This window comes from Pseudomonas koreensis, assembly GCF_025447595.1.
GTDB classification, from domain to species: Bacteria; Pseudomonadota; Gammaproteobacteria; order Pseudomonadales; family Pseudomonadaceae; genus Aquipseudomonas; species Aquipseudomonas koreensis_H.
This window is the reverse complement of sequence record NZ_JAOEJU010000007.1, coordinates 171105-221777: the sequence shown is the minus strand read 5'-3', so window position 1 is coordinate 221777 and position 50673 is coordinate 171105. Positions and strand designations below refer to the sequence as shown.

The 50673-nt window shown below is 61.1% G+C and carries 50 protein-coding genes, 4 tRNA genes and 1 riboswitch (1 of these 55 cut by a window edge); of the genes, 17 read left to right on the top strand and 37 right to left on the bottom strand.

Annotated features, from left to right (window positions below; all coding sequences use genetic code 11):
• The 6 genes from N8H71_RS12285 to N8H71_RS12260 form a co-directional block, all read right to left on the bottom strand.
• Positions 1 to 1878 (bottom strand): DUF6531 domain-containing protein (locus N8H71_RS12285; RefSeq protein WP_262194163.1); only part of this gene is annotated, 1878 nt, incomplete at its 3' end.
• 225 nt (positions 1879 to 2103) lie between these two features.
• The gene (locus tag N8H71_RS12280; RefSeq protein ID WP_085732322.1) at positions 2104 to 2511 is read right to left on the bottom strand and encodes an SEL1-like repeat protein; all 408 of its coding nucleotides are present in this window, start codon (positions 2509 to 2511) and stop codon (positions 2104 to 2106) included.
• Complete coding sequence (locus tag N8H71_RS12275) at positions 2512 to 2883, bottom strand: hypothetical protein (protein WP_003223109.1); 372 nt, start codon at positions 2881 to 2883, stop codon at positions 2512 to 2514. It lies immediately after the preceding gene.
• Positions 2880 to 3221 (bottom strand): helix-turn-helix domain-containing protein, encoded by a 342-nt coding sequence (locus N8H71_RS12270; protein WP_007950435.1) that lies wholly within the window; start codon positions 3219 to 3221, stop codon positions 2880 to 2882. Before N8H71_RS12270 ends, N8H71_RS12275 begins: the two co-directional genes overlap by 4 nt.
• Positions 3222 to 3335: 114 nt before the next feature.
• Entirely contained in the window at positions 3336 to 3791 is a 456-nt protein-coding gene (locus N8H71_RS12265) for a YkvA family protein (RefSeq protein WP_007950434.1), read from the bottom strand.
• A 294-nt stretch (positions 3792 to 4085) separates the two neighbouring features.
• Complete coding sequence (locus N8H71_RS12260; protein WP_007950433.1) at positions 4086 to 4802, bottom strand: FKBP-type peptidyl-prolyl cis-trans isomerase; 717 nt, start codon at positions 4800 to 4802, stop codon at positions 4086 to 4088.
• A gap of 270 nt (positions 4803 to 5072) precedes the next feature.
• Here N8H71_RS12260 and N8H71_RS12255 point away from each other — a divergent pair, with 270 nt between their 5' ends.
• A complete protein-coding gene (locus tag N8H71_RS12255; RefSeq protein ID WP_262194162.1) occupies positions 5073 to 6881 on the top strand; it encodes a cytochrome c in 1809 nt (602 codons plus the stop codon).
• Positions 6882 to 6907: 26 nt separating this feature from the next.
• Positions 6908 to 8044, top strand: a complete 1137-nt coding sequence (locus N8H71_RS12250) for a catalase family protein (protein WP_262194166.1) — start codon at positions 6908 to 6910, stop codon at positions 8042 to 8044.
• A 146-nt stretch (positions 8045 to 8190) separates the two neighbouring features.
• On the opposite strand, the gene N8H71_RS12245 is transcribed toward N8H71_RS12250, so the two are convergent.
• The 4 genes from N8H71_RS12245 to N8H71_RS12230 form a co-directional block, all read right to left on the bottom strand.
• Positions 8191 to 8267: transfer RNA gene (locus N8H71_RS12245), tRNA-Asp, on the bottom strand.
• Positions 8268 to 8286: 19 nt separating this feature from the next.
• Positions 8287 to 8362 (bottom strand) — tRNA-Val (locus tag N8H71_RS12240).
• A 190-nt stretch (positions 8363 to 8552) separates the two neighbouring features.
• Positions 8553 to 8629 (bottom strand) — tRNA-Asp (locus tag N8H71_RS12235).
• A gap of 19 nt (positions 8630 to 8648) precedes the next feature.
• A tRNA-Val gene (locus N8H71_RS12230) sits at positions 8649 to 8724 on the bottom strand.
• Positions 8725 to 8883: 159 nt separating this feature from the next.
• Between N8H71_RS12230 and rdgC the strand changes: the two genes are divergently transcribed.
• The 3 genes from rdgC to sugE all read left to right on the top strand — a co-directional run bounded on the left by rdgC (position 8884) and on the right by sugE (position 11350).
• Positions 8884 to 9804, top strand: coding sequence for a recombination-associated protein RdgC (gene rdgC / locus N8H71_RS12225; protein WP_007950430.1), 921 nt, complete (start codon positions 8884 to 8886; stop codon positions 9802 to 9804).
• A gap of 147 nt (positions 9805 to 9951) precedes the next feature.
• Positions 9952 to 10917, top strand: a complete 966-nt coding sequence (locus N8H71_RS12220; RefSeq protein WP_262194161.1) for a bile acid:sodium symporter family protein — start codon at positions 9952 to 9954, stop codon at positions 10915 to 10917.
• 118 nt (positions 10918 to 11035) lie between these two features.
• Positions 11036 to 11350, top strand: coding sequence for a quaternary ammonium compound efflux SMR transporter SugE (sugE, locus tag N8H71_RS12215; protein WP_039769847.1), 315 nt, complete (start codon positions 11036 to 11038; stop codon positions 11348 to 11350).
• 121 nt (positions 11351 to 11471) lie between these two features.
• Here sugE and N8H71_RS12210 read toward each other — a convergent pair whose 3' ends face one another.
• From N8H71_RS12210 to N8H71_RS12195, 4 genes are all read right to left on the bottom strand, one after another.
• Positions 11472 to 13346 (bottom strand): MFS transporter, encoded by a 1875-nt coding sequence (locus N8H71_RS12210; protein ID WP_262194160.1) that lies wholly within the window; start codon positions 13344 to 13346, stop codon positions 11472 to 11474.
• A gap of 110 nt (positions 13347 to 13456) precedes the next feature.
• A complete protein-coding gene (locus tag N8H71_RS12205; protein WP_262194158.1) occupies positions 13457 to 14608 on the bottom strand; it encodes a TDT family transporter in 1152 nt (383 codons plus the stop codon).
• Between the two features lie 105 nt (positions 14609 to 14713).
• Positions 14714 to 15025 carry a cupin gene (locus tag N8H71_RS12200; RefSeq protein WP_262194157.1) on the bottom strand — a complete coding sequence of 104 codons (312 nt, stop codon included), beginning with the start codon at positions 15023 to 15025 and terminating at the stop codon, positions 14714 to 14716.
• A 53-nt stretch (positions 15026 to 15078) separates the two neighbouring features.
• The gene (locus tag N8H71_RS12195; RefSeq protein ID WP_262194156.1) at positions 15079 to 16266 is read right to left on the bottom strand and encodes an MFS transporter; all 1188 of its coding nucleotides are present in this window, start codon (positions 16264 to 16266) and stop codon (positions 15079 to 15081) included.
• 91 nt (positions 16267 to 16357) lie between these two features.
• On the opposite strand from N8H71_RS12195, the gene N8H71_RS12190 reads away from it, so the two are divergent.
• Positions 16358 to 16900 carry a TetR/AcrR family transcriptional regulator gene (locus tag N8H71_RS12190; protein ID WP_262194155.1) on the top strand — a complete coding sequence of 181 codons (543 nt, stop codon included), beginning with the start codon at positions 16358 to 16360 and terminating at the stop codon, positions 16898 to 16900.
• 133 nt (positions 16901 to 17033) lie between these two features.
• Entirely contained in the window at positions 17034 to 20504 is a 3471-nt protein-coding gene (locus N8H71_RS12185; protein WP_262194154.1) for a hybrid sensor histidine kinase/response regulator, read from the top strand.
• A 9-nt stretch (positions 20505 to 20513) separates the two neighbouring features.
• On the opposite strand, the gene rmuC is transcribed toward N8H71_RS12185, so the two are convergent.
• The gene (gene rmuC / locus N8H71_RS12180; RefSeq protein WP_262194165.1) at positions 20514 to 21878 is read right to left on the bottom strand and encodes a DNA recombination protein RmuC; all 1365 of its coding nucleotides are present in this window, start codon (positions 21876 to 21878) and stop codon (positions 20514 to 20516) included.
• Between the two features lie 175 nt (positions 21879 to 22053).
• Positions 22054 to 22377 carry a hypothetical protein gene (locus N8H71_RS12175; protein ID WP_081493545.1) on the bottom strand — a complete coding sequence of 108 codons (324 nt, stop codon included), beginning with the start codon at positions 22375 to 22377 and terminating at the stop codon, positions 22054 to 22056.
• Between the two features lie 955 nt (positions 22378 to 23332).
• On the opposite strand from N8H71_RS12175, the gene N8H71_RS12170 reads away from it, so the two are divergent.
• The 3 genes from N8H71_RS12170 to N8H71_RS12160 all read left to right on the top strand — a co-directional run bounded on the left by N8H71_RS12170 (position 23333) and on the right by N8H71_RS12160 (position 25734).
• On the top strand, positions 23333 to 23557 hold the full coding sequence (locus N8H71_RS12170) for a hypothetical protein (RefSeq protein WP_007950419.1): 225 nt from the start codon (positions 23333 to 23335) through the stop codon (positions 23555 to 23557).
• 276 nt (positions 23558 to 23833) lie between these two features.
• Positions 23834 to 24316, top strand: a complete 483-nt coding sequence (locus N8H71_RS12165; RefSeq protein ID WP_007950418.1) for a hypothetical protein — start codon at positions 23834 to 23836, stop codon at positions 24314 to 24316.
• A 146-nt stretch (positions 24317 to 24462) separates the two neighbouring features.
• Entirely contained in the window at positions 24463 to 25734 is a 1272-nt protein-coding gene (locus N8H71_RS12160; protein ID WP_007950417.1) for an OmpP1/FadL family transporter, read from the top strand.
• Positions 25735 to 25831: 97 nt separating this feature from the next.
• On the opposite strand, the gene N8H71_RS12155 is transcribed toward N8H71_RS12160, so the two are convergent.
• From N8H71_RS12155 to cobO, 14 genes are all read right to left on the bottom strand, one after another.
• Positions 25832 to 26392 carry a glutathione peroxidase gene (locus N8H71_RS12155; RefSeq protein WP_127797348.1) on the bottom strand — a complete coding sequence of 187 codons (561 nt, stop codon included), beginning with the start codon at positions 26390 to 26392 and terminating at the stop codon, positions 25832 to 25834.
• Between the two features lie 55 nt (positions 26393 to 26447).
• Positions 26448 to 26570, bottom strand: coding sequence for a hypothetical protein (locus tag N8H71_RS12150; protein WP_262194153.1), 123 nt, complete (start codon positions 26568 to 26570; stop codon positions 26448 to 26450).
• Positions 26567 to 27775: an MFS transporter gene (locus tag N8H71_RS12145; RefSeq protein WP_262194151.1), complete on the bottom strand. Its 1209-nt coding sequence runs from the start codon at positions 27773 to 27775 to the stop codon at positions 26567 to 26569. The genes N8H71_RS12150 and N8H71_RS12145 overlap by 4 nt, the downstream gene beginning before the upstream one ends.
• Positions 27776 to 27828: 53 nt before the next feature.
• Positions 27829 to 28233, bottom strand: a complete 405-nt coding sequence (locus tag N8H71_RS12140; RefSeq protein WP_007950413.1) for a MarR family winged helix-turn-helix transcriptional regulator — start codon at positions 28231 to 28233, stop codon at positions 27829 to 27831.
• A gap of 56 nt (positions 28234 to 28289) precedes the next feature.
• Complete coding sequence (locus N8H71_RS12135) at positions 28290 to 29021, bottom strand: adenosylcobinamide-GDP ribazoletransferase (RefSeq protein WP_262194150.1); 732 nt, start codon at positions 29019 to 29021, stop codon at positions 28290 to 28292.
• Position 29022: 1 nt separating this feature from the next.
• On the bottom strand, positions 29023 to 29598 hold the full coding sequence (gene cobC, locus N8H71_RS12130; protein WP_262194149.1) for an alpha-ribazole phosphatase family protein: 576 nt from the start codon (positions 29596 to 29598) through the stop codon (positions 29023 to 29025).
• Positions 29595 to 30650, bottom strand: coding sequence for a nicotinate-nucleotide--dimethylbenzimidazole phosphoribosyltransferase (cobT, locus tag N8H71_RS12125; RefSeq protein WP_262194148.1), 1056 nt, complete (start codon positions 30648 to 30650; stop codon positions 29595 to 29597). Before cobT ends, cobC begins: the two co-directional genes overlap by 4 nt.
• Positions 30647 to 31168: a bifunctional adenosylcobinamide kinase/adenosylcobinamide-phosphate guanylyltransferase gene (cobU, locus tag N8H71_RS12120; protein WP_085655475.1), complete on the bottom strand. Its 522-nt coding sequence runs from the start codon at positions 31166 to 31168 to the stop codon at positions 30647 to 30649. Before cobU ends, cobT begins: the two co-directional genes overlap by 4 nt.
• Before the next feature lie 98 nt (positions 31169 to 31266).
• Positions 31267 to 32769: a cobyric acid synthase gene (locus tag N8H71_RS12115; RefSeq protein WP_262194147.1), complete on the bottom strand. Its 1503-nt coding sequence runs from the start codon at positions 32767 to 32769 to the stop codon at positions 31267 to 31269.
• Positions 32766 to 33758: a threonine-phosphate decarboxylase CobD gene (gene cobD / locus N8H71_RS12110; RefSeq protein ID WP_262194146.1), complete on the bottom strand. Its 993-nt coding sequence runs from the start codon at positions 33756 to 33758 to the stop codon at positions 32766 to 32768. Before cobD ends, N8H71_RS12115 begins: the two co-directional genes overlap by 4 nt.
• Positions 33751 to 34659, bottom strand: coding sequence for an adenosylcobinamide-phosphate synthase CbiB (gene cbiB / locus N8H71_RS12105; RefSeq protein WP_085747065.1), 909 nt, complete (start codon positions 34657 to 34659; stop codon positions 33751 to 33753). Before cbiB ends, cobD begins: the two co-directional genes overlap by 8 nt.
• Positions 34656 to 35306 (bottom strand): 5,6-dimethylbenzimidazole synthase, encoded by a 651-nt coding sequence (gene bluB, locus N8H71_RS12100; protein WP_262194145.1) that lies wholly within the window; start codon positions 35304 to 35306, stop codon positions 34656 to 34658. The genes cbiB and bluB overlap by 4 nt, the downstream gene beginning before the upstream one ends.
• The gene (locus N8H71_RS12095; RefSeq protein WP_262194144.1) at positions 35303 to 36598 is read right to left on the bottom strand and encodes a cobyrinate a,c-diamide synthase; all 1296 of its coding nucleotides are present in this window, start codon (positions 36596 to 36598) and stop codon (positions 35303 to 35305) included. Before N8H71_RS12095 ends, bluB begins: the two co-directional genes overlap by 4 nt.
• Positions 36595 to 37206, bottom strand: coding sequence for a cob(I)yrinic acid a,c-diamide adenosyltransferase (cobO, locus tag N8H71_RS12090; protein WP_007950401.1), 612 nt, complete (start codon positions 37204 to 37206; stop codon positions 36595 to 36597). Before cobO ends, N8H71_RS12095 begins: the two co-directional genes overlap by 4 nt.
• Before the next feature lie 81 nt (positions 37207 to 37287).
• A riboswitch (cobalamin riboswitch) is annotated at positions 37288 to 37513 on the bottom strand.
• Positions 37514 to 37679: 166 nt separating this feature from the next.
• On the opposite strand from cobO, the gene N8H71_RS12085 reads away from it, so the two are divergent.
• Positions 37680 to 38264, top strand: a complete 585-nt coding sequence (locus tag N8H71_RS12085) for a hypothetical protein (RefSeq protein ID WP_064378668.1) — start codon at positions 37680 to 37682, stop codon at positions 38262 to 38264.
• Positions 38265 to 38329: 65 nt separating this feature from the next.
• Positions 38330 to 39643, top strand: coding sequence for a PQQ-dependent sugar dehydrogenase (locus tag N8H71_RS12080; protein WP_262194143.1), 1314 nt, complete (start codon positions 38330 to 38332; stop codon positions 39641 to 39643).
• A gap of 65 nt (positions 39644 to 39708) precedes the next feature.
• On the opposite strand, the gene N8H71_RS12075 is transcribed toward N8H71_RS12080, so the two are convergent.
• The 5 genes from N8H71_RS12075 to N8H71_RS12055 all read right to left on the bottom strand — a co-directional run bounded on the left by N8H71_RS12075 (position 39709) and on the right by N8H71_RS12055 (position 44382).
• Entirely contained in the window at positions 39709 to 40245 is a 537-nt protein-coding gene (locus N8H71_RS12075; RefSeq protein WP_262194142.1) for a C40 family peptidase, read from the bottom strand.
• A 219-nt stretch (positions 40246 to 40464) separates the two neighbouring features.
• Positions 40465 to 41085 (bottom strand): C40 family peptidase, encoded by a 621-nt coding sequence (locus N8H71_RS12070; protein WP_007950397.1) that lies wholly within the window; start codon positions 41083 to 41085, stop codon positions 40465 to 40467.
• A 214-nt stretch (positions 41086 to 41299) separates the two neighbouring features.
• Positions 41300 to 42004, bottom strand: coding sequence for a DnaA regulatory inactivator Hda (gene hda, locus N8H71_RS12065; protein ID WP_007950396.1), 705 nt, complete (start codon positions 42002 to 42004; stop codon positions 41300 to 41302).
• Between the two features lie 210 nt (positions 42005 to 42214).
• Complete coding sequence (locus N8H71_RS12060) at positions 42215 to 43288, bottom strand: AI-2E family transporter (RefSeq protein WP_115077048.1); 1074 nt, start codon at positions 43286 to 43288, stop codon at positions 42215 to 42217.
• A 35-nt stretch (positions 43289 to 43323) separates the two neighbouring features.
• Positions 43324 to 44382, bottom strand: coding sequence for a DUF2066 domain-containing protein (locus N8H71_RS12055; protein WP_262194141.1), 1059 nt, complete (start codon positions 44380 to 44382; stop codon positions 43324 to 43326).
• Between the two features lie 375 nt (positions 44383 to 44757).
• Between N8H71_RS12055 and purM the strand changes: the two genes are divergently transcribed.
• The 3 genes from purM to N8H71_RS12040 are packed head-to-tail and all read left to right on the top strand — an operon-like array spanning position 44758 to position 47188.
• Positions 44758 to 45816, top strand: a complete 1059-nt coding sequence (gene purM, locus N8H71_RS12050; RefSeq protein WP_007950393.1) for a phosphoribosylformylglycinamidine cyclo-ligase — start codon at positions 44758 to 44760, stop codon at positions 45814 to 45816.
• The gene (gene purN / locus N8H71_RS12045; RefSeq protein WP_262194140.1) at positions 45816 to 46466 is read left to right on the top strand and encodes a phosphoribosylglycinamide formyltransferase; all 651 of its coding nucleotides are present in this window, start codon (positions 45816 to 45818) and stop codon (positions 46464 to 46466) included. Before purM ends, purN begins: the two co-directional genes overlap by 1 nt.
• 8 nt (positions 46467 to 46474) lie before the next feature.
• Entirely contained in the window at positions 46475 to 47188 is a 714-nt protein-coding gene (locus N8H71_RS12040) for a DUF3108 domain-containing protein (protein WP_007950391.1), read from the top strand.
• A 53-nt stretch (positions 47189 to 47241) separates the two neighbouring features.
• On the opposite strand, the gene N8H71_RS12035 is transcribed toward N8H71_RS12040, so the two are convergent.
• The gene (locus N8H71_RS12035; RefSeq protein ID WP_262194139.1) at positions 47242 to 48867 is read right to left on the bottom strand and encodes a methyl-accepting chemotaxis protein; all 1626 of its coding nucleotides are present in this window, start codon (positions 48865 to 48867) and stop codon (positions 47242 to 47244) included.
• Positions 48868 to 48997: 130 nt separating this feature from the next.
• The gene (locus tag N8H71_RS12030) at positions 48998 to 50053 is read right to left on the bottom strand and encodes an amidohydrolase family protein (RefSeq protein WP_279309584.1); all 1056 of its coding nucleotides are present in this window, start codon (positions 50051 to 50053) and stop codon (positions 48998 to 49000) included.
• 128 nt (positions 50054 to 50181) lie between these two features.
• Between N8H71_RS12030 and N8H71_RS12025 the strand changes: the two genes are divergently transcribed.
• Both N8H71_RS12025 and N8H71_RS12020 read left to right on the top strand, forming a co-directional pair.
• Positions 50182 to 50598, top strand: coding sequence for an OsmC family protein (locus N8H71_RS12025; RefSeq protein ID WP_039769799.1), 417 nt, complete (start codon positions 50182 to 50184; stop codon positions 50596 to 50598).
• Positions 50599 to 50659: 61 nt separating this feature from the next.
• Positions 50660 to 50673 carry the 5' end (the start) of a pirin family protein gene (locus tag N8H71_RS12020; protein WP_262194137.1) on the top strand. It continues 877 nt past the right edge of the window, so only the first 14 of its 891 coding nucleotides appear in the window; its start codon is at positions 50660 to 50662; its stop codon lies off the right edge, out of view.

Below are 50673 nucleotides of genomic sequence, written 5' to 3'. Positions count from 1 at the left end.
CTCCCAGAAGAAGCTCGCGCCACCGCTCAGTTGCCGTTGCAGGATGACGTGCCGGTCGTCGTAGTCGTAACGCTCGCACTCTCCGACGGCGTTCGACGCCTCGCTCAATCGATGGCGGGCATCGAAGCGGTAACTGGCCAACGTCTGTTCGGTACGCCAGGCAGACTCCCGAAAAACCTGATAATCGACCGCGACCAGATGCGCCCGCTCATAACGCAGCAACAGGGAACGGCCAGCGCCGTTGTCGAGGCGCTCAACGCGATCCAGACGATCCCGCGTAATACGCAACCGGTTACCGTACGCATCGCTGACAGCCGTCAGACGCCCAGCCCGAAAGTGATAAAACCGCGCCGCCTCACCCGCCAGCGCAACGATCAACTCCTCCGGCTCATCCCCGAGAAAGATCGCCGCCCGCGACAAACTGTTGTGAATCGCCGGCCGCTCGACACTCGGCAACGGAAACCGCGTGCGCCGGTTCTCATGGTCAACCCAGACCACCGAAGCGCCATCAACCTCCAGACGATGCGCCAGCGAATGGCTCCAGCCAAACCCCAACCCGACATCAATCTCGGCCGCACTGGTGCGATACAAGCGGCTGAACTCGAACGGCAACAGCCCATCGAGCACACCATCGGTCAGCGTCAGCAGCTCTTCGCCGGTGACCATCGACACCGGACACCCGTTGGTACAGGTCAGCGGCGCACAATCGGCACTGTCACCGTTGGGGTTTTTCGCCTGATCCGGCGTGTCGTCGTGTCGCTCATCCTTTTTCAGGGAAGCATTACGCCGGGCATCCCAGCGCAATTGCATGCGGCCCTTTTTCACCCCGGCGGCGATGCCCCGTGCGGCGACGGATTTGTACTGGTTCACATAGCCGATGAAGGTGCTGACGATGCCGAACATCGCCTTCACCAGGCGCGTCACCGCCGACAGCAACTGAGCGCCACGCTCCGCCAGACGCAAGGTCAGATACGCGATCCCCGCACCGGCGCCAACGAAGGTCAACACAACCCCGATCAACACATCGATCAGCAGTTGCACCACCACCATCGATAGTGCCTCGACGGTTTTCCCAGCGACTTCACTGGGTGGCAACATATCCAGCCAGAGGCTGGCGGTACGCAGCAACAGACACAGCGCCGCCTCGTCACTGACCAGTAACTGAAGCTTCTCCATCATTTCCGGCGCTGTTTTTGCCAGCGCGATCAACTGTGCGGCGCCACTGCCCAACCGCTCGGCAAACTTTCCGGGATCCTGGAGAATTTCCGAGAGCAGCCCGATGCTGTCCCATACCCCCTCGATTGCCGCCCAACTCCCGGCCAGCATGCCGTTCCCGGCTGCTGTGGCCACCGACTGCGACCACTGCGGCTTGAAGCCCTGCCATTCGCTGCGCAGCCAACTATCCAGTTGCTGAGTCAGGCCATCGTAGGATTCGAAAAGCGCATCAACCTGCTGCTCGCTGGCCTCGCTGTGCACCACCACCCGGTAGAACTTGCCCGCCTGACCGGTGAACACGCCCTTGCCCTGAGCATCGAGCGTGACGGACTTGACCTCGCCGCTATCCACCGCCACCACATCGACAGCGATGCCGCCCAATGGAATGTCGTACACCGACTCGAACTTGCTCTCGATCTCCATCGGCCCGGTTTTCGTGCATTGCACGACGGCCGAAGAGAAGCGCTTGTCGTCAATGGCGACCGCCGTGCTGTGTTCGCCGAAACGGATGATCCGCTCCATCCCCATCAGTGACGGCAAATCAGCCGCATGGCTGACGCTGTCTGCCGAGCGACTGAGCCAGTGCTTCAGCTGTTTGCGATAGAGATCAAGGGTACGGGGAAAGCTGTCGAGTTCTTGCTCGATGCGGGCGACGGCATCCATCAGCGCATTTCCATGCGCATGGCGAAACGAAAAACCGGGTCAAACATGTGCGTTCCCTCGCGCAAAAATCAGGCGAGGGACTTTGCGGGGGATCAATCAGAAAAGAAGTCAGGCGAGTAGGCAGAAGATGTAGGAGAAGTCTGTAACTGATTTTTATCGAATTGCAGACGCAAAAACGGGGCGGGAGGTTTCCCTCACGCCCCGTTCACGGAACAGATGATTTGTTTACCGAGAAGAATCCCGGCCGGCCAGCTCTTTCAACTTGAGCTCGGCCAACGGATGTCCAGCCTTGGCCGCCATGGTCCACCAGCGAGCCGCTTCGGAAGGATCGGGCGCTTTACTGGGCGTACCAGCCAGACTGATGACACCGACCTGATAAGCCGCTTTGCCATCACCGGCCAAAGCCGCCAGTCTCAGCAGTCGCACACCTTCTTCACGCGCGCCCAGGCCAACCCCGCGAAACGTCAGGATGTGCCCGTAAAAACTTTGCGCGCCGACATCGCCCAGGTTGGCCATGCGCGCAAACTGCCCTTCGAGCCAGCGCCAGCCACGGGGCTGACGGACAAACCACGACCAGTGAAACAGCCTACGGGCCAGCCAGTAACTTGCCCGCGCCTTGAGTCGTAAAAACACTCAGGCCTCCGCCGATTCCGGGTACTCGTACTCAAACACCCGGACCACTTCAGAGGCATGCCAAGAGGCGGCGGCAACACCGTCGGACGGCCCGGAAAAACGCCCCAGACGCTCGACACATTCAAAGAAACCGGTGCGAGGCAGGCGACTGGCACCCTGGCTGATCACCAGCGAGCTGCGCAACGGTTGTTCGGCTTTCGCGTCAAGTGCCGCGAGATGCTCCAGTGCAGCGGTCAATGTCTGCATGGCCGGCGTCGGCAGTTGCAGGCGTTCGAGCAAGGCTCGATAGGTCAAAAGATGGCGCTGCCTGCGCGCCTGATCCAGCTCCCCCAGCAATCCGTCCCAATGTTGACGACTGATGCGTACGCTCACGATTGTTCCCTCCACCCTGGCACCGTCAACTCCCAGGCCAGGCTGCGGCGAATCGCGGCGTCGGGCAGACGCTCGCCACTTTCAATCATGGCCAGGTAAGACGGGCTGATGCCTACCGTGCGGGCGAGCGCCTCGATGGCGATGCCCTTCCCTTCGCGCAAACTGCGTAACTGATCCAGACCTGGAAGAATCGGGTCCGGGGTTGCCGCAAGCGGCGCTGGAGCCGGTTGCGACGGTGCTTCGTTAATGCCTGCTGCTTTCAGTAGAGCCTGATACTGAGCCCATGGCAGAACCGCATATTCGGGTTCGCCATCGCGTGCAATTATCTGAATATCCATGACTACCCCGTAGGACAACAACACTTAGCGAGTCGGCACTTTTCCCTAGAAGTGTAATCCTAACAGCGGCCAAGGTCGTGGGGGGTATCTATCTGTGTACGAGGCTGTCGCGATTCAGGACTTTTTCGGCCCCTGAAGCTGAAGTTGTTCGGGCGTATCGGGCAAGCGCTCGACCACTCTGAGCTTTTCCGGCGCCTGGCGCTGGCGCCACAGGCGGAAGGCATTCAGTTCATCGTCGAGGGTTTTCATCAGCCAGGCGAGGACGGCGATGTCATCGAGCATGCCGAACATGGGAATGAAATCCGGGATCGCGTCCACGGGGCTTAGGAAATACATCAGACCGGCCACCACCGAAACGATCGCCTTGGCGCTGATCGCGCGGTACTCGCCGCGCCAGTACGCCAGACACAACGCCTGCAACAGACGCAGATCGTCCTTCAGTTTGCCGAGACGATTGCCCTGGGCGGCGCCTTTGCTGGCCACGGCAAACAACAAGGTCGGCAAGCGGCCTCGAGCCAGCAGGCGTCCGGCCAAAGGCAGGAATCGGGCGAAATTCCACGGCGCTTTCATTTATTTCTCCCGTTGAAATGTTATCCACACAAATTGTGGATAACCTTGTGAACAGAGCTGCATTTCAGCGCTGAGAGCCCCGTTTCATAAGGGCTGCGCTCAGATCGGGCGTTTTTTACTCACATAAAAAATCCCAATATTTCATTGACTTGGCGGCTCCGGGCGTCTAGCACGGGCAACCTTAAAGTCTAGGACTGCCATGACCGGCATCGGTTCGGTCTGTTTACGCTGACCATCGTCCAGATGCAACAACGCCCCGCATAAGCGAGGCGTTGTTGTTGAAACCGGCGCAGATTACTTGGCGGCGGCGTCTTCTTTGGCTGGATCCTTGATGGCCAGCAGTTCAAGGTCGAAAACCAGAACCGAGTTGGCCGGGATTGCCGGGCTTGGCGATTGTGCGCCGTAAGCCAGATCGCTAGGGATGTACAGCTTGTACTTCTCGCCAACGTGCATCAGTTGCAGGCCTTCGACCCAACCCGGGATCACACCGCTGACCGGCAGATCGATCGGGCTGCCGCGCTCGACGGAGCTGTCGAATACGGTGCCGTTGGTCAGCTTGCCGGTGTAGTGAACGGTCACGACGTCGGTAGGCTTAGGCTGTGGGCCGTCGGCTTTCTTGACCACTTCGTACTGCAGACCGGAAGCGGTGGTGGTCACGCCAGCCTTCTTGCCGTTTTCTTCGAGGAATTTCTTGCCGGCAGCTGCCGACTCTTCGCTCATTTTGGCCATACGCTCTTCGGCACGCTTTTGCAGTGCGGCGAAGGCTTCAACCAGTTCTTCGTCTTTCAGCTTCTGTTCTTTCTTGCCGACGGCATCTTCGATGCCCTGGGCTACCGCTTTGGAGTCCAGATCATCCATGCCTTCCTGAGCAAGGCTCTTGCCCATGTTCAGGCCGATACCGTAGGAAGCTTTTTGCGCCGGGGTTTTCAGCTCTACGCTGGTCTGCGAATCACAACCCGCGAGGACCAGGCTAACCAGGGCAACCGCCGCCGCCAACCGATGCTGTTTCATGCTATTTCCTTGTTCATGCGCCGAAAGGGCAATCGAGTAAAGCCGCGAGCTTATCAGGCCGCCACGACCAATGGCTACCGGCATGAGAGCAGGAATCTTCCGATAAGTTCAGGGATTAAAAAGCATTTGGCGAAAGCCACGATGAAGCTTCTGTCATCTTTCGCCGACAGCGATTAATGCCGCTTCCCACAACACTTGGCGTAATGGCCACTTGCCGCACACGGCTTGGCTCAGGCATAACAGCGCAACAACTCGACAAGGATGTTTATCTTGCGCCTCTTATACCGTGGTTTGACGCTGATCGTGGTGCTGCTGGGACTGGTCCTGGCAGTGGTTCTTTACTATGTCGCCAATCCGAAATTGCCCTTCCCCACACCCGCAAAACAGGTGCACTACCTGAACCAGTGGACTGAGCAAGAGCGCCAGACCTACTACTTCACCCCGCAGGGGACGCAGGTCAAAGGCCTTCGTTACGAATGGTTTCAGGTGCTGGAACTGCCGTTCTCGCAGCAACGCTTTGCCTCCCCGGAATACCTCGCACGCTTCGGCTTTCTGATCGATCCGCAGCAGAAAGCCACGCCGGACAACCCGGGGAATCTGCCGGTGGGTTTCGCCCGGCACCAGAATCCCGGCAGCGCCGAGCAATATCTCGACATCACTTGCGCGGCCTGCCACACCGGCGAACTGCACTTCAATGGCCAGGCGGTACGCATCGACGGTGGCTCGGCTCAGCATGTGTTGCCTTCCAGCGTTCCTACATTGCGCGGCGGCAGTTTCGGACAGGCATTGGTTGCCAGTCTCACCTCGACTTACTACAACCCGTGGAAATTCGAGCGTTTCGCCCGCCACGTGCTGGGCAACGACTACGACGCACGCAACGAACAGCTACGCAAAGACTTCAAAAGCTCACTGAACACCTTCATCAAAGTGGCCTGGAACGATACTCACCGTGGCCTCTACCCCACCGAGGAAGGCCCGGGCCGCACCGATGCGTTCGGGCGTATCGCCAACGCGACCTTCGGCGATGCGATCTCCGCGAGCAACTACCGCGTGGCCAACGCCCCGGTGGATTACCCGCAGCTGTGGGATATGTGGACCTTCGACTGGGTACAGTGGAACGGTTCGGCGCAGCAACCGATGGCACGCAATATCGGCGAGGCGCTGGGTGTCGGCGCCACCCTGAACTTCTTCGACGCCAACGGCCAGCCGTTGCAGGGTGATGACCGCTATGCCTCCAGCGTACGCGTACGTGATCTGCACAAGATCGAAGAAACCCTGCAAAAACTGCGACCGCCGGCATGGCCTGAAGAAGTCCTGGGCGTGGTCGACAAACCCTTGGCAGCCAAGGGGCGAGCCCTGTTCGCCGAGAATTGCGCCGGATGCCACGTCCCGCGCCAGACCCAGGAAGGCGAGCGCTGGGTGCAGCACCTGCACATGCTCCCGGCGGACGTCATCGGCACCGACCCGAATGCCGCCAACAACATTGCCAATCACCGCTTCGACCTGACTGCCCTGCAATGGAACCCGGCAGAGCTTGAACAAATGGACGTTAAGTTGCACCCAACACCCAAGGAGCCGCTGGATCTCAGCCAGCTGTCAGTGGCCAAGGGACTGGCTTACGTCACCGCCTTCGTGGAAAACCGTGCGTACCGTGAAGCGGGCGTCACCGCCGCCGAAAAACCACAGCTCGATGGCTTCGGTCTGCCGATCGGCGTTCGCGAAAAAGTCGCCTACAAGGCGCGTCCGCTTGCCGGCGTATGGGCCACGGCCCCGTTCCTGCACAACGGCTCGGTGCCGAGCCTTTATCAGTTGCTGTCGCCTCAGGACGAGCGCGCCACCACCTTCTATAAAGGCACCTTCGAATACGACCCGCGCCATCTGGGCTACCGCACCGAAGCCTTCACCAACGGTTTCCTGTTCGACACCCGCATCACCGGCAACCACAACAGCGGCCACGAATTCCGCGCCGGCGAGCGCGGCAATGGCGTCATCGGCCGACTGCTGCAGCCTGAAGAACGTTGGGCGCTGCTCGAATACCTGAAAGTGCTGGGCGGCCCGCTGGAGGCGCAACTGCCATGATCTTCAATTCCTTCAAAAGACCTTCGATGCTGGCGCGTTTCTGGCTCTGGCTGGGACGGTTACTGGGCAAAACCCTGCTGATTCTGCTGGTGATCGGCCTGCTCGGCTGGGCCCTGACCACCGCGTGGTTCGCCTGGCAGCACCGTGGCCCGGTGTCGGCACTGGAACAGATTCCAGATGGCGAAGCCGCCATGACCCAGGACGTGATTCAGACCGCGGTGCGCATCGTCGATCAGCACCGCGAAAGCACCCGCTACCTGCGCGATGCCCATGCCAAGGCCCATGGCTGCGTGAAGGCCGACGTGCAGGTGTTGCCGGATCTGGCTCAGGAATTGCGCCAAGGCGTTTTCAGCGAACCGGGCAGGCTGTGGAAAGCGACGATGCGCCTGTCCAACGGCAACGCCTATCCGCAATTCGACAGCATCCGCGATGCCCGAGGCATGGCGCTCAAATTGCTCGATGTACCGGGCAAACAGTTGCTGGGTGACCGTCAGGGTCTGAACGAACAGGATTTCGTGATGTTCAGTCACCCGAACTTCTTTGTCAGCGATGTCGCAGAGTACCGTCAGAATGTGGCAGCGCAGGCTGACGGCAAGAAGGTCATGGCGTTTTTTCCGGGGTGGGATCCGCGTGGCTGGCAGATCAGGCATCTGTTCATTGCACTGGCAACCCTGTCGCCACCGCCGGACAGCCCGACCAGAACGACATATTTCTCGGTATCGCCCTACAAGTTCGGCGAAGCCAATGCCAAGTTCCGGGTGATGCCGGATCCGGAGCGCTGCCCCGCTTACACCTTGCCGAAACAGAACCAGGATCTGCCGAACTTCCTGCGCAATGCATTGAATCAACAGCTGTCGACCGACCGGATTCCTGCGTGTTTTGTGTTGCAGATCCAGCGCCAGGACGCAAACAAATACATGCCGATCGAAGACACCAGCATCGAATGGCGCGAACAGGACAGTCCATTTCAGACTGTGGCTCGGATCACCCTGCCCCCGCAGGACTTCGACACCCCGGCCCTGAACCTGCAATGCGACAACCTGTCGTTCAATCCATGGTTCGGCATCGACGCTCATCGCCCGATTGGCGGGATCAATCGGCTGCGCAAAGCGGTGTATGAAGCGGTGAGTGATTACCGCCACAGCCGCAACTCGGCGCAATAGCTGCGCCAGAAACGAAAAAAGCGACCGTCAATGGTCGCTTTCTCATGTTCTGGCCCGGCAAAAAGCCAAATCCCGGACAGCAAAAAGCCCGCACAAGGCGGGCTTTCTGTGGTGATCTGGCGTTCAGTGTTCCAGATTACCGAATATGGCGCAGCGGACGGGACTCGAACCCGCGACCCCCGGCGTGACAGGCCGGTATTCTAACCGACTGAACTACCGCTGCGCGAAACGCTTGAAACGAATGGTGGGTGATGACGGGATCGAACCGCCGACATTCTGCTTGTAAGGCAGACGCTCTCCCAGCTGAGCTAATCACCCTTCGCTTCGTTACGGGGCGCATTATGCCACAGATTTTCGTAATATGTTGATTTAATTGAAGTTTTTTTCAAATAAATCCGAAAACCGGTGAAACGACACATCCCGCATGTACAACTCGAGGCAGAAAAAAACCCGCCTTGGCGGGTTTTTCCGTGGTGACCTGGCGTTCAGTGTTCCAGGTTACCGAATATGGCGCAGCGGACGGGACTCGAACCCGCGACCCCCGGCGTGACAGGCCGGTATTCTAACCGACTGAACTACCGCTGCGCGAAACGCTTGAAACGAATGGTGGGTGATGACGGGATCGAACCGCCGACATTCTGCTTGTAAGGCAGACGCTCTCCCAGCTGAGCTAATCACCCTTCGCTTCGGTGTGGCGCGCATTCTACGGAGCGCCCCAACCTCTGGCAAGCACTTTTTTAATTAATTTTCTTAGCCCTTCCAAAGGCTTAGAGAAGGGTTGGCCTATGACCCGGCGAAGACAATAATGCCCCCCTTTGTATAAAGGAGAGACTCACCCCATGTGGTTCAAAAACCTGCTTATCTATCGCCTGACCCAAGACCTGCCTGTCGATGCCGAGGCGCTGGAAACTGCACTGGCCACCAAACTGGCGCGTCCATGTGCAAGCCAGGAGTTGACCACCTACGGTTTCGTCGCGCCGTTCGGCAAGGGCGAAGATGCACCACTGGTGCACGTCAGCGGCGATTTCCTGCTGATCTCCGCCCGTAAAGAAGAACGCATCCTGCCAGGCAGCGTCGTGCGCGATGCGGTCAAGGAAAAGGTCGAAGAGATCGAAGCCGAGCAGATGCGCAAGGTCTATAAGAAGGAACGCGATCAGATCAAGGATGAAATCATCCAGGCCTTCCTGCCGCGCGCCTTTATCCGCCGCTCGTCGACCTTCGCCGCCATCGCGCCGAAACAGGGCCTGATCCTGGTCAACTCGGCCAGCCCGAAACGCGCCGAAGACCTGCTCTCCACCCTGCGTGAAGTGATCGGCACCCTGCCGGTTCGCCCGCTGACCGTGAAAACCGCGCCGACCGCCGTGATGACCGAATGGGTCACCACCCAGCAAGCCGCCCCGGACTTCTTCGTGCTGGACGAGTGCGAACTGCGCGACACCCACGAAGACGGCGGCATCGTGCGTTGCAAGCGTCAGGACCTGACCAGCGAAGAAATCCAGCTGCACCTGAGCACCGGCAAGGTGGTGACTCAACTGTCGCTGGCCTGGCAGGACAAACTGTCGTTCATGCTCGACGACAAGATGACCGTCAAGCGCCTGAAATTCGAAGATCTGCTGCAGGATCAGGCGGAACAGGACGGCGGCGACGAAGCCCTCGGCCAACTGGACGCCAGTTTCACCCTGATGATGCTGACGTTCGGTGACTTCCTGCCGGCGCTGGTTGAAGCACTGGGCGGTGAAGAGACGCCGCAGGGCATCTAAAGCCAAGCGTGTTTCATCTGTGGGAGCGAGCTTGCTCGCGAAGGCGCCGTGTCAGGCAATATATAAGTTGAATGACACAACGCTTTCGCGAGCAAGCTCGCTCCCACAGTTCGTTTTGTAGCGTTTATCAATAATAAGGAACAGGCCATGCGCGCACTGGCTGCACTGAGTCGTTTTGTCGGCAACACCTTCGCTTACTGGGTACTGATTTTCGCGGTGATCGCGTTCCTGCAACCGACCTGGTTCCTCGGTCTCAAAGGCGCGATCGTGCCGCTGCTCGGGCTGGTGATGTTCGGCATGGGCCTGACCCTCAAACTCGACGACTTCGCCGCCGTCGCCCGTCATCCGTGGCGTGTGGCCCTGGGCGTGGTTGCACATTTCGTGATCATGCCGGGAATGGCATGGTTGCTCTGCCAGATCTTTCATCTGCCGCCGGAAATCGCCGTCGGCGTGATTCTGGTCGGTTGCTGCCCGAGCGGCACCTCATCGAACGTCATGACCTGGCTGGCCCGTGGCGACCTGGCGCTGTCGGTGGCCATCGCCGCCGTCACCACCCTCCTCGCCCCGTTGCTGACGCCGGCACTGATCTGGCTGTTGGCCTCGGCCTGGTTGCCGGTTTCGTTCATGGAACTGTTCTGGTCGATCCTGCAAGTGGTGCTGCTGCCGATCGTCCTCGGCGTGGTGGCGCAACGCGTGCTTGGTGACAAGGTACGCCACGCGGTGGAAGTGTTGCCGCTGGTGTCAGTGGTCAGTATCGTGATCATCGTCGCCGCCGTGGTCGCCGCCAGTCAGGCGAAAATCGCCGAATCCGGCCTGCTGATCATGGCCGTGGTAATGCTGCACAACAGCTTCGGCTATTTGCTGGGTTATTTCACCGGGCGCCTGTTCGGCCTGCCACTGCCTCAGCGCAAGTCCCTGGCGCTGGAAGTCGGCATGCAGAACTCGGGGTTGGGAGCTGCGCTGGCCAGTGCGCATTTTTCGCCGTTGGCGGCGGTGCCGAGCGCGCTGTTCAGTGTGTGGCACAACATTTCCGGGGCGCTGCTTTCGACGTACTTCCGACGGATGAGCGAAAAAGAAGACCGTGAGACGTTGGCGCAACAGGCGGCCGACTGACCCCGGATCAAGGCGCGGCGCACAATTTTCGGTAGTATGTGCGCCACGCGGGGACGACCCTGCGGCTCAATCGAGTTTTCAATCTGGGGACGGCCCCGTCAATCGATGGAGGTCTCTCATGTCCTGGATCATTCTGTTTTTCGCCGGCCTGTTCGAAGTCGGCTGGGCCGTCGGCCTGAAATACACCGATGGTTTCACCCGTCCGCTTCCGACCGTTCTCACCGTTGCCGCCATGGCGGTCAGCCTTGGTCTGCTCGGGCTGGCGATGAAGGAGTTACCGCTGGGCACGGCTTACGCGATCTGGACTGGCGTCGGTGCCGTGGGCACGGTGATTGCCGGGATCATCCTGTTTGGCGAATCGATGGCATTGATTCGCCTGGCCAGTGTGGCGTTGATCGTCACCGGACTGATCGGGCTCAAGGTCAGCGCTTAAGCCACTGCCTCATCGCGGGCAAGCCCGCTCCCACAGGTTTCCGGGTGTACACAAAATCCATGTTCACTGGAGATCCTGTGGGAGCCGGGCTTGCCCGCGATGAGGCCGGCACAGCCAATGATTATCTGACTGTCCCGCGCAATTCCCCGACCAACGCCTGCAGTTCCGCCGGTTGCGCTGCTTCAACGGCGACCGGCGAACCCGCCACCAGCGTCACCCGCGACCACAAGCGCCGAAACACCCCTTTGTTCGGATCGCGACTGAAGAAACTCCCCCACAACCCCTGCAATGCCAGCGGAATCACCGGCACCGGCGTCTCTTCGAGAATCCGTGTCAGCCCGCCTTTGAATTCATTGATCTCACCATCGGCGGTCAACTTGCCTTCCGGGAAGATGCACACCAGCTCACCGTCCTTCAGATATCGGGCAATCCGGGTGAAGGCCTTTTCGTAGATCTGGATGTCTTCCTGGCGTCCGGCGATAGGAATGGTCCCCGCCGTGCGGAAGATAAAGTTCAATACCGGCAGGTTGTAGATCTTGTAGTACATGACAAAGCGAATCGGCCGACGCACCGCGCCGCCGATCAGCAACGCATCGACGAACGACACGTGGTTGCACACCAGCAGCGCCGCGCCCTCATCGGGAATCGCCTCTAGGTTGCGGTGCTCGACGCGGTACATGGAATGGCTCAGCAGCCAGATCATGAAACGCATGCTGAACTCGGGGACGATCTTGAAGATGTAGGCGTTGACGCCGATATTCAGCAGCGACACCACCAGGAACAGCTGCGGAATCGACAGCTTGACCACGCTCAACAACACGATGGTGACAATCGCCGAAATCACCATGAACAGCGCGTTGAGAATGTTGTTGGCGGCAATTACCCGCGCCCGCTCGTTCTCGGCGGTGCGCGACTGGATCAGCGCGTACAGCGGCACGATGTAGAAACCGCCGAAGATCCCGAGACCCAGCACATCGATCAACACCGCCCAGGCATGGCCGAAACTCAGCACTTCGGTCCAGCTATGGCCAACAGCGCTTTCTGGAATTCCACCGGAATGCCACCACAGCAACAGCCCGAAAACCGTCAGGCCGAACGAGCCAAACGGCACCAGGCCGATCTCGACTTTGCGTCCGGACAGCTTTTCGCACAGCATCGAACCCAGCGCGATACCGACCGAAAACACGGTAAGGATCAGGGTGACTACGGTTTCATCCCCGTGCATCCACTCCTTGGCATAAGCCGGGATCTGCGTCAGATAAATCGCCCCGACGAACCAGAACCACGAGTTGCCGACGATCGAGCGCGACACCGCAGGCGTCTGCCCCAGGCCGAGTTTCAAGGTCGCCCACGACTGACTGAAGATGTTCCAGTTCAGGCGCATTTCAGGGGTCGCCGCTGCGGCGCGAGGAATGCTGCGACTGGCCAGATAACCCAGCACGGCGATGCCGACAATCGCGGCGGACACCACCGGCGCGTAATTGGCCGACGACATCATCACCCCGGCGCCGATGGTCCCGGCCAGAATGGCCAGGAACGTGCCCATCTCCACCAGCCCGTTGCCGCCGACCAACTCATCCTCGCGCAGCGCCTGCGGCAGGATCGAATACTTCACCGGCCCGAACAGCGCCGAGTGCGTGCCCATGGCGAACAGCGCCACCAGCATCAGCGACAGGTGATCGAACAGGAAGCCGACGGATCCCACGGCCATGATGGCGATCTCCGCCAGTTTGATCAGACGAATCAACGCGTCCTTGGCGAATTTTTCCCCGAACTGCCCGGCCAGCGCCGAAAACAGGAAGAACGGCAGGATAAACAGCAGCGCGCAAAGGTTGACCCAGATCGAACGGTCACCTTCGATGGTCAGCCGATAGAGAATGGCGAGGATCAGCGACTGCTTGAACACGTTGTCGTTGAACGCGCCCAGCGACTGGGTGATGAAGAACGGCAGGAAGCGCCGGGTACGCAGCAGGTTGAACTGTGAGGGGTGACTCATCTTCCGTGTGACCCTGTTGTTTTTGGAAAGAGAAGGTAGCGAGTGGCCTGGCTACGCTTATAAGAATCTCGAACCGCGATCCAGGCCACACATTACCTAATCTTTGCAGGTTATTTCTTCAAACCTGCAATGCACGGTGAAACAAACAGCTCGCCGCGCCACGCACCTTGCAGCGTGCGTTTACCGACAATCAGCCACATCACCGCCAGCAATCCCACCAGCGAGCAACCGGCCACGTTGAAAAAAGTCAGGTGCAAGGTGCTGCCGAGTTTCAGAGTGGCCAGCGAGTAAACACCCAGCGGAAAAGTAAATCCCCACCAGCCAAGGTTGAACGGAATGCCGTCACGCAAGTAGCGCACGGTGATCAGCAGCGCCATCAACATCCACCACAAGCCGAAGCCCCACAGCGTAATCCCGGCGACCAGCCCCAGGCCCGACGCCATTTCGCCGATGCCTGGCAGACCGTTCGCTGCGAAGATCGCTGGAGCGTCGCCGCCCAGCAGCAACATGCCCAGAGCGCCGGTGCCGATCGGCCCCAGAGCGAGCCAGCTCGAGGCCGCCATGTTTTCGTGAGGCAGTTTGTGCAAGGCCATGCGCAGCAACAGGATGGTCAGGATGCTGAACGCCACCGGCAGGGAAAAGGCCCAGAGCACGTAACTGGTCACCAGCACCACCAGTTGCGCGTGGGCATCCGCCAGATGCGGCGCGAGCAATCCGCCGCTGGCGGCTGCCACTTCCGCCGCCACCACCGGAAGCAGCCACACCGCCGTCATCTGATCGATGCTGTGCTCCTGACGGGTGAACATCATGTAGGGGATCAGCACACCGCAGGCCAGCGACATCGCCACGTCCAGCCACCACAGTGCTTCGGCGAGGTGAATCACACCATCGCCCCAACGCGGCAGACCGAACAGCAGAAAACCGTTGATGATGGTCGCCAGGCCCATGGGAATGGTGCCGAAGAACATCGAAACCGTGGAATGCCCGAAAATCCGCCGCGCCTCGTCGAAGAAAAGAATCCAGCGTGCGGCGTAGGCAGCGGTAAACAGCACGAACAACAGAATGTTGAACAGCCACAGCCCTTCGGCCACGGCGTGCAGGCCGGGAATGGACACCGGCAATTGCGCCAGCGCCAACGCCAGCACGCCGGTGCCCATGGTCGCGGCGAACCAGTTCGGGGTGAATTGGCGGATTACTTCACGCGGGTGCTGAAGCTGGCTGAATGGCTTGATGCCGGGTTTGGCGCTGTTGGGGCAAATCATCATGAACTCCTGTCCTCAGGTGAGGTTGAGTTCATGGTAGAACCGAATCGAATATCTATATAACGGGTAATATCTCTAACTGTTATCTGTTTTGTAGATATGAAGTCAGACACTGCCCTCGGTTTCGATCACCAGAATCCGCGCTGCACCCTGGGGATGAGCGACGTGTTCAGTACCAATGGACGCGTAGAAGATGTCGCCAACGTCGAGCAAGGCCTGTTTCTCCTCACCTTCTTCGCGATAGCGCATGAGCACCTGACCGTCGAGCACCACGAACACTTCTTCACCGTCATTGACGTGCCATTTGTAGGGCTGATCGGTCCAGTGCAAACGCGTGGTGATGCCGTTCATGTTGGCGATGTCGAGCGCGCCCCAGGCGCGCTCGGCGGTAAAGGTCTTGCTGCGGATAATCTTCATGCGTCGGTCCGTGAGAAGAAGGGGCTGGCCAAGGCTAACCGAATCCAGAGGTGTTATGGAGTGCTGCAGGCCTTGGCTGCTTGCGCCCGAAAACTCATCAGCAGCGCACCAACCGCCAGCACAATCAGCACCGCGCCATACACATCGGTGGTAGCCAGTAAGCCCACGCTGTGGGTGAAGTGCCCGGCCAGCAGCGCCGGCAGGCAGAACGCCAGGTAACTCAGCACATAAAACGCCGACATCAACCCGGCACGCTCATGAGGCAATGCCAGTGGCACCAGGCTGCGCACCGCTCCGAGAAAACCGGAGCCAAAGCCACAACCGGCCACCAGCGTGCCGAAGAAGAACAGCGACAGACTGGCGCTGTGCACACCCAACAGAATCAGCACGATGCCGGCCGGCAGCAGGCTCGACCCGAGTTGCAGCGCCCGGGAGGCAGGACGGTTGCGCAACGTGAAGATCATCAGCGCACCGGTCACGGTCAGCGCCGCCACGGTGGCGCCACCGATCAGGTTGGAGGTGGAGCCAGTGGCCGTGCGCACCAGCGACGGCGCCAGCGAGGCATAAAAACCGCCGAGCGCCCAGGTCGCGGTGTTCAATGGCAACACTCGCCACAGCGTCGAACGCGCCTGAACCGGCACATTCAGGGTCGGCCGCAACGAGGCCCATGCCCCGGCCTGTGGCGAGACGCTTTCCGGCAGGCGCCAGACATAAATCCCCTGCAACACAAACAGCGCGAGCAGCAACCAGTAGGTCAATTGCAAAGGCGCCGGGGCGAACTCGGCCAGCAAGCCGCAACCCATGCCGCCCAACGCCATGCCCAGCAGCGGAGCAACGCTGTTGATCAAGGGCCCCTGCTGCCGGTCGGTGTCCAGCAGCGTCGCGCTCAACACAGCGGTGGCCATGCCGGTAGCGAAACCTTGCAGCACTCGCGCGCCGATCAGCCAGCCCACGCTATCGGCATAGATAAACAGCAGCATCGCCAGCGCATTGAGCATCACGGCGGTGAAGATCACAGGTTTTCGTCCCAGATGATCCGACAGCGAACCGACCGTCAGCAGCGCGGCCAGCAGACTGATGGCGTAGACGCCGAAAATCAGGGTCAGCACCGCTGCCGAAAAATGCAGCTGATCCTGGTACAGGTGATACAACGGTGTCGGCGCAGTGGAGGCGGCGAGAAAACTCAGTAAGGTGATCGCCAGAAACCACAGGCTGGAACGGTTGGATGCAAGGCTGGTCATGGGCACACTCCGCAAAAGCTAATTTTTTGCTTTTGCGGAGTGTGCTCTCGGCTTGCGCTTAAAGCAAATTCTTTGTGTTAAGGTCTGCCGCATGGCTATTAAAGAAAGTTTACGCCCCGGCGGCCGCAGTGCCCGGGTGCAAGAGTCGATTCACTCGGCAGTCCGCGCACTCCTGCAAGAACAGGAGCGCTCGGCGGTGACCGTCCCGCAAATCGCGGCGCGCGCCGGCGTGACGCCATCGACGATTTATCGACGCTGGGGAGATCTGGCGGCCTTACTGGCCGACGTCGCCCTCGCCCGCATGCGCCCCGACAGCGAGCCGGCTGAAACCGGCAGCCTGCGCAGCGATATCCGTGCGTGGGCCGAACAATACCTCGACGAAATGAGTTCGGAGCCCGGGCGCAACATGATGCGCGACGTGCAGGCGAGCGCGACGCCGGGCTATTGCGTGACGATCATCGGCGCGCAATTGCAGACCATCATCGAGCGCCACCCCGAGGAACCGGCGCCGAGCGTGGATCGGCTGATCAATCTGGTGGTGTCCCCGGTGGTGTTCCGCATTCTGTTTTCGGCAGCACCGCTGGAAGTCGAAGAACTGCACCGCTTGATCGACATCGCGCTTAAACCGGATTGATCACAGACTGCCCGGTTCTATTCCTGCGACACCCCGCCACGCCACGACCTTGGTCGACACTGACTAACCGCCGCGCCCGTGCGAGACTGTCTGACCGGGCGCGAGTCCGGTCGTTTTCTGTCGGGAGTGTTCCATGTCGTTGTCCACCGGGCTGATCGCCGCCGTCGCCCTGGCCTATATGGCCATCATGTTCGCCATCGCCTTCTACGGCGACCGTCGCAGCACACCGCTGCCGCCACGGGTGCGTGCCTGGGTGTACAGCCTGTCGCTGGCGGTCTATTGCACCAGCTGGACGTTTTTCGGCGCAGTCGGCCAGGCCGCCGAACAACTGTGGTCATTTCTGCCGATTTATCTGGGGCCGATCCTGCTGCTGCTCGGTGCGCCGTGGGTGCTGCAGAAAATGGTGATGATCAGCAAACAGGAGAACATCACCTCCATCGCCGACTTCATTGCCGCCCGTTACGGAAAATCCCAGTCCTTGGCGGTGGTCGTCGCGCTGATCTGTCTGGTCGGCGTCCTCCCCTATATAGCCTTGCAACTCAAAGGCATTGTCCTCGGCGTGAACCTGCTGATCGGTGCCGGCGCCGACGCCATGGGCACCCGCGCCCAGGACACGGCGCTGATCGTGTCACTGGTGCTGGCGCTGTTCACCATCGTCTTCGGTACGCGCAACCTCGATGCCACCGAGCACCACCGGGGCATGGTGCTGGCGATTGCCTTTGAATCGCTGGTCAAACTGTTCGCCTTCCTCGCCGTCGGTGCCTTCGTCACCTATGGGCTGTATGACGGTTTCGACGACCTGTTCAATCAGGCAATGCTCGCCCCGCGTCTTGAGGAATACTGGAAAGAAACCATCAACTGGCCGTCGATGGTGGTGCAGACCGGCGTGGCGATGATGGCGATCATCTGCCTGCCCCGGCAGTTCCACGTGACGGTGGTCGAGAACATCGACCCGCAGGATCTGCGTCTGGCCAAATGGGTATTCCCCGCCTACCTCGCTCTGGCCGCGCTGTTTGTAGTCCCTATCGCTCTGGCCGGTCAGATGATGCTGCCCAGCTCGGTCATCCCCGACTCTTTCGTCATCAGCCTTCCCTTGGCCCAGGCCCACCCGGCGCTGGCGATGCTGGCGTTTATCGGCGGTGCGTCTGCGGCCACCGGCATGGTGATCGTGGCGAGTGTGGCGCTGTCGACCATGGTCTCCAACGACATGCTGTTGCCGTGGCTGCTGCGCCGCAACAATGCCGAGCGGCCGTTCGAAGTGTTCCGTCAATGGATGCTCTCGGTGCGTCGGGTCAGCATCGTGGTGATTTTGTTGCTGGCTTACGTCAGCTACCGCTTGCTCGGCTCGACCGCGAGTCTGGCGACCATCGGCCAGATTGCTTTCGCGGCGGTCACACAACTGGCCCCCGCGATGCTCGGCGCGCTGTACTGGAAACAGGCCAACCGCCGCGGCGTGTTCGCCGGCCTCGCCGCCGGCACGTTCCTGTGGTTCTACACCCTGATCCTGCCGATCGCTGCGCGCAGCCTCGGCTGGTCGCTGGACAGTTTCCCCGGCCTCGCCTGGCTGCACAGCAACCCACTGAATCTGCCGATTACCCCGCTGACCCAAGGCGTGGTGCTGTCACTGGCGGGCAACTTCACGTTGTTTGCCTGGGTCTCGGTGCTGTCGCGTACCCGAGTGTCGGAACACTGGCAGGCCGGACGTTTCATCGGTCAGGAAATCAGCGCGCGGCCGAGTGCGCGGTCGATGTTGGCGGTGCAGATCGACGACTTGCTGCAACTGGCAGCACGCTTTGTCGGTGAAGAGCGCGCGAGGCAGAGCTTCATCCGCTTCGCCTACCGCCAGGGCAAAGGGTTCAACCCGAACCAGAACGCCGACGGCGAATGGATCGCCCACACCGAGCGTCTGCTGGCGGGTGTCCTCGGCGCCTCTTCGACGCGAGCTGTAGTAAAAGCCGCCATCGAAGGTCGGGAAATGCAGCTGGAGGACGTCGTCCGGATCGCCGATGAAGCCTCGGAAGTGCTGCAGTTCAACCGCGCGCTGTTGCAAGGCGCCATCGAAAACATTACCCAAGGCATCAGCGTGGTTGACCAGTCCTTGAAACTGGTGGCCTGGAATCGTCGCTATCTGGAGCTGTTCAACTATCCGGACGGCTTGATCAGCGTCGGCCGACCGATTGCCGACATCATTCGCCACAACGCCGAGCGTGGTTTGTGCGGCCCCGGTGAAGCGGAAGTTCACGTCGCCCGGCGCCTGCACTGGATGCGTCAGGGCCGCGCCCACACCTCCGAGCGACTGTTCCCCAACGGCCGGGTGATCGAGCTGATCGGCAACCCGATGCCCGGCGGCGGTTTCGTCATGAGTTTCACCGACATCACCGCTTTCCGCGAAGCCGAACAGGCCCTGACTGAAGCCAACGAAGGGCTGGAGCAACGGGTCAGCGAACGGACTCAGGAATTGTCGCAACTCAACGTCGCGCTGACCGAAGCCAAGGGCAATGCCGAGGCGGCCAACCAGTCCAAGACCCGCTTCCTCGCCGCCGTCAGTCACGACCTGATGCAGCCATTGAATGCGGCGCGGCTGTTCTCCGCCGCCCTCTCCCACCAGGACGACGGCTTGAGCGGCGAAGCGCAGAAACTGGTGCAGCACCTGGACAGCTCGCTGCGTTCGGCCGAAGACCTGATCAGCGACCTGCTGGACATTTCCCGCCTGGAAAACGGCAAGATCAACCCGGATCGCAAGCCGTTCGTGGTCAATGAGCTGTTCGATATCCTCGGCGCGGAGTTCAAGGCACTGGCCCAGGAACAGGGTCTGAGCTTCCGGGTACGCGGCAGTCAGTTGCGCATCGACAGCGACATCAAGTTGCTGCGGCGCATTCTGCAAAATTTCCTGACCAACGCGTTCCGCTACGCCAAAGGGCCGGTGCTGCTGGGCGTACGTCGGCGAAAAGGCGAAATCTGTCTGGAAGTGTGGGATCGCGGGCCGGGGATTCCGGAGGACAAACAGCAGGTGATCTTCGAGGAATTCAAACGCCTCGACAGCCACCAGACCCGCGCCGAAAAAGGCCTGGGCCTGGGCCTGGCGATCGCCGATGGCCTGTGCCGCGTACTCGGCCACACCTTGCGCGTGCGCTCATGGCCGGGTCGCGGCAGCGTATTCAGTGTCCGCGTGCCGCTGGCCCGGGCGCAGACCGTGCAGCCGCCCGCGACGGTGGAGGTCAATGGCAAATTGCACAGCGGTGCGCAGGTGCTGTGCATCGACAACGAAGACAGCATTCTGATCGGCATGAACAGCCTGCTCACACGCTGGGGCTGTCAGGTCTGGACCGCGCGCAACCGCGAAGAATGCGCGGCGCTGCTCGACGACGGCGTGCGGCCACAATTGGCGCTGGTGGACTATCACCTGGATCACGGCGAAACCGGCACCGATCTGATGGCCTGGTTACGCACAAGGCTGGGCGAGCCGGTGCCGGGGGTGGTGATCAGCGCCGACGGACATCCGGAAACCGTGGCGCAGGTTCATGCAGCGGGGCTGGATTATCTGGCCAAACCGGTGAAACCGGCCGCGTTGCGAGCGTTGTTGAGTCGCTATTTGCCGCTCTAGCAGAGCGGCTTATTCTGGCAGTTCGACCAAGCCGTCGGCGTCGGTCATTGCGCGTTCCAGCAGGTCCGCCGGCAGGCTTTTGCTGGCCCGCGCGCCGAGTAGCTTGAGCTGTTCGCTGCGGCTGACCAGGTTGCCGCGCCCTTCCGTCAGCTTGTTGCGCGCCGCGCTGTAGGCCTTGTCCAGTTGCTGCAAGCGATTGCCGACTTCGTCCAGATCCTGAATGAACAACACGAACTTGTCGTACAGCCAACCGGCGCGCTCGGCGATTTCCCGGGCGTTCTGACTCTGCCGCTCCTGCTTCCACAAGCTGTCGATGACTCGCAGCGTCGCCAGCAATGTGGTCGGGCTGACGATCACGATGTTGCGGTCGAACGCTTCCTGGAACAACGCCGGCTCGGCTTGCAACGCGGCGGAGAACGCCGCTTCGATGGGCACGAACAGCAAGACGAAATCCAGGCTGTGCAAGCCTTCCAGACGCTTGTAATCCTTGCCGGCCAAACCTTTGACGTGACTGCGCAGGGACAGCACGTGCTGCTTCATGGCGATCTGCGCGATGGCGTCGTCGTCCGCCGCCACGTATTGCTGATACGCGGTGAGGCTGACCTTGGAGTCGACCACCACCTGCTTGTCGCCCGGCAGGTAAATGATCACGTCCGGCTGGAAACGCTCTCCGTCCGGGCCCTTGAGATTGACCTGGGTCTGGTATTCGCGGCCCTTCTCCAGCCCGGCGTGCTCAAGCACGCGCTCGAGAATCAGTTCACCCCAGTTGCCCTGGGTTTTCTGCCCCTTCAGGGCGCGGGTCAGGTTGGTCGCTTCATCACTCAAGCGCAGGTTCAGTTGCTGTAGACGCTCCAGCTCTTTGGCCAGCGAAAAACGCTCGCGGGCCTCTGCCTGATAGCTTTCCTCGACACGCTTTTCGAATGACTGGATGCGTTCTTTCAAAGGATCAAGCAACTGGCCGAGGCGCTGCTGACTGGTTTCGGCGAAGCGTTGTTCGCGCTCATCGAAGATCTTGCCGGCCAGTTCGGCGAACTGCGCGCGCAGTTCGTCGCGGGAACCTTGCAGGTCATCCAGGCGTTGTTGATGGCTTTCCTGCTGCTCGCGCAATTCGGCATTCAGCGAAGCCGCCTGGGCGTCCAGGCGCCGTAATTCGGTTTCCTTGCTGGCACGTTCGAGGTTCCAGGCGTGGGCGGCGTCACGGGCGTCATCGCGCTCGATCTGCAACAGCTCGACTTCCCGGCGCACGGCCGCAAGATCCGCCTGTTTGGAGGCATTGGCCTGGCCGAGGTCGGCGATTTCATCGCGGCAGGCTTCAAGTTGTGCCGTGAGACCGTCCTGGGCCATCTGGGCCATGGCCAGCCGCTCTTCGAGCAACGCGACTTCAGACTGGTTCTGACTCGCCCGGCGTTGCAGTTGCCAGGCCAGTGCCAGCAACGGCACGGCCGCGCCTGCCAGCCCCAGCAGGATGCTGGTCAAGTCCATCGCCATAGTGATTCCCGCCGATCCGATAAAGCCTGAAGGTTAACCAAGGCGTCCGGTGTTGGACAGCTCAGTCTTCGATCAGACCGAGTTCCTGTTGCGCGCGCCGGTCACCGGCACGGGCGGCCTGGCGCAACAGGTCCTGGCCGATGCGGCGATCCCGAGCATTACCGCACTCGCGGCACATCAGCTGGCCAAGGCGACTTTGCGCGGCCACCACCCCTTCCCGGGCCGGTTGCTTGAGCAGGCGGCCGGCGAGGTGCTTGGCATTCTGGCTGTCGCCCAGACGCGGGCTGTCCAGCAGCCATTCGGCCACACGCACGGAAAATCGCTTGGGAGCGGTAACACGAGGGGGTTGGGAGGTAACAGATTCTGGAGCTGAACGAAACTTCATAAAGCACTGTGGGACAGATCGGAAGGCGCGCCACTCTACTCTTTTTTTCGCACAGGTAAAGTCGAAAAAAACCCGGCACGCCCGTGCTAGAGCAAGCGCTCGGGACAATCCACAGAAGCTGTGGATAACTCAGTGGACAACCGCCTCCAACACGTCGCAAAGCCTTGTGGAACGGGGCCCGCGCTCAAACTGACGATTTTTTCACCAGTTAAAAAAAGCGATGTTTTTCATTGACTTAAACTTTTGATGCAGGCAGCGACCCGGGTCAGGATTGTTGTGACAGTGCCGTTACAGTCTGCGCAACTAATGTGCACAAGTACCTGTTACGCGGTTATATCGGTGCGCCTTTTCGGGTCGTTTTGAGAGAGAGGCTGGGGATAAGCCGGACGGGGTGCGCGCCCGTGGCCACAACGCCACGGCGACCAGCGGTCGTGATATGAGCCAGATCGGGGCAGGCGCTGGTCCGGACTACTTCTACAATATATTTTTTACGCAATCCGGTTTGCCTTCCGCTGGCTGTTCCGTTAGTATCCGCGGCGTTAGTACCAAGCTGAAAGTCAATTCCGGTCGAACACACCCCACGGTCAGCCTTCTCTCAAAGAAGCCTCCACCGACAAAAGCGGGACCGACCCCTCGATGGTTTCCAGGTAAATCTTGCGACAACACAGCCTTTGAATCGAATGCAAAGGGTGTTGCGAAGACCACTTACTCTGACCGAACCAACCTGCAGATTGATCAGGATCTTCACCCCGGGCCCAGAACCTCTGCCCTCGATGTGTTGCCTGTCCTCCTAAGTACCTACCTGCCAGCCCAAGCGCGCCAACTTTTATAGCGCTCGAACTGGCTGCCTTGTTCCAGTCGGGTTCTTCGTTCGACCAATGGTGGTTGGCGTTACTGGAACGTTTTAACGTTGCACGGTTCTTATCCGTGTCATTTGTAGGAACACCTAATAACTATGTCGACTCAAATCCAGACTCAGGATGCCATTCGCACCCTAACCAACGCTTTTGCTCCAATGAACTGCCTGATCATGGCCGCTCGCAAAGGCTGCTTCAGCTTCACCGTGGTCAATGAACACGGGATCGCCCGCCACAGCGAGCGTCTGTACCCCGATCAATACTCCAGCGCCGAACCGCTGCAGGCCGTGATTGATCGCACCCGCCAGGCATTGATCGCCTGAGAGGCCGAAATGGCTGCAAAAGCAAAAGCCCCGCTGAAAATGCGGGGCTTTTTATTGCCCGATGTTTCACTTTTGTCACTTTCTGCCTAATCACTATCCGATATAACGGTTATAACGCCTCGCCGGAAATATTTTAAAAACAGGCCTTTACGTCGCGAATATGACACTACACTTCAACTCAAGCGGCGTGATCCGCTTCCGGCGAGCCTGAGTCGATCCACAGCTGCCAAGCTCCCCTTCAGGTCTCGCCGCCCGACAACAAGATCCGAGGGTTTTATGGGTATCGCTGCCAGCGAACTGTGCCGCTATGTGATCCGTCCTACGCTGATCTACCTGGGACGCCACTGCGCAACTGCCGAATCCCTGTTGCTGGGCATTGCCGCCAGCCAGTCCGCCCTCGGTTCCGCCCTGCATGACCGCCGTGGCCACGGCCTGTACCGGATTGCCGAACACCGTCACCAGGCCCTCTGGGATCATTACCTTGCACTGGATCCGGAACGTGCCAGCCTGGTGCGCGGCCTCGCCAGCCAGCATGCCTTCCTCAGCGGCCCGCACCTGGAACTGACCGTCAACCTGCGTTACGCCACAGCCATCGCCTGGCTGCTGGTGGAAGAACAAAACCCTGTCCTCCCCGAGCCGGACGATCTGCTGGGCATGGCGCGCATCTGGCGTCAGACCTTCCAGCCGCAAGGTCGTCTTCGTGATTTCACCTGCGCCTGGCAAACCTGTGTTTCACCGCTGAATCAGGTCGCTTGCTGACCCACCGGTTTCGCAACATCGCCCAACGAGTAGCGAATCTGGTCGGATTGTCCTACAAAACCGCTCTAAATCAAGCCATACGGACTATAGCGCCGGGACGAAAATGTTGGTAATTTTCGCCCCGGTGATCACCAGGAGTTCTAATAATGAAAAAAGTCATGCTCAAAACCACCCTTAGCCTTGCCGTAACCGTGGCATCCACCCAGATCTTCGCAGCTGGCTTTGCCATCAACGAACACAGCATCAGCGGGATGGGGACTGGGTACGCCGGGCGATCTTCTTCTGCCGACGACGCAAGTACTGTTTACGGCAACCCTGCCGGCATGTCGCGCATCACGCGCGAACAAGTCACTGGCGGTGTTGCATTCCTCGACGCAAAAACCGATATCAGCGATGGCAGCTCCAGCCCTAACGGCGGCAGCAACAAAGGCGATATGGTGCCCTTCACCTCCGTACCTATGGGCTACTACGTCAAGCCGATCGACGAGCATTGGGCATTCGGCCTGGGTGTGTACGTACCCTTCGGCCTGATTACCGATTATGAAAACGGCTTCGCCGGCCGTTACTTCGGCAGCAAGTCCGAAGTCCAAGTCATTACCTTCCAGCCAACCGTCAGCTACAAGTTCAACGACGTGGTGTCGATCGGTTTCGGTCCGACCATCAACCGCATCGACGGTGCGCTGGAATCCAACCTGTCGATCACTCAGGCTGCGCCGGACGGCAAGGTCAAGATCAAGGGTGACGACACCGCACTGGGCTACAACATCGGCGTGCTGGTACAGGCTACCGACACCACTCGCCTGGGTCTGACCTACCACTCGAAAGTCGACTACAAGCTCGAAGGCAACACCAAGGTCAACTACGGTGTGCTGGGCGCGATCGGCCTGGGTGCGAACCAGAAATACGATGCTTCACTGAAGATCACCACACCTGAATCCGTGGACCTCTCGGTCACTCAGGCGATCAACGATCGCTGGAACGTCTACGCCGGTACCACCTGGACCCGCTGGAGCCAGCTGGAAAAGATCACCGTCAAGAACTCCGGCGTACAGCCTCTGCTGGCTGGCCAGTTCGGCGAGATCACCGAAGAACAGAACTGGCATGACACCTGGGCTTACGCCATCGGTACCTCCTACCAGCTGAACAAGGAATGGGTACTGCGTACCGGCCTGACCTTCGACCAGTCGCCGACCAACAACGTCGACCGTTCGCCACGTATCCCGACCGGCGACCGGACCATCTTCAGCATCGGTGCCGGCTGGAGCCCGACCGAAGACCTGACCATCGACGTTGCCTACTCGTACCTGAAGGAAGAGAAGGTCAACATCCGCAACGAAAACGATCGTGGCCAGAGCTACAACTCGCAGTATGAAAACTCGGCAAACGGCTTCGGTGTCGGCGCAACCTACCGCTTCTGATGCTGCACGGCGAGGCTGAGCTCTTTACCATTTGAGGCCTCGCCCATTAAAAAGCCCCGCTCTCTTCACAGAGGCGGGGCTTTTTAATGGGCGTCGATCAGGGTTTCAGCGGTTTGGAGGCAATGGCTTTCTCGATGGCCGCCAGAAACTCCGGATCATCCGGCTTGGTCAGGCTGGAGAAGTTGGCAATCACCTTGCCCTGGCGATCGATGACGTATTTGTAGAAATTCCACTTCGGCGCGCTGCTCTGCTTGGCCAGCACCTGGAACAAGTGAGTGGCATCGTCACCCCGGACCTTCTGTGGCTCGGTCATGGTGAACGTCACGCCGTAGTTGGCGTAGCAGACCTTGGCGGTCTCGGCGCTGTCCTTGGACTCCTGCTTGAAGTCATTGGACGGCACGCCGAGCATTTCCAGGCCCTGGGCCTTGTAGCGCTGATTGAGCGCTTCGAGCCCCTCGAACTGCGGCGCGAAACCACAGAAGCTGGCGGTATTGATCACCACCAGCGGTTTGTCGGCGTAGCGCTGACACAGGTCGATGGATTCCTTGGCCCGCAACTTGGGCAACGAACCTTGCAACAGATCCGGACAGTCCGCGGCCTGGGCCAGTCCGGTCAACGCCATCAGCAACGCGGGAACAGCACACCAGCGCTTGAGCATGTCGGGCATCCTTGAGCAATCGTCAGACCTCGACGTTACTCGCCCTCCCGCCGGTCTAGCAAGCGCCCATGCCCAATTGCATCAGCGCCAGCCCGCCCTGATGCCAGCCCCACCACACCAGCGCCAGCAACGCGGCGCCGAGTGCGGTGATGACGATCTGCGGCCAGAAACGGTTCATGCAGCGCTCGCACGCGGTTGCAGGCGCTCGACCGGACGCTCGCGCACCGGCCAGTTCAGCGCGGCTGCCAGCAGGCTCAAAAGAATCGCCACTTGCCAGATCAAGTCATAACTCCCGGTCCGGTCATACACCACCCCGCCCAGCCAGCCGCCGAGGAACGAACCCAACTGATGGAACAGGAACACGATACCGCCGAGCATGGACAGATTTCGCACACCAAACAAGGTCGCCACCGTACCGTTGGTCAACGGCACCGTCGACAACCACAGGAAGCCCACGGCCATGCCGAACAGATAGGCCGAGGTCGTCGTCACCGGCAGCCACAGGAACAGCACGATGACCACGGCGCGCAACAGATACAACCCGGTCAGCAGACGCGGCTTGGACATCCGCCCGCCGAGCCAACCGGCGGTGTAAGTGCCGAAGATATTGAACAGACCGATCAACGCCAGCACCGTGGTGCCGACACTGGCCGGCAAATGCTGATCGACCAGATACGCCGGCAGATGCACACCGATGAACACCACCTGAAATCCGCAGACGAAAAAACCGAACGCCAGCAGCCAGAACCCGGAATGCGAGCACGCCTCGCGCAGGGCTTCAGACAGGGTTTGCTCATGGCCGAGCACCGGCAGCGGTTTGTCCTTGAGCATGCTCACCAGCGGCACGATTAGCGCCACCAACAGGCCCAGCACCAGCAACGCCGCCGACCAGCCCAGCCAGCCGATCAGTCCTAGGGTGCCCGGCAGCATGGCGAACTGGCCGAAAGAACCGGCGGCACTGGCGATGCCCATGCCCATGCTGCGTTTTTCCGGCGGCACAGCGCGGCCGACCACACCGAGGATGACCGAGAACGAGGTGCCGGACAGACCGATGCCAATCAACAGACCAGCACTCAGGGACAGGCCCAGCGCCGTTTCCGAGAGGCCCATGAACACCAGGCCCAAGGCGTAGAGCACACCGCCGATCAGCACCACTTTTGCCGCGCCAAAGCGGTCGGCCAATGCGCCGGTAAACGGTTGCGCCAGACCCCAGATCAGGTTCTGCAAGGCGATGGCGAAGGCGAACACCTCACGGCCCCAGCCAAACTGGGCGCTCATCGGCGACAGAAACAATCCGAAACCGTGCCGCACGCCCAATGACAACGCCAGAATCAGCGCACTCCCCAGCAACACCCACCCGCACGTACGCCACATCGAACTCATTGTTATTCTCCAGTCGCGGGTATATACCCGCTTAGATTCGGAAAAACCGGCCCTCAGGCCAGTTCATCCAATAGCCGCAGCAAGGTTTCACGCTTCTCGGCACCCAGTCGGTCGATTAACCGCTGTTGCGCCGCTTCCCAGGCCGGCAGGGCCGCTGCCAGGCGTTGAGCACCGGTTTCGGTGAGCCGGACGATGCGGTTGCGCATGTCTTCGCCCTCGGCCAGCGCCACCAGGCCCTCGCCTTCCAGCACCCGCAGATTGCGCCCGAGGGTGCTGCGATCCAGGCCCATCGCTTCGGCCAGTTCGGAAATGCTCGGCTGATCCAGCCGTTGCAGGTTGCACAGCAAAGAATACTGGGCAACGTTGATCCCGAAGCCGTCGAGAGCGCCGTCGTAATGCCTGCTGACGCCACGCGCGGCGCGACGCAGGTTGGTGCACAAACACTGAGAAGGAAGCATGATGCGTGTATATACCCGCGACTGTGTTAAATCAAGTTACAGATCAAAGTTACTTATCAAAACAAGGCCAGCCCGACCAGCAGTGACATCTCCAGCAATTCCAGCAAGGCACCGGCCGTATCACCGGTGGTTCCACCAAGTCGCCGCACCATCAGATGCCGCAGCCAGATGAACACGACGACCGCCAGCAGCAACGCCACGACAGCGTTGAACCCGGCGATCACCACACACGCCGCCGCACTCACCGCCAGCACCTGCCAACCCTTTTTGCGTGGCAGATGATCGGCCAGCGCCTGCCCCAATCCACCAGCGCGGACATAGGTTGTGGTAAGGAACAATCCGAGCAGCGCCGCTCGCCCGATCAGCGGCACGATGATCAATGCCATGCCCTGCTGCTGTTCGATCAAGGCCAGCAACGCGGCGAACTTGAGCAGCAACACCAGCACCAGCGTCACCACCGCGATCGGCCCGCTGCGTGGATCCTTCATGATCGTCAGCGTACGCTCGCGATCACCGAAGCCGCCGAGCCAGGCATCGGCGCTGTCCGCCAACCCATCGAGGTGCAACGCGCCGCTGAGCAGCACCCACACTGTCAGCAACAGCGCCGCGTGCAACAGCAATGGCGCGCCCGCCAACGCAATGTTCAGCGCCCAAAGAATCACGCCGAACAGCAAGCCCACCAGCGGATAGAACAGCAGCGAGCGCCCGAGCTGTTCAGGCGCCGGCATGCCCGGCAGACGAATCGGCAGGCTGCTGAGAAATTGCAGGGCGATCCACAGGGGCAGCATGTCAGCAGACTTCCCTGAGCGAACCGTCTGCTTCGACGATCAGCGAAAACAGCGCGCCGTGGCCGACTTCGACATTGAGCAGTTGTTCGCGAGGCAAACCACGGGCCCGCGCCAGCAGCAGACGCATCACGCCGCCATGGCTGACCAACAACACCCGCTCACCGGCGTGCGCCGCGTGCAGTCGCATCACCGCCGCCAGCACCCGTACCGAAAAATCGCTGACCGGCTCACCCTGCGGCGGGGTAAATCCATACGGATCAGCCCAGAACAGACCGAGCGCTTCGGCATCTGTTTCCATCAGTGCCGCGGCGCTCTGCCCTTCCCAGGCACCGAAATGCAGCTCTTGCAGATTCTTGTCCAGAGATACCGGCAGACCTAGCTGCGCGCCCAACTCATCAGCGAATCGCGAGCAACGCTGCAACGGCGAACTGACCAGCCGATCCCACGGCCCCTGCCCGCTCACCGCCTCACGCATCTGCGCCCAGCCTTTTTCGGTCAACGCATCGTCGAGGCTGCCGCGCAGGCCTCCGCCGAGTTCGGTTTCACCGTGGCGCAGCAGACCCAGACGCAAAGTCATGCCGGGCGATCCGCCACCGCTGCTTCGGCAAAGGTCGCCATCTGCCCGTGCAGGTCGCAGGCCAGACGCAACAAGGGCACCGCCAGCGCCGCGCCACTGCCCTCGCCCAGACGCAGACCCAGTTCGAGCAGCGGCTCAGCGCCAAGGGTTTCCAGCACATGGCGATGACCCGGCTCCGCACCGCGATGACCGAACAGCAGCCACTCACGGCAGGCCGGATTCAGGCGTACTGCCACCAGCGCCGCGACGGTGCAGATGAAACCGTCCACCAGCACCGCCACACCTTCCTGAGCACACGCGAGATACGCGCCAACCAAAGCCGCAATCTCGAAGCCGCCGAGATTGAACAGGGTCTGCAACGCGTCGCCACGCTGCGCCGCGTGCAGTGCCAGCGCCCGCTCGATCACCTGCGCCTTGTGGCTGACGCCTTCGGCATTCAGTCCGGTGCCAGGACCGGTCAGATGCGCCACCGGGCAATCGAGCAGCGCACAGGCCAGCGCACTGGCGGCCGTGGTGTTACCGATGCCCATTTCGCCGCCGATGAACAATTGCGCACCCGCCGCCTTCGCACGCAGCACGCTGTCGCGACCGCCCTGCAAGGCGAGTTCGCCCTGGGCCTGAGTCATCGCCGCGCCCTTGGCGAAATTCGCCGTGCCCGGGCCGATGTTCAGGTGACGCACGCCCGGCAGGTTCAACGACGGCTTCACCGTGCCCAGATCCACCACTTCCAGCTGCGCGCCGAGTTGCCGCGCCAGCACGCTGATCGCCGCGCCGCCGCTGACGAAATTCAGCAGCATCTGCCCGGTGACTTCCTGCGGGAACGCGGAAACCCCTTCGGCGACAACGCCATGGTCGCCGGCAAAAATCGTGATCCAGACTTGATCCAGTGTCGGCTTGACCTGGCCCTGCAATCCGGCCAGTTGCACCGCCACCGATTCGAGCTGCCCGAGGGAGCCGGCGGGTTTGGTCAATTGCTGTTGACGCGCCGCGGCGTTTTCAACGGCGTTCGTATCCACCGGTTTGCACGGGTTCAGCCACCAGGCTTGAGTCATAACGCAGGTCCTTTCAGAGTCAGGGGCAGGCCGGCGACCGTCAGGACGACTCGCTGACAACGCTCGGCCAGAGCTTGATGCAGCCAACCGGCTTCATCGACATAGCGGCGAGTCAATTCGCCCAGCGGCACGACACCCATTCCGGTCTCGTTGCTGACAAAAATGATTTCACCCGGCAGCGACGCCAGGCATTCGAGCAGGGCTTCGCGTTCGGCGGCGAGGCGTTCGGCGTCGTCGAGCATCAGCAGATTGGTCAGCCACAGCGTCAGGCAATCCACCAGCAGGCAACGCTCGGGACCGGCGTTTTCGCGCAGGACACGGGCCAGTTCCAGCGGCTCTTCGATCAGAGCCCATTCAGCGGGACGGCGGGCGCGATGGTGAGCGACGCGCTCATTCATCTCGCCATCCAGCGGCTGACTGGTAGCGATGTAAGTGACGGCGAGTGCGCTGTCAGTGGCGAGTTTTTCGGCCAGACGACTTTTGCCAGAGCGGGCGCCGCCGAGGATCAACTGGAGCATGGGGGCATCCTGAAAAAAATTCGTTGAAACAACTGACCTCTTCGCGGGCAAGCCCGCTCCCACAATGGATTTAGGCCAAGCATGGCATTTGAGTACACTCAGCACCCTGTGGGAGCGGGCTTGCCCGCGAAGAGGCCATCACATCCAGCCTGGATGCCACAGAGTTCACACAACAGATCGGTATCGAGATGCTTCTCCACCAGATCCGCCAGCCGCTCGATGTCGCGCTCGCGCAGGCCGTGGTAATCCACCTCCTGCACATCGTTCAGACCGGCCCAGCGCAACAGCGCGGCACTGGCCGCCGGCGATTCGAACAGGCCATGCAGGTAGGTGCCGAAAATCTGCCCGTCGAGACTTTGCGCGCCGTCGCAGCGACCGTCGTCCAGAAGCACAGCGGCATTTTCCAGCGCAGATCCGGTCGTCACGCCGGCATGGATTTCATAACCGCTGACCTCGGCATCTTCCAGCGCCAGACGTCCGCGCACATTGCGCAATTGCTTCTCGGCTTCGAGCTGTGTCTCAAACGCCAGCAACCCCAGACCGGCGCTGGAACCCGGCGCGCCTTCAAGGCCCAGCGGATCGTGCACCTGCTCGCCGAGCATTTGCAGACCGCCGCAGATCCCGAGCAATTTGCCGCCGTAACGCAGGTGACGGCGGATGGCCGGTTCCCAGCCATTGGCGCGCAGATAGGCCAGGTCACTGCGCACGCTTTTCGAGCCCGGCAGGATGATCAGGTCGGCAGCCGGAATCGCTTGCCCCGGGCCGATGAATTTCAGATCCACCTGCGGATGCAGGCGCAACGGATCGAAATCGGTGTGGTTGCTGATGCGCGGCAGTACCGGTACCACCACTTTCAGGACTTGCTCGGCCTTGTCGGTCTGGCGCTGGTCGATGCCGTCCTCGGCTTCCAGATGCAGGTCCAGCACGTACGGCAGCACGCCCACCACCGGTTTGCCGGTGCGCTGTTCCAGCCAGTCGAGGCCCGGTTGCAACAAGGCGATGTCACCGCGAAACCGGTTGATGATGAAGCCTTTGACTCGTGCCTGTTCGCTCGGCGACAGCAGTTCCAGCGTGCCCACCAGATGAGCAAAGACGCCGCCGCGATTGATGTCGGCAATCAACAGCACCGGGCAATCCACCGCTTCGGCGAAGCCCATGTTGGCGATGTCGCCGGCACGCAGATTGATCTCTGCCGGCGAACCCGCGCCTTCGACCATCACCAGCGGATACGCGGCGCTCAAACGCTCGTGGGAAGCGAGCACGGCCTGCATGGCGATGGCTTTGTAGTCGTGATAGGCGACGGCGTTCATGCTGGTGACCGCACGGCCGTGGATGATGACCTGGGCGCCGGTGTCGCTGTTGGGTTTGAGCAGCACCGGATTCATGTCGGTGTGAGGTTCGAGAAACGCCGCTTGGGCCTGCACCGCTTGCGCACGACCGATTTCGCCGCCGTCGGCAGTCACCGCGCTGTTGAGCGCCATGTTCTGCGGTTTGAACGGCACCACGGCAACGCCCTGACGGGTTGCCCAGCGGCAGAGCGCCGTCACCAGCGTGCTTTTGCCGGCATCGGAGGTGGTGCCCTGCACCATCAGGGTTGTCATTGGATTTCCTTGACGAAAGCTTGCAACGCCTGCTCCAGACGCGTTTCTTCAGCGGCATTGGCGGGCAGACCGAAACGCAGGCTGCTGTTATGCACAAATAGGCGTACCAGAATGCCGCGTCGGGCCAGAAAGTCTTGCAGCGTCGCGGCGGACTCGGTGATCAGCCACTGAAAAAGCGCGCAACCGCCCTGCGGTTCGAAACCGTTGCGCGCAAGGAGCGAAGCCAAACGCTCGCTGGCCTCGTCGCTGCGGATGCGCTGGCGGGTATGGCCTTCGGTGTCGCGCAGACAAGCCTGCCCCAGCACGCGAGTCGGCCCGCTGACCGCCCATGGCCCGACCTGCTCGGCGAGCAATTTGAGCAACTTGCGCTCGGCCAGCACGAACCCCAGCCGCACACCGGCCAGACCGAAAAACTTGCCGAACGAACGCAATACGATCAAACCCACTTGATGGGCATGCGGCGCCAGACTCAGTTGCGGCGTGTTGTCCATGAACGCCTCATCGACTACCAGCCAGCCACCGCGCCGGGCCAGCCGCGCATGCCAGTCGAGCAATCTGGCCGGGGTCAGACTGAGACCGGTGGGATTGTTCGGATTGACCACCACCAGCACATCGAGATTGTCTACGAAAAAATCGACCTCCTGCTCCAGCACTTCACGCACGATATAGCCGCTGCGGCGCCAGGCTTCGGCATGCTCGGCATAACACGGCGACAACACACCGACCTTGCCAGCCCGGCGCAAACGCGGCAGCAACTGGATGGCCATCTGCGAACCGGCCACCGGCAGCACTTGCGCCGCGCCGTAGTAATCGCACGCGGCCTGCTCCAGACCATCATCGCTCTCCGGCAGGCGCGCCCAGGCCCGCAACGGGATGTCCGGGACCGGAAACGGCCAAGGCGCCAGCCCCGTGGACAGGTCGAGCCAATCTTCCTCAGCGATGCCGTATTCGAGCGCCGCCCTGCGCAACCGGCCACCGTGCTCAAGCATAGAATTCAGCCCCCACGCAGAGAATCAGCAGCCATAACCATACCCCGCGCTGGACCAATTGCCAGCCGCGATCAATGGAATCGGCATCCGCCGGTACGCCCTCGCCCAGTTGCGGACGCTCGTGCAGCTCGCCGTGGTAAATCGCCGGGCCACCCAGCTCGACGCCCAAGGCACCCGCGCCGGCGGCCATCACCGGGCCGGCATTCGGGCTGTCCCATTTCGGCGCCTGAGTGCGCCAGCATTTCAGCGCGAGTCGGGTCTTGCCCAACAGCGCGTAGGTCAACGCCACCAGCCGCGCAGGAATGTAGTTCAGGACGTCGTCGATTTTTGCCGCCGCCCAGCCGAAACGCTCGAAGCGTTCGTTGCGATAGCCCCACATCGCGTCGAGCGTATTGCTCAGGCGATAGAGCACCACGCCCGGCGCACCGGCCACGGCAAACCAGAACAGCGCGGCGAACACCGCATCGCTGCCGTTTTCCAGCACCGATTCGGTGGCGGCGCGGGCGACGGCGGTGCTGTCCAGCTCATCGGTCTGACGGCTGACCAGATAACCCACACGCTTGCGCGCCTCTTCCAGATCATCGGCGCGCAGAGCCTTGGCGACCGGCTCGACGTGTTCGCCGAGACTGCGCATGCCGAGGGCGCAATACAGCGCAAGAATCTCGACGATCCAGCCCACATACGGCGCCCAGGAAAACGCCGTGGCCAGCAGGGTCAGCGGCAACACCGCGATCACCCACGCGGTAACGCCATGGCTGCGCCAACCGCGACCAGCGCTATTGAAACGTTGCTCGATGCGCCCGGCGAAATTGCCGAACGCCACCAGCGGATGCCAGCGTTTCGGTTCACCCAGCAGCGCATCCAGCGCAACCGCGGCGACACTCAACAACGCCACACTCATTGACTCACTCCCCAAAAATTTTCATACAGCAGCTCATTGAGCGGACGCGCCTGCGCCCACCCTTCGAGTACCAGCATCGGCGCCGGATAGAATTCCTTGACCGGCCCCAGGCAAAGCACCGCCAGCGGCTTGGCCCCGGCCGGCAGTTTCAGCAGATCGGCCAGCGCCTGTGGGTCGAACAGCGACACCCAGCCCATGCCTAGGCCTTCGGCACGCGCGGCCAGCCACAGGTTCTGGATTGCGCAGGACAGCGACGCCATGTCCATTTCCGGCAGCGTGCGGCGGCCAAAAATGTGCCGCTCGCGATCGTCCATCAACGCCGCGACCAACACTTCGGCGCAGTCGTTGATGCCCTCGACCTTAAGCTTCATGAACTCGTCACTGCGTTCGCCCAGGGCTTCGGCGGTGCGCACGCGTTCTTCTTCAACAAGGTTCTGGATCTGGCCACGTAGCGCGCGGTCGCTGATACGGATGAAGCGCCACGGCTGCATCAGGCCGACGCTCGGCGCCTGATGCGCGGCTTCAAGCAAACGGCGCAGCAGTTCAGGCTCGACCGTGCCGCCGCTGAAGTGGCGCATGTCGCGACGTTCGGCGATAACGCGGTAGACCGCTTCGCGCTCGGCGTCAGTGAAGGCGTTGTCGGTCATGGCACCAACAGTGCGGCAATCGCCGACGGATTCGACGGAAAGTAAAAATGCACGTACGAGGCAGTCATCCGTCCTTCCCGATATACCGCTTCCGCGCCGCGCCCGCCGTTGGGACTGTGGCCACGGGCAATCGGTGTCAGTTCGGTGGTAGTCAAGGAATGGTGATAGGTGTGGCCGCGCAACAGGCCCTCAGGTAGTTCGACCTCTTGCAGCGCCAGCGCGGCGAGGCGTTTTTGCATCACGGCGTCGCCACTCAGCAGGCCGACCAACTCAGCGCGGGTGCCTTCGACATCGGTCAGCGAGTCGAGCAGATAAAGCATGCCGCCACATTCGGCGAGCAGCGGTTTGCCGGCCGCATGGTGCGCGCGGATCGCTTTGAGCATGTCAGTGTTCTGCGACAAGGCAACGTGGTGCAATTCCGGATAACCGCCGGGCAGGTACAGACTGTCAGCATCGGGCAATTGCGTATCGCGGATCGGCGAGAAGAAACTCAACTCGGCGCCCATCGCCCGCAACAGATCGAGACTCGCGCCGTAGGTAAAGGCGAAGGCTTCGTCGCGGGCGACGGCAATTCGCACGCCTTCGAGCAGCTTTTCGGTCTCAAGGATTTCTGGCGCGGCGAATTCCACGGCCGGTGGCAGCGCTACCTCGCAAGTGCCGGCCAGCGCTTCGGCGGCGGCGTCGAGGCGCACGTCGAGGTCATTGAGTTCGCTGGCCTGCACCAGACCGAGATGGCGGCTCGGCAGTTCGATCCCGGTTTCCCGGGACAATGCGCCATACCAGCGCAGGCCTTCGGTGAGGCTGCCTTCGAGCAATTGCGCATGGCGCACGGTGCCGACACGGTTGGCCAGCACGCCGGCAAACGGCAAATCTGGCTGATAGCGCGCCAGGCCCAGCGCCAAGGCGCCGAAGGTCTGAGCCATAGCCGTGCCGTCGATCACACCCAGCACCGGCACGCCGAAATGCCGGGCCAGGTCGGCGCTCGACGGCGTGCCGTCGAACAACCCCATCACGCCTTCGATCAGGATCAGATCGGCTTCAGCGGCGGCTTCCCACAGCAGTCGACGACTTTCCTGCTCGCCGACCATCCACATGTCCAATTGATAGACCGGCGCACCGCTGGCGCGCTCGAGAATCATCGGGTCGAGAAAGTCCGGGCCGCACTTGAACACGCGAACCTTGCGCCCCTGATTGCGATGCAGACGGGCCAGCGCGGCGGTGACGGTGGTCTTGCCCTGACCGGAGGCCGGCGCGGCGATCAGTACCGCCGGGCAGTGACGTGGTTGATTCAAAGTTCGACGCCTTTCTGCGCTTTGATGCCGGCCTGAAAGGCGTGCTTGATCATGCCCATTTCGGTGACGGTGTCGCCCATCTCGATCATTTCCGGCTTGGCGGCGCGACCGGTGACAATCACATGCTGCATTGGCGGGCGGGCCTGCAGATCGCTGAGCACCTGATCCAGATCGAGGTAACCGTGCTTGAGAGCGATGTTCAGTTCATCGAGCACCACCAGACCGATCGACGGATCGCGCAGCAGCTCGCGGGAGACTTCCCAGGCCGCTTCGGCGGCGGCGATGTCGCGCTGGCGGTCCTGGGTTTCCCAGGTGAAGCCCTCGCCCATCACATGAAAACGCACTTGCTCGGGGAAGCGGCGGAAGAACAACTCTTCGCCGGTGCTGTTGCGGCCCTTGATGAACTGCACCACGCCGCACTGCATGCCGTGGCCCATGGCGCGGGCGAGCATGCCGAATGCCGAGCTGCTCTTGCCTTTGCCGTTGCCGGTCAGCACCAACACCAAGCCGCATTCGTCTGGCGAATTGGCGATGCGTTCGTCGATCACGGCTTTTTTGCGCTGCATGCGCGCCAGGTGGCGCTCGTCGCGTTCGGGGGAATCAGTCATGGGGGAGCTCTCCGTTGAGGCTGGATAACGGCGGGCAGGCACAAGAATAGACGGCAACAAGCCTGGCATCGCCCACCGTGATGCCGCTGGATGGATCAGGCCGGTCTCCGGGCTCATGAGCGGCTGGTGCCTGGCTGCGCGCCTTCCCGCTTTTACGCAGTGGCATCAGACGCAGCTTTTACTCATTTACCGTTGCGGGGGCAGCGCCGGGATCGTGAGGGCTCTTCGCTTGAAGACCCGCCTCACCGGCTTCCCTGTTTCACTCTGTCGACAGCGGTCACAGAGCACCTGAAACAAGCCGCGAAGGTTAGAGGGTTGGGGGTGGAGCGTCAATTGAAGAGGAGCTTGTGCGGCGAATAACTGCCGCCGATCAATTAACTGACGCCAATCTTGTGCCACACTGTCAGCAGTGATATCAAAGAGCCATGCTTTTTGACTGCAGAGAGCACATCACAATAACAAGGGAGAGCACCATGCAAGGCATGATCATCAGCAATCCGCGGCTGGAATTCCTGCGCCCGGTGCTGGAACGCTGGTTTGACTGTATCGACCGCTACAACGCCGTGCGCGGCGACAACGACACCCCCTACTGGCACGACGAAAAAGCCAACCTCGGCCTGCTGTCCGCCGCTGCCTGGATGGCCGAACTGGTGACGCTGCGCGACACCGCCACCCGCAAACAAAACGAAGAAGGCGAGCGCAATGCCCGCGCCGACCTGTTTATCGCTGGCGCCGAGGATCGCGCCTACATTCAGGCCACTCAACGCTGGCCGCGCGTCACCAGCCTGAATCTGACCCAGGCTCTGGCGGATATCACCAGCGACGCCAAGCGCATCAGCTACGCCAGCGACCTGAAACTCGGCTGCCTGTTCGTCGCCCCGCAAAAAGCCCAGCACAGCGCCAGCCCGGAAGAACTGCAGGACATGGTCGACGACCTGCAAAAGGAACACACCTGCGCCGTCGCCTGGTACTTCCCCTACGCCTATCGCAAATTGCGCAGCGAAGCCGGCAACTATCACCCCGGCATTGCCGTGCTGTTCAAGGAAGCCCGCGGCTGAGGGTTGAACCATCGGGCTTGCGCGCTTCTCTATGATAAAGAATGCATTCATAGGGAAGATCAGTAATGCGCAAGCCCCAGCTCGTTTTCGTCATCGTGCTCGCCGGAGGGCTCGCCGCCTGTGGTGAATCCTCCAGCCTGCAAGTCTCCGACGGCACCGGCCCGTCACCCCGATTGCCCGAACCGAACAAGACCCTGATCCCGACGGTGAACATCGCCCCGGCCATCGGCTGGCCGGCCGGCGCGAAACCGACGGCAGCGGCAGACACTCAAGTGGCAGCCTTTGCCGAGAACCTCGATCACCCGCGCTGGCTGTATGTGCTGCCCAATGGCGATGTGCTGGTGGCGGAAACCAACGCCCCGCCAAAACCTGATGACGGCAAAGGCATTCGCGGTTGGGTGATGAAGAAAGTCATGGGCCGCGCCGGTGCCGGCGTTCCCAGCCCGAATCGCATCACCCTGCTGCGTGACGCCGATCATGATGGCGTGGCCGAAACCCGCACGGTGTTCCTGCAGAACCTCAACTCGCCGTTCGGCATGACTCTGGTTGGTAACGATCTGTACGTCGCCGATACCGATCGCCTGCTGCGCTTTAACTACGAGCCCGGCGCGACCGAAATCAAGAGCCAGCCGATCAAGGTCGTCGACCTGCCGGGCGGCACGCTCAACCATCACTGGACCAAGAACGTCATCGCCAGCAAGGACGGCAGCAAGCTGTACGTCACCGTCGGTTCGAACAGCAACGTCGGCGAAAACGGCCTCGATCAGGAAGAAGGCCGTGCGGCGATCTGGGAAGTGGATCGCGCCACTGGCAATCACCGGATCTTCGCTTCGGGCATCCGCAACCCCAACGGCCTGGCCTGGGAGCCGCAAACTGGCGCGCTATGGACAGCCGTGAACGAGCGTGACGAAATCGGCAGCGATCTGGTGCCGGACTACATCACCTCGGTCAAGGACGGGGGGTTCTATGGCTGGCCGTTCAGCTACTACGGCCAGCACATCGACGTGCGCGTGGAACCACAGCGGCCGGACATGGTGGCCAAGGCCATCGCCCCCGACTACGCCGTCGGCCCGCACACCGCCTCACTGGGCCTGACTTTCGCCGAAGGCAATCGCCTGCCGGCGCAGTTCAAGGAAGGCGCATTCATCGGCCAGCACGGTTCGTGGAACCGCAAGCCGCACAGCGGTTACAAGGTGATCTTTGTGCCATTTGCCGCTGGCAAGCCGAGCGGGACGCCAGTGGATGTGCTGACCGGCTTCCTCGACAAGGACGAGAACGCTTTGGGTCGCCCGGTCGGCGTCGTGATCGACCAGCAAGGTGGATTGCTGGTGGCAGATGACGTGGGGAACAAGGTGTGGCGGGTGTCAGCGACCCGCTAGCGTATTGCAGGCATAAAAAAACCCGTGGGAGCCATTCCGCTCCCACGGGTTTTTATGTATCTGGACTACGGGTTGTGCGCCAGATGTTCTGGCTGCAGAACGCGCTTGGCGCTCAGATAAGCCTTCTGCCAATACGCCTTCGACAGGCTGTCCAGCTTCACCGTACCACCGGTGGCCGGCGCATGAACGAAGCGCCCTTCCCCGACGTAGATCCCCGCATGACTGACCTGTGAGCCGCCATTGGTGGCGAAGAAGATCAGGTCGCCAGTCTGCAGCCCTTCCTTGCCGACATTCGGCGCCTGCATGACGATCATCTCGCGGGTCGAACGCGGCAGGCTGATGCCGGCGGCATCGCGGTAGACAAACCCGATCAGGCCGCTGCAATCAAAGCCCGAATCCGGCGTATTGCCGCCCCAGCGATAAGGCGTGCCCACCAGCCCGAGCGCGCGGAACAGCACGTCTTCGGCAGCGGGTGAAAAGGCCTGGGAGGGTCCGAACACGATAGGAGCGCGAACCACCGGCGCAGGCGGCGGAGTGCGGCTGGCGCAAGCGCTGAGCAGCGCTGCGAAGAACATCAAGGCAAAGCGGGCCGACATCGTCATATGCAGAACATCCTGATCTGGCTGAGGCTTTGACTGCCGATTCGACAGAAAACAAAACCGCCTGCGTTGGGACGCAGGCGGTTTGCCATCAATATAGATCAGGATTCTAGCGGCTACGCGGCAAACTTCAAGTAAGACTTTAACTTCACCTTGTAAAGTTTAAGTCTATTGCCTCTGAAGGGCCGCTTTGTCGCCACGAGCGTGGCGACAATCGAGTGATTACTTGCGAGCGGTTACCACGGTTGGAGCGTTCGCCAAAGCACGTTTGGCTTCGATGAAGGTCTTGCTCCAGTAGCTGTCGCCCAGGCTGTCGATGCGAACACCGCCGCTGCGACGAGAGCTGGAATGGATGAACTGGTTGTCGCCCAGGTAGATCCCGGCGTGGCTTACACGACCGCGACGACCATTGGTGGCGAAGAACAGCAGATCGCCCGGCTCGAGGTTGCTGCGCGAAACCAGCGGCGCATCCACGTTGATCATTTCGCGGGTGGAGCGCGGCAGGTTCATGCCGGCTTCTTCGCGGAACAGGTAGCCGATGAAACCGCTGCAATCGAAACCGGCTTCAGAGGTACCGCCGAAACGGTAACGGGTACCGATCAGGGACATGCCGCGTTCGAGGATGCTGTCGGCCAGAACCGGAAGCTGGTAAGGCTTCTTGCCGTTGAAATCGGCGAGTTCTTTTTCGGTGTCCAGCTCTTCCTGGTAAATAACGGAAGACTGGGCGGTGGCAGAGTTTTTAGCCTGTTGTTGCTGCTCTTGATTAACAGGTGAATGAGCAGCGCAACCGAACAACAGGGTGACGAGTGCGAGAGGCACGAGGGGTGCGAAGCGCTTTAGCATGGGCACGACCGTGGCTGATAGTTGTAAAGAAGCCGAGACTATGCCCGCTATCAGCCTCATTTGCAAATTCAATCGATCTTTTTGTGACTTCTCGGTTTCTCGTTAACATCTAAGCGCTTAAGCCTATTTGAGTCGAGACGCGGCCTGTGCAACCCACAGGAAAGCGGGTTTTCTGACGCCTGAAATATGCCGAAACCGGCTGAAAGCCCCGGTTTTACCAGCCCAGCGTTTCTTTCAGGAAGGGAATGGTCAGCTTGCGCTGAGCCTGCAAAGAGGCCTGATCGAGCTGCTCCAGCAGATCGAAAAGCGCGCTCATGCTGCGGGTACCGCGAGTCAAAATAAAATGCCCGACCTCGTCGGTCAGATGCAGACCGCGACGGGATGCGCGCAATTGCAGGGCACGCAATTTGTCTTCATCGGAGAGAGGACGCATCTGGAAGATCAGCGCCAGGGTCAGGCGCGATTTCAGGTCGGCAAGTTTGATCGGCAGTTCACGCGGCGAAGTGGACGCCGCAATCAGCAGACGCCGACCGCTGTCACGCAGACGATTGAACAGATGAAACATCGCCTCTTCCCAGTCCGCCTTGCCGGCAATCACTTGCAAGTCATCCAGGCAGACCAGTTCGTACTGTTCGAGGTTGTCGAGGATTTCGATGCCGCGATCCATCAACTCGGCCAGCGGCAGGTACACCGCCGGTTCCCCCATCTGCTCGAAGCGCAGGCACGCGGCCTGCAACAGATGCGTACGCCCTACCCCGTGCTTGCCCCACAGATAGATCAGGCTTTCGGTCCAGCCGGCGTCGGCTTCGCATAGACGCTCGACATAGCCGAGTGCAGCGGCATTGGCGCCTGGGTAGTAGTTGATGAAGGTGGCGTCATCACGCAGACGCACACCTAGGGGCAGCTGAATCGGTTTCATGCTGACTGAACAGTTCCCAAGGAACCGTTAGTGGCCTCTGTGTAAAGTGAGCGAAGTTTATACCCGTGAAGCGGAGCGCACAATGCGACAGACCCCAAGCAAAATCAAAGGTTTGCGTTAACGTGCTGGTTTTATGACAGTTTCTTTGGCGCCATGGCCTGCATGAGACGGGCCAACCCGATGATCCATCGGGCAGCCCGCGCGTCCCGATTACAACTCCGGCTCATCCACCCCGCTATAGATGTCGGAATCCTTGTACAGATCGTGGACGTGTCGCACCAGCACCATGATCACCGCCGCCACCGGCAATGCCAGCAGCACACCGGTGAAGCCGAACAGCTCGCCACCGGCCAGAATCGCAAAAATCACCGCCACCGGGTGCAAACCGATCCGGTCCCCCACCAGCAAGGGCGTCAGCACCATACCTTCCAGCGCCTGACCGACCATGAACACCGCCACGATTCCGATCATCGGATACAGATCACCGCCGAACTGGAACAACCCGGCAATCAGCGCCGCACCGATGCCGATCACGAACCCCATGTACGGCACAATCGCCGCCAGCCCCGCGATCAGACCGATCAACAGACCCAGCTCCAGCCCGACAATCATCAGACCGGCCGCATAAATCACGCCCAAGGCCAGCATCACCAGCAACTGCCCGCGCACGAACGCGCCGAGCACCTCGTGGCACTCACCCGCCAGCGCCACTACACGCTCCTCTCGATCACGCGGCAACAGGCCACGGATCTTGGCCATCATCACGTCCCAGTCGCGCAGCAGATAAAAGCTCACCACCGGGATCAGCACCAGATTCGCCAGCCAGCCGATCAGCGCCAGGCTCGAGGCCGTCGCCTGACTCAGCACCACACCGACGATGTCGGTGGTCTGGCCCATGTGCTCGCTGATCGCGGCCTTGACCTTGTCGAACTTCCAGAAGCCGTCCGACAGCCCCAGCTTCGATTGCGCCCATGGCACCGCGGTGTGCTGCAACCAGTCGAGCATCTGCGGCGCCAGCTCATACAGCCGCAGCAATTGCTTGGCGAGCATCGGCACCAGCACCAGCAACAACGCGGTGACGATCAGGGTGAACAAGGCGAACACCGCAATCACACCCCAGGTGCGCGACAGCCCCAGGCGCTCCAGACGATCGACGAGCGGATCGAACAGATAGGCGAGCAGCAGCGCCACCAGGAACGGCGTGAGGATCGGATGCAGCAACCAGACAAACGCACAAAGCAGGAGCACCCCACCGAGCCAGAACCAACGCCGCGTATCGCCCATGTAACACTCCATTGCTTATATATAAGAAAGAAAACCTACCAGCGGAACCGCAAGGACGGCGCCACCGGTGTCGGCGTCGGCGCAACGACTGACGGCACCCCGGCGACCGCAGGTTGCGGCGCAGCGACCGGAGCCGGCGTCTCGGCCGGCAGTTCCTGCAGCTTCGCCAGCGACAACTGCGCTCGCAACTGATCAGCACTGCCATTGACCCGATACAGGATGCGATCGGCATCGACACTTTGCAGACGCACGCCAAACGGTTCGAGTAACCGCAGCAGCACCGCGTAGTGCTCCAGATTCATGCCATGCACCTCCAGGGTCTGCTGGCCGGACGCACCCGGTTTGGCCACAAAACGTGGCGCCAGACGTTCAGTGACCGCCAGCATCACCGCGTCTGCTACAGCTGCCTGATCCGCGCCCTGTACGTTGCCCGCCTCTTTTTTGTCGCCCAGCCACAATTGCCATTTGGCTTGCCATTGCCCGCCTTCCTCGCGGGCGTGCACCGCGAGCAAGGCATCTGCGTTGTAGCGCTCGGAAACGTTACGCAACGGGGCCGGGTCGGCTCCTTCGAGCGCTGGTGCCGTGGCAACCAATTGCTCGCTCAAGTCCGCCAACGGCAGGCGCAACGGCAACCCACGGTGCTGGGCGGCACGGCGCAAAGGCGCGGCACTGGCCTGACCGTCACCCACCAGACTCGAGCCTTCAGTTGAATCATTCAGCCACCAGCTCAAGATCGAGGGCCGATTGGCGCCCCACAGCGACAGCCCGGCGCGGCGCAACGCCTGCTCGGTGGTTCCCGGATCGAAATCGACTTTCAGTACTTCCGGCGGCCCGGCATCGAAACCGAACTGGCTGATGATCTGCTGCGGGTCCTTGCGAACCGGCGCCAGCCCCGGGTTCTGCGGGGCTTTCGGGTCGCCGGTCAGGCGCAGCACCAGCGTATCCAGCGCAGCCTGGGTCGCGCGATCGCGCTCTTCTGGCGACTGACCAGTGACCGGTTCGCGTACCTGATAAAGACCTTTGACGTTTTCGGCCTGAGTCGCCAGGCTGATCAGAGACAAGCCACCTACTAACAGCAATTTACAAAAACGCATGGAGAATTCCCGTCGACAAGAGCGGCTGGAACAGGCCGCGTGTACCGTTGTGGCAAGCCTGTGACCACAGGCCGTCGCAAAACATTCACACGCGGTCGGTAAGTTTTTGCACAGTCCTAACGATAGACGGTTCCTTATACAGGCACCCGTGATGTCATCCACAGCGTCAATTGCAAAATTTTTCCATCGATATGCCCCTGCCCGTCGGCGTGAGGATGGCCGCTGCCCCTCAAGCCTGATAAAATCGCGCGCCTTCGCAGACCGGCAACAGCCGGGCACCCCGAACTTCGCGTGAGGCAATCGCCCCTGTCGGATTCGGCGCTCCCGCTGAACTCGGTCGTTACCCCTGAATCCCCTCCCCTAAAGGCCTGGATCATGAGCAAGCAACCCTCCCTGAGCTACAAGGACGCCGGTGTAGACATCGACGCCGGTGAAGCATTGGTCGAACGCATCAAGAGCGTCGCCAAGCGCACTGCGCGCCCGGAAGTCATGGGCGGCCTGGGCGGTTTCGGCGCCCTCTGCGAGATCCCGGCCGGTTACAAACAGCCGGTGCTGGTTTCCGGTACTGACGGCGTCGGCACCAAGCTGCGTCTGGCGCTGAACCTGAACAAGCACGACAGCATCGGCCAGGACCTGGTCGCCATGTGCGTCAACGATCTGGTGGTGTGCGGCGCCGAGCCGCTGTTCTTCCTCGACTACTACGCCACCGGCAAGCTGAACGTCGACGTAGCCGCCACCGTGGTCACCGGCATCGGTGCAGGCTGCGAACTGGCTGGCTGCTCGCTGGTCGGCGGCGAAACCGCTGAAATGCCTGGCATGTACGAAGGCGAAGATTACGACCTGGCCGGCTTCTGCGTCGGCGTCGTGGAAAAAGCCGAAATCATCGACGGCTCGAAAGTCGCCACCGGTGATGCCCTGATCGCCCTGCCATCGTCCGGCCCGCACTCCAACGGCTACTCGCTGATCCGCAAGATCATCGAAGTGTCCGGTGCCGACATCGAAACCGTTCAGCTCGACGGCAAGCCGCTGACCGAACTGCTGATGGCCCCGACCCGCATCTACGTGAAGCCGCTGCTCAAGCTGATCAAGGACACCGGCGCTGTCAAAGCCATGGCCCACATCACCGGTGGCGGCCTGCTCGACAACATCCCGCGCGTTCTGCCGAAAGGCGCTCAAGCCGTGGTTGACGTGGCCAGCTGGAACCGCCCGGCCGTCTTCGACTGGCTGCAAGAGAAAGGCAACGTCGACGAAACCGAGATGCACCGCGTTCTGAACTGCGGCGTGGGCATGGTGATCTGCGTGGCTCAGGAGCACGTTGAAGTTGCCCTGAACACCCTGCGTGACGCCGGCGAACAGCCTTGGGTCATCGGTCAGATCGCTGTCGCTGCCGAAGGCGCGGCCCAGGTCGAACTGAAGAACCTCAAGGCTCACTGATGTCCCAGACCTGTGATGTCGTGGTGCTGTTGTCCGGCACCGGCAGTAACTTGCAGGCCCTGATCGACAGCACGCGGACCGGCGACAGCCCGGTCCGCATCGCTGCGGTGATTTCCAACCGCGCCGACGCCTACGGCCTGCAACGCGCCAGTGACGCGGGGATCGCCACCCGCTCGCTGGATCACAAGGGATTCGAGGGCCGCGAGGCCTTCGATACCGCTCTGATCGAACTGATCGACGAATTCAACCCCACACTCGTGGTACTGGCCGGCTTCATGCGCATTCTCAGCGCTGACTTCGTCCGTCACTACCAGGGTCGCCTGCTCAACATCCACCCGTCGCTGCTACCCAAATACAAAGGGTTACACACGCATCAGCGCGCGCTGGAAGCCGGCGACGCCGAACACGGCTGCTCCGTGCACTTCGTCACCGAGGAACTCGATGGCGGACCACTGGTCGTACAGGCAGTAATACCGGTAGAGTTGCACGATTCGCCGCAAAGTCTGGCGCAACGGGTTCACGTTCAGGAACACCTGATCTACCCGATGGCCGTACGCTGGTTCGCCGAAGGACGGCTGAGCCTCGGCGAGCAAGGTGCTTTACTGGATGGCCAGTTACTTGGGGCCAGCGGTCACTTGATTCGAAACTAGGAGATTTTATGCGTCGCGCCCTGCTCTTCGCTTGCGCTCTGCTCGCCCTGCCTTTCGCCCAGGCAGCAGACCTTCAACCGTTCTCCGCCAGCTACACCGCCGACTGGAAGCAATTGCCCATGAGCGGCACCGCCGAGCGTAGTCTGACCAAACAAGCCAACGGCGTCTGGAAGCTCAGCTTCAAGGCCTCGATGATGATTGCCAGCCTGTCCGAGGAAAGCACCCTGACCCTGGACAAGGACACCCTGCTGCCACAGTCCTACCACTTCGAACGCGGTGGTCTGGGCAAGGCGAAAAAGGCTGACCTGGACTTCGACTGGGCCAACAAGCTGGTGACCGGCACCGATCGCGGCGACGCGGTGAAAATCCCGCTCAACCGCGGCATGGTCGACAAATCCACCTATCAACTGGCGCTGCAGCATGATGTGGCCGCCGGCAAGAAAAGCATGAGCTATCAGGTGGTCGATGATGGCGAAGTCGATACTTACGACTTCCGCGTGCTGGGTTCGGAGAAAGTCGAAACCAAGGCTGGCCAGATCGATGCGATCAAGGTCGAGCGCGTCCGCGATCCGACACAAAGCAAACGCATCACCGTCCTGTGGTTCGCCAAGGACTGGGATTACCTGCTGGTTCGTCTGCAACAGGTCGAAACCGACGGCAAGGAGTACAACATCATGCTCCTCGACGGCACGGTCAACGGCAAGACGGTCAAAGGCAGCTGATTCAACGAAAAGCCCCGCAAATGCGGGGCTTTTTTTCGCCTGTCGAACGCCGATCAGACCGAGAACTTGGCGACCATGCTGTTCAGGTCCACCGCCAGCCGCGACAGCTCCTGACTCGCAGCGCTGGTCTGATTGGCCCCCGCCGAGGTCTGCATGGCCAGATCACGAATGTTCATCAGGTTGCGATCGACCTCCCGCGCCACGGCCGCCTGCTCTTCCGACGCACTGGCGATCACCAGGTTGCGCTCGTTGATCAGGGTGAACGCCGAAGCTATTTCCTCCAACGCCACGCCGGCGGCCTTCGCCAGCTCCAGCGTCGAGCGCGCCCGAACGTTGCTCTGCTGCATCGAGCTGACCGCCGAATCGGTGCCCTGCTGGATGCCGCCGATCATCTGTTCGATTTCCTGCGTCGACTGCTGAGTGCGATGGGCCAGCGCCCGCACCTCATCCGCAACCACCGCAAAACCCCGCCCGGCATCCCCCGCACGCGCGGCCTCGATCGCCGCATTCAATGCCAGCAGGTTGGTCTGCTCGGCAATCGAGCGGATCACATCCAGCACCTTGCTGATGCTGTAGACCTTCTGCGCCAGCTCCTCTACCTGCGTGGCATTCGCCGTGACATCGTCCGCCAGCAACTCGATGGACGACACGGTCTGCTGGACCTGCTCGCGACCATGCTGGGCAATGCGATCAGACTCACGGGAAGCCTCGGAAGTCGCAACGGCATTGCTCGCCACCTCCTCCACGGCGGCGGTCATCTGATTGACCGCCGTGGCGGCCTGTTCAATTTCCAGACTCTGCTGGTGCAGCCCCCGCGTCGCATCCTCGGTGACGCAACTCAACTCCTCTGACGCCGAGGCCAGTTGACTGGAGGACTCCGAGATCCGGCGGATGGTATCGCGCAGGTTGTGCTGCATGCTCTTGAGCGCGTGCAGCAGCCGCGCCGGTTCATCCCTGCCGGAAATGCTGATATCCCCGGTCAGATCGCCGCCGGCCACCACTTCCGCGACATTGAGCGATTGCGACAGCGGCAGCACGATGCTGCGGGTCAGCAACAACGCCAGCGCAATGGTAATCAGCGCGGTAATGCCGATCATCACCCCGACCCACACCCGCGAATTAGTGAACACCAGCCGTGCCGCCTCGGTTGCGAGGTTGGCGTTGTGCTTGTTCAGCTCGACCAGCTCACGCAGGCTCACTGCAATTTCATCCGCCAGCGGGCTCATCTGCCCGTTGAGAATGGCCGCCGCCTCCTCCACTCGTCCCTGAACGGATAACGTCATCACCTGCGCCTGAAGCTCCAGGTACTTGTGTTCGGCAACCTTGAAGCGGTCGAACAGCGCGCGCTCTTCGGGCAATACGATCAGGATGTCGTAACGTTGCTGGGCTTCGCTCAGCACACCGCGCAGATCATTGAGCTTGGCGACATTCTGATCCAGCGCCTGCGGGTCGCGATTGAGCAACAGACGCATGGTCAGCGCGCGCAGGCGCAACATGTCCTGGCTCATCTCGCCCACCGCCATCACGCTGGGCAGCCAGTTATTGTCGACCTCGTCGGACTGCGCGCGCATGTTCGACATCTGCAGCAGGGCAAACGCCCCAAGGGCAAACACCATCAGCGCCAGCACGCCAAAACCCAGCCCGGCCCGGGGCGCAATATTGAGACTACGGATACTCATTGCTCTGGTTCCTTCCAAAAGCGCTGCATCAACCCTGCAGCTGGTTGCTCTAGAAGGTATCGGCCCTTTGGAAAATTGCGTAAGACCAAAACGTGATATCAAAAGGCCTCGATACTTCGAACCTGGCGCATTAACGATTCAGCGCGGGTTTGCCGGACTTGAGCGCTGTTCGCGGCAAGATCGCCAGGAAGTTGTCCCGTGCGACTTTTTTCGCGACCGCCTCAGGCAATGCATCGAGAAACGGCTTGAAGCCGTGGATTTCCTTGCCGAGCTTGTTGAATCGCCCGACCACGTCCGAACCGATCATGAAACGATCCGGATAGCGCTCCACCAGTTGCACCCACTCCGCTCGCGGCTGACCCTTTTCGTCCAGCAGATAAGGCGTCAGCAGGCTCCACGACAGATCAATGAACAGGTTCGGGTACGCCTCCAGCATTCGCGTCAGGGTCGGCAGCAGAAAATCCAGCTGCGTCTGATGACGATGGATTTCGGCGCTGGTGCCGGCATGCGCCCAGATAAACCGGGTGTGCGGATGATTACGCAGCGGCTCTTCGATTTCCTTCAGGTACAGCGGATTCTTCTCACGCTTGGAGGTGATGTTGGAATGCAGCATCACCGGCAGATCGTTTTCGGCGGCCAGGTGATAGATGCGGGTCATGGCCTCGTTGTTGGCGCGTGGCGTGTCACCCGAGGTGAGTGCCGTGAGGTCGTCGTGACGGGTGAATACCTCGCCGATGCCCTGCCACAAGCCGGGATACAGATCGAGCATGCGCTGGATGTGCGCGGCGGAGTTCTTGTCGTTGGGGTTGAAGCCTGAAAGAAACGGGTGAAAGTACTGGCGTTGCTCAGGTGTCAGCTTCTGCACCGCGTCGGCGACGATCACGTCAGTCGCGCTGTACCAATAGGCATCGGCGTCATCGCCGGCGTAGTAACGCGGACGCTTCGGCTCGTCTTCGTGCCATTTCTTCGCCACGGGAATGCCGGAAATCATCACGTGCTCGATGGAGTTTTCCTTCATGGCCGTCAGCAATTTCGGCATGCCGGCGGTTTCCTGGAAAAAATCCACGTAATGCAGGTGCGCGTCACTGTAGGTGTAATCCCGGGCACTGGCGACGCCGGTAAAAACCATCAGGCAGGCAAGACTCAAACGAAACACGGACACAAGCATTCTCCGGCAGACAGGCATAGCCTAGACCCTCGCCGGGCAACGAGGGTTCACCCGGCAAGAAAGTGGAACGCGCCTGTGTGGGAATGCTCTATACCTGCAAGGTCTTTTTTGATCGAATCCCTACTCCTACAGCTTGCGAGGTTCACATGACCGTTACCGTCAATACCGTGTCCGCCGAAGGTTTTCGCCACACTGTTCAGATCGATGAGCATGAGCTGTTTACAGACGTCCCGACGACTGCCGGCGGCGAAGGCTCGGCTCCGGAGCCGCACGATTACTTCGACGCCGCCCTCGGTGCCTGCAAGGCCCTGACCCTGAAGCTGTACGCGAAGAAAAAGGACATCCCGCTGACCGGCGTCGGCGTTGAGGTCAAACGCGACAACAGCCAGGAACAGAAAGGAAAATACGCGCTGCACGTGACCCTCACCCTCAAAGGCGTGCTCACCGATGCCCAGCGCGAAGAACTGCTGCGTGTTGCCGACCGCTGCCCGATCCACAAGCTGATGACCACCAGCGAAGTCACCATCGAAACCCACGCGCCAGTCGGCTTCGACAGCCAGTAATCACCCCGACGACACCGGCGGGTTATGCTCCACGCATCACCCGCTCAGCCTGGAATGGAACATGGATACCCAACC

Bases quoted from the DNA above. Each gene is read 5' to 3' on its own strand.
- N8H71_RS12040 (WP_007950391.1), top strand. From the start codon at position 46,475: ATGCGTCGCGCCCTGCTCTTCGCTTGCGCTCTGCTCGCCCTGCCTTTC.
- N8H71_RS12150 (WP_262194153.1), bottom strand. From the start codon at position 26,570: ATGAACCGTTTCTGGCCGCAGATCGTCATCACCGCACTCGGCGCCGCG.
- cobU (WP_085655475.1), bottom strand. From the start codon at position 31,168: ATGCTCCAGTTGATCCTCGGCGGCGCCCGCTCTGGCAAAAGTCGTCTG.
- N8H71_RS12060 (WP_115077048.1), bottom strand. From the start codon at position 43,288: ATGGGCGATACGCGGCGTTGGTTCTGGCTCGGTGGGGTGCTCCTGCTT.
- N8H71_RS12085 (WP_064378668.1), top strand. From the start codon at position 37,680: ATGCAAGGCATGATCATCAGCAATCCGCGGCTGGAATTCCTGCGCCCG.
- hda (WP_007950396.1), bottom strand. From the start codon at position 42,004: ATGAAACCGATTCAGCTGCCCCTAGGTGTGCGTCTGCGTGATGACGCC.
- N8H71_RS12140 (WP_007950413.1), bottom strand. From the start codon at position 28,233: ATGCTTCCTTCTCAGTGTTTGTGCACCAACCTGCGTCGCGCCGCGCGT.
- N8H71_RS12070 (WP_007950397.1), bottom strand. From the start codon at position 41,085: ATGCTAAAGCGCTTCGCACCCCTCGTGCCTCTCGCACTCGTCACCCTG.
- N8H71_RS12210 (WP_262194160.1), bottom strand. From the start codon at position 13,346: ATGAGTCACCCCTCACAGTTCAACCTGCTGCGTACCCGGCGCTTCCTG.
- N8H71_RS12160 (WP_007950417.1), top strand. From the start codon at position 24,463: ATGAAAAAAGTCATGCTCAAAACCACCCTTAGCCTTGCCGTAACCGTG.
- cobO (WP_007950401.1), bottom strand. From the start codon at position 37,206: ATGACTGATTCCCCCGAACGCGACGAGCGCCACCTGGCGCGCATGCAG.
- purM (WP_007950393.1), top strand. From the start codon at position 44,758: ATGAGCAAGCAACCCTCCCTGAGCTACAAGGACGCCGGTGTAGACATC.
- N8H71_RS12250 (WP_262194166.1), top strand. From the start codon at position 6,908: ATGCTGGCGCGTTTCTGGCTCTGGCTGGGACGGTTACTGGGCAAAACC.
- sugE (WP_039769847.1), top strand. From the start codon at position 11,036: ATGTCCTGGATCATTCTGTTTTTCGCCGGCCTGTTCGAAGTCGGCTGG.
- cobT (WP_262194148.1), bottom strand. From the start codon at position 30,650: ATGACTCAAGCCTGGTGGCTGAACCCGTGCAAACCGGTGGATACGAAC.
- N8H71_RS12195 (WP_262194156.1), bottom strand. From the start codon at position 16,266: ATGACCAGCCTTGCATCCAACCGTTCCAGCCTGTGGTTTCTGGCGATC.
- N8H71_RS12170 (WP_007950419.1), top strand. From the start codon at position 23,333: ATGTCGACTCAAATCCAGACTCAGGATGCCATTCGCACCCTAACCAAC.
- N8H71_RS12265 (WP_007950434.1), bottom strand. From the start codon at position 3,791: ATGAAAGCGCCGTGGAATTTCGCCCGATTCCTGCCTTTGGCCGGACGC.
- N8H71_RS12115 (WP_262194147.1), bottom strand. From the start codon at position 32,769: ATGACAACCCTGATGGTGCAGGGCACCACCTCCGATGCCGGCAAAAGC.
- N8H71_RS12185 (WP_262194154.1), top strand. From the start codon at position 17,034: ATGTCGTTGTCCACCGGGCTGATCGCCGCCGTCGCCCTGGCCTATATG.
- cbiB (WP_085747065.1), bottom strand. From the start codon at position 34,659: ATGAGTGTGGCGTTGTTGAGTGTCGCCGCGGTTGCGCTGGATGCGCTG.
- N8H71_RS12075 (WP_262194142.1), bottom strand. From the start codon at position 40,245: ATGACGATGTCGGCCCGCTTTGCCTTGATGTTCTTCGCAGCGCTGCTC.
- N8H71_RS12035 (WP_262194139.1), bottom strand. From the start codon at position 48,867: ATGAGTATCCGTAGTCTCAATATTGCGCCCCGGGCCGGGCTGGGTTTT.
- N8H71_RS12025 (WP_039769799.1), top strand. From the start codon at position 50,182: ATGACCGTTACCGTCAATACCGTGTCCGCCGAAGGTTTTCGCCACACT.
- N8H71_RS12200 (WP_262194157.1), bottom strand. From the start codon at position 15,025: ATGAAGATTATCCGCAGCAAGACCTTTACCGCCGAGCGCGCCTGGGGC.
- bluB (WP_262194145.1), bottom strand. From the start codon at position 35,306: ATGACCGACAACGCCTTCACTGACGCCGAGCGCGAAGCGGTCTACCGC.
- N8H71_RS12260 (WP_007950433.1), bottom strand. From the start codon at position 4,802: ATGAAACAGCATCGGTTGGCGGCGGCGGTTGCCCTGGTTAGCCTGGTC.
- N8H71_RS12030 (WP_279309584.1), bottom strand. From the start codon at position 50,053: ATGCCTGTCTGCCGGAGAATGCTTGTGTCCGTGTTTCGTTTGAGTCTT.
- N8H71_RS12080 (WP_262194143.1), top strand. From the start codon at position 38,330: ATGCGCAAGCCCCAGCTCGTTTTCGTCATCGTGCTCGCCGGAGGGCTC.
- purN (WP_262194140.1), top strand. From the start codon at position 45,816: ATGTCCCAGACCTGTGATGTCGTGGTGCTGTTGTCCGGCACCGGCAGT.
- N8H71_RS12175 (WP_081493545.1), bottom strand. From the start codon at position 22,377: ATGAAGTTTCGTTCAGCTCCAGAATCTGTTACCTCCCAACCCCCTCGT.
- N8H71_RS12055 (WP_262194141.1), bottom strand. From the start codon at position 44,382: ATGCGTTTTTGTAAATTGCTGTTAGTAGGTGGCTTGTCTCTGATCAGC.
- N8H71_RS12190 (WP_262194155.1), top strand. From the start codon at position 16,358: ATGGCTATTAAAGAAAGTTTACGCCCCGGCGGCCGCAGTGCCCGGGTG.
- cobC (WP_262194149.1), bottom strand. From the start codon at position 29,598: ATGACTTTGCGTCTGGGTCTGCTGCGCCACGGTGAAACCGAACTCGGC.
- cobD (WP_262194146.1), bottom strand. From the start codon at position 33,758: ATGCTTGAGCACGGTGGCCGGTTGCGCAGGGCGGCGCTCGAATACGGC.
- N8H71_RS12205 (WP_262194158.1), bottom strand. From the start codon at position 14,608: ATGATTTGCCCCAACAGCGCCAAACCCGGCATCAAGCCATTCAGCCAG.
- N8H71_RS12270 (WP_007950435.1), bottom strand. From the start codon at position 3,221: ATGGATATTCAGATAATTGCACGCGATGGCGAACCCGAATATGCGGTT.
- N8H71_RS12165 (WP_007950418.1), top strand. From the start codon at position 23,834: ATGGGTATCGCTGCCAGCGAACTGTGCCGCTATGTGATCCGTCCTACG.
- N8H71_RS12135 (WP_262194150.1), bottom strand. From the start codon at position 29,021: ATGCTGCCCCTGTGGATCGCCCTGCAATTTCTCAGCAGCCTGCCGATT.
- N8H71_RS12145 (WP_262194151.1), bottom strand. From the start codon at position 27,775: ATGAGTTCGATGTGGCGTACGTGCGGGTGGGTGTTGCTGGGGAGTGCG.
- N8H71_RS12155 (WP_127797348.1), bottom strand. From the start codon at position 26,392: ATGCTCAAGCGCTGGTGTGCTGTTCCCGCGTTGCTGATGGCGTTGACC.
- N8H71_RS12220 (WP_262194161.1), top strand. From the start codon at position 9,952: ATGCGCGCACTGGCTGCACTGAGTCGTTTTGTCGGCAACACCTTCGCT.
- rdgC (WP_007950430.1), top strand. From the start codon at position 8,884: ATGTGGTTCAAAAACCTGCTTATCTATCGCCTGACCCAAGACCTGCCT.